This is a genomic window from Noviherbaspirillum sp. (assembly GCF_035254685.1).
GTDB lineage: Bacteria > Pseudomonadota > Gammaproteobacteria > Burkholderiales > Burkholderiaceae_D > Noviherbaspirillum.
The window spans coordinates 1-55878 of record NZ_DATFAI010000004.1 but is presented as its reverse complement, the minus strand read 5'-3'; the positions used below and the strand labels follow the sequence as shown (position 1 = coordinate 55878).

The following is a 55878-nucleotide window of genomic DNA, read 5'->3' as shown; positions in this document are numbered from 1 at the left end:
CCTCGGTGGCGGACGGATTTGCCCGAAAAATCAGCGCAGTAGCAGGTTCAGCGCGGGTTGTTCGCCATTCCCGGCGTAGCGTTCATTGACTTCGGCGACACACTCCTCGAGCGCCGCAAAGATGCTCGGGGCAGATTTGCGCAGGATGTCCGTGTGCAAGAGCTCGATTTCCAGCGTTTCCGCGGGCTTGAGCCTGAAACTTGACATGCCGTCATCATCACGCAGCCCGCTCAGGCAATCGATCCAGGCATCCATGTTGCGGCCATAGAAATCCGGAAAGCCGAAAGCGGCCTTGCATTGTTCATGAAAGGCCGCCCAGGAGGTGATTTTCCGGCTGTCGAGGCGAACGGAGGGCATTACTGCTTTGTTTCCTTTGATTCGGTCACAAAACCCATCTTGGTGATGCCGCTGGTCTGTGCAGCCGACATCACCTGCGCAATGATTTCGTAGCGTGTCGACTTGTCGGCACGCAGCTGCAGTTCGGGCTGCGGGCTCTTTTGTGCTGCCTGTGCCAGTTTTGCAGCGAGATCCTTCTGTTCGATCGGATCATTGTTCCAGAAGATTTTTCCCTCACCATTGATCGAGAGCGAAATCGTTTCCGGTTTCTCGGGTGCCGCACTCGACTGCGCAGTCGGCAGGTCGAGTTTGATCGCATGGGTGAACAGGGGCGCGGTGATGATGAAGATCACCAGCAGAACCAGCATCACGTCCACCATGGGCGTGACGTTGATGTCCGCGATCGGGGCCTGCTTGCCGTTCTCGTTGAATCCGCCAAATGCCATACCAGCCTCCGCTATTGCTTGCCGACGCGCGAACCGGTGGTCAGGTAGGCGTGCAGATCGTGCGCGAAGCCGTCCAGTTCTGCCAGCGTGACGCGGTTGACGCGGGTGAAGGCGTTGTAGGCGAGCACTGCGGGAATCGCCACGACGAGGCCGAGCGCCGTCATGATCAGCGCTTCGCCGACCGGGCCGGCGACTTTGTCGATCTGCACCGTGCCGGCTGTCGATACCGCCAGCAAAGCGTGGTAGATGCCCCAGACGGTGCCGAACAGACCGACGAAGGGGGCCGTTGAGCCCACCGAGGCGAGCAGCGTCAGGCCGCTTTCCAGGCGCGACGACACCCGGTTGATTTCCTGGCGCAAGGTGCGCGTGATCAACTCGCTCGGATCCACGTTGGCATTCAGGGAGCCGGCTTGCGAACTGACGTTGGCGGCCTGGGCGCTCTGCGCGGCCAGCGGCGTGTAGACGTTTTCGCTGTCGGCGTTCCGGACGATCGCAATGGCATCGTTGAGTGTCGGTGCTTTCCAGAATCCCTCCAGCGCGCCGGCGCTGCGGCGGATGCGCCACGAACTCCATGCCTTGGAAAAGATATAGTACCAGCTGACAACCGACATCAGCAGTAGCACATAGGCGACGGCGTGGGTGATGGCGTCGCCCTGTGCCCAGTAGTGCGCAAAACCGAGGGTTTGATTCATGGTGTGCGAAGGGAAATTAATTGTTCTGAAGTGTAAACGGAATGGCAAGCTGATACCACTCGGAGACTGGCTTGCCATCGACGGTTGCCGGCTTGAAGCGCCAGGTCTGCACCGTGCTTTTCGCCGATTCATCGAGCAGCGGATAGCCGCTGGACGTCTTGATTTCCACGGCGCCGGCCGTGCCATCCGCCTTGACCAGCACCCGCAGCACGACGGTACCCTGTTCTTCATTCATGCGCGACAAGCGGGGATAAGGCGGCTTGCGGTTGCTGGCGGCGTAAGCCGCATCGGATGCGGTTGTCTTGACCGGCGGACTGGCGGCCGCAGTGGATGCCGGTGCGGACGGTGTGGCCGGCGCGACTGTTGCCGGAGCCGCAGGCGGCGCATTCGTGCTGGTTGAAGGCGCTCTTGTTTCGGGTGCCGGTGCGGGCGCCTTGGCCACCGGCGCGGGAGTTTCGTGCGGACGGATCGTCTCCGGCTTTGGCCGCGGACGATGTTTCGGCTCCGGCTCCTTCTTCGCCTGCGGTACTGGCGCGGGTTGTGGCGTCGCCGGAAGGGGAGTGGGCGGAAGCGGTTTCGGAGGCTGCATCAGCTGGATTTCCACCGGCGCAGGCCGGGTTTGCTGCGGCTGTTCGGCGGGCAGGCCGATGACAACGACCGCAACCAGCGCTGCGTGCAGCAGCAACGTGGCCGCGACTGCGACGACGGGCGATGCTGATTTCATGCAGCCAGCCGATCCTGAGAGGTGGTGCTTCTTCTACGGATCAGCGCAGCCCCAGCACGTCCTGCATGTCGTACAGGCCGTTCGCCTTGCCGGCCAGGAAGCGCGCCGCACGCAGGCTGCCCAGCGCGTAGCTGACGCGGCTGGAAGACTTGTGCGAAATCTCGATGCGCTCGCCGATGCCGGCGAACAGCACGGTATGGTCGCCCACGATGTCGCCGCCGCGGATGGCCGCGAAGCCGATCGAGGAGGGATCGCGCTCGCCGGTGACGCCTTCGCGCGCGAACACCGCAACATCCTTCAGCTTGCGTCCCTGCGCCTCGGCAATGACTTCGCCCATCATCAAAGCCGTGCCCGACGGCGCATCAACCTTGTGGCGATGGTGCGCCTCGATGATCTCGATGTCGTAACCGTGCGAAAAACTCTTCGCCGCCATTTCCAGCAGTTTGAGCGTGACATTGACGCCGACGCTCATGTTGGGCGCAAACACGACGGACGTCTTCTTCGCGGCTTCGGCGATGGCTGCCTTGCCCGCTTCATCGAAACCGGTCGTGCCGATGATCATCTTTACGCCATGCGCAGCGCAGTACTCGAGGTGCTTCAGCGTGCCCTCGGGACGGGTGAAATCGATCAGGAATTCCGCATTGGCGAGACCCTTGGCCAGGTCGGATTCAATATTCACGCCCGACGCCTTGCCGAGGAAGGCGGCGGCATCGGTGCCGATGGAAGGCGAGCCGGCGACATCCAGCGCGCCGGTCAGGACGGCGTCGTCCGCACCCCGGACGGCTTCGATCAACATGTGGCCCATGCGGCCGGAGGCGCCTGCAATGGCGATTTTCATTGGATTCATGGCGATGCTCGAACTGTTATTTGTTGGGCGCCGAACCTGGTGCGGCGGCGGCGATGAAGGCAAGGTATTCCTGTTCGGTCGGCAGGACGCCGCTGTCGATGCTGGCCAGACGGTTATCCTTGAAGTAGACGGTGACGCGGCTGGAAATGATTTCGCCCGAGCCTTTCTTCAGGCGAAACACGTAATCCCAGCGATTCGCATGGAAAATGTCGGTCAGCAGCGGTGTGCCCAGGACGAAACGTACCTGCTCTGGCGTGATCGCTTCCTTGCGCTGCATGCCTTCCTTGAGCTGGTTGACCATTTCGCGTGAAATGAAATTCCCCTGCTGCACATCGATGCGATAGGGCGTGAGGATGCCGAGGAAGCGCTGGATGCGCGTCGGCTTGATGTCCGTGACACCGCTCGCGCCTGGCATTTGCGCCGCGACCGTTGTGCCTTCCGCGCTCTGTGTATTCTGAGCAGCCTGCTCCGCCGGTTTGGCGGTGCTGGCGGTCGTGGACGCCGGCTCATCGATCAAGGGGTTCCTGGAGGCGCATCCCGCCAGGGTGGCGGCGAGGGCCAGGATCAGGGAGCCGATCATGGCAGGTGTGCGATGAGTGCGGTAGGATGGCATGCGCGACATTCGAATAGTGGGTTTCAATTCATTGAGCAATTGGGCCAAAACGCTATATGATAAAGCAGATAACCGCAATCCGACGAATAACATGCCTACCAATCCTTCCGAGCTGAAAGCCAGCGGCCTGAAAGCCACTTTGCCGCGGCTGAAGATTCTCGACATATTCCAGAACAGCCAGGTCCGTCATCTGAGCGCCGAGGATGTCTACAAAATCCTTCTGACAGAGAACATGGATGTCGGTCTGGCAACTGTCTACCGCGTGCTCACCCAGTTCGAGCAGGCGGGGTTGTTGCACCGTAATCATTTCGAGACCGGCAAGGCGGTGTTCGAACTGAACGAAGGCTCGCACCATGACCACCTTGTCTGTCTCGATTGCGGGCGCGTGGAAGAATTCTTCGACGAAGAAATCGAGAAGCGCCAACAGAGCGTGGCCCGCGAACACGGGTTCGCCATTGCCGAGCATGCCTTGGCCCTGTACGGTCACTGCATCAAGAAAGATTGTCCGCACCGGCCGCGCTGAATCCCGGATTGCGCAAGCCGTGCACGCGACCTGCATCCATCCAGAATAGTCACTTCTCTTCCAAATCGACCCTGTACTGTGCGCATCCGCGGCGCGTATCGCGCGGCTGTGCCGTCAATGGCGAAAATCAACAAGACAATGAAGGTCGAAACACGAAATTTCACTCGCAAGGTGGTCTACGGCCATGCCGCGGTCCTCTTGTCGGGAGGCGCCGTGATACGCGGTCGCACCAAAGACCTGTCGCTGGGCGGTGTCGGACTGCAACTGGCCGACCAGATTGCTACAGGAACGAATTGTTCCGTCCTATTCGAAGCGCCGCTGAACGGCAACATGGTCAGGGTGAGTGCGACTGCAAAGGTGATTTACTGCATCCTGAGGGGACCGGATGACTTTCGGGTCGGCCTGCAGTTCGTCCAGCTTGATGCCGCGAACAACAAGACGCTGGCCGAACTGATGCTCTGACTCCTTGCCTGCCACGCAGGCTTCAGGAATGGCTCAGCGCGTTCGACAGCAGCTTCGCGGTGATGTCCACGATCGGGATCACCCGCTCATAGGCCATGCGCGTCGGACCAATGACACCCAGCGTGCCGACGATCTTGCCGTTGACCTCGTAGGGAGCGGTCACTACGCTCATTTCGTCTACCGGAATAAGCTGCGATTCGCCGCCGATGAAGATCTGCACGCCGGTCGCCTTGCTGGAGACGTCGAGCAGCTGCATCAGGCTGGTTTTTTGCTCGAACAGGTCGAACAGCTTGCGCAGCGATGTCATATTGGAAGCCAGGTCGCTCACGCTGAGCAGGTTGCGCTCGCCGGATATCACGACCTCATCCTCGTTTTCCGCCATCGCGTCGCTGCCGGCCTCGACCGCTGCCTGCATGAGTCTGGTCATGTCGTCGCGCAACTGGCGCAATTCACTTTGCAATCCCACGCGTACGTCGTCGAAGCTCTGGCCGGCAAAATGCTGGTTGATGTAGTTCGCGGCCTGTACCAGTTGCGCCGGCGTGTAGTCGACGTCGGTCAGCAGCAGGCGGTTCTGTACGTCGCCATTCGGCGCCACGATCACGAGCAGGATGCGCTTTTCCGACAGCCGCAGGAATTCGATCTGCTGGAACACGGATTCATGACGCGGCGTCAGTACCACGCCGGCGAATTGCGACAGCTGCGACAACACCTGCGCCGCATTGGTGATGATCTTTTGCGGCGAATTGGACTGGCGGCGCGGTTGCAGTCGGGACTCCACAGTGGTTTCATCGATGGCCTGGACCGTCAGCAGGGTATCGACAAACACCCGGTAGCCGCGAGGCGTCGGGATGCGTCCGGCTGAGGTGTGCGGGCTGGCGACAAAGCCCATTTCCTCCAGGTCCGCCATGATGTTGCGGATGGTCGCGGGCGACAATTCCAGTCCGGAGATTTTTGACAATGCGCGTGAACCGACCGGTTGTCCGTCAGCGATGTAACGTTCAACGAGTGCCTTGAGCAGCGTCTGTGCGCGAGAATCGAGTTGCATTCGAGTATTGTAACGAGCCGGTGTGGCAGGTGCCATAGTCTGTTGCGGTATGTGGCCGCGCCAGCGCTTGATTGTTATCAGAGTTTCACTGTCCGTTCCTTCAGCCATTGATCCAGCTCATACAGGCTGGTGCAGACGGCGTCCGGCCGCACATGCCCGGGCAGGTGCCGCGCCGGCTCCAGCCCCCGGTTCATCCAGATGCCTGACAGGCCCGCCTTCTGCGCGCCTTCCACATCGAGCACGGGGTCGTCACCGATGTAGACCGCTTCCTGCGGCAGCACGCCAATCGCGTCGCACGCGGCATGGAAAATGGTCGCGTCGGGCTTGGCGCAGCCGATATGATGCGCCGCCACCGATACCTGGAATAAATGCGCAAGGCCGATGGCCTGCAGATCCGCCACTCCGTTCGATATCGAGCCGACAGCCACGCGGCCTTGCAGGCTATCCAGCATCGGCAGTACATCGTCAAAGGGCGTCACTTCGTTGCGCGCCCGTGAAAATACATCCATCGCATGATCGACCAGCGCAGGATCCTGGCCGGCACGTTCGAACGCTTCCAGCAGCACTGCGCGCCGCAGGCGGCGCAGGTCGATCTGGTACACCGGATCGCTTGCCATCAAGGCCTGCCGGCGTTCGCGCATGCTGTCGATTGTGACACTCGCAGCCACGGCGGGCGCATGCGTTGCCAGCCAGTCATATAGCACGTTTTCGGCGCGCTTGATGACTGGAACAATCGGCCACAGGGTATCGTCCAGGTCGAACAGGACGGCTTTGATAATGGACATATGTGTTCCAAACGGTTTGTTTCAATGATGCGATCCTGTGAAGGATGCCTAAATTATGGTCTAATCTGCTGCATGTTGCCTTCCAAGCCAGTTCCCGATCCGATTTCCTTCAAGACCATTGCCGTCATCGGCAAATACATGGCCGCCGGTATCGAGCAGTCCTTGTCGGAAATTGCCGATTTCCTGACCAGGGCTGGACACACCGTCGTGTTCGAGGCCGAGACCGCGCAAAATGTTGCGCTCAATGGCGTTGCCACCATGACGCCGGCGGAAATCGGCGAGCATGCCGACGTGGCCATTGTCGTGGGCGGTGACGGCACCATGCTTGGCATCGCCCGTCAGCTCGCGCCTTACAACGTGCCGCTGATCGGCATCAATCAGGGGCGGCTGGGTTTCATGACCGACATTTCGCAGGAGGGCATGATCCCGGTACTGGCCGACATGCTCAGCGGGAAGCTCGGCTCGGAGCAACGCAGTCTGCTGGAAGGTTCCGTGATCCGCGGCGGCGAAACGATCTTCCACGCCCTGGCATTCAATGATGTGGTGGTGGCGCGCGGCGCCACGACAGGGATGGCGGAACTGAAAGTCGAGGTCGACGGGCACTTCATGTACAACCAGCGCTCGGATGGTCTGATTGTTTCCACGCCGACAGGTTCCACCGCGTATGCCCTGTCGGCCGGCGGCCCCTTGCTGCATCCGAGCCTGTCCGGTATCGTGCTGGTCCCGATCGCGCCGCATGCCTTGTCGAACCGTCCGATCGTCGTGTCCGATTCCTGCACGATCGACATCGAGATCATGGGTGGACGTGATATCAGCGTCAATTTCGACATGCAATCGCTCGCCAGCCTGCAGCACCATGACCGCATCATCATCAAGCGCTCCGCGCACACCATTACCTTCCTGCATCCGAAAGGCTGGAGCTATTACGACACATTGCGCGAAAAGCTGCACTGGCACGAATACCCTTCCGTGGCCGGGCAGTTAAAATAGCCGGCCTGCTACAAGAATTACCTATCCAACATGCTTCGCACACTTTCCATTCGCGATTTCGTGATCGTCGATGCGATCGAGCTTGAATTTGCGCCCGGCTTCACGGTGTTCACCGGCGAAACTGGCGCGGGCAAGTCGATCCTGATCGATGCGCTCGCGCTTGCCTTGGGCGGGCGCGGCGATGCCAGCGTGGTGCGCGAGGGTGCCGCAAAGACGGATATCACTGCGGAATTCAGCACCAACGAGGAAGTTGACGCCTGGCTCGCCGAGCACGAATTTGCCAACGACGACGGCGGCGCCTTGCTGCGCCGCGTGATCGATAACGCCGGCCGTTCGAAAGCTTTCATCAACGGCATTACCGCCACCGCCGCGCAACTGCGCGAACTGGGCGAAATGCTGGTTGACATCCACGGCCAGCATGCGCACCAGTCGCTGCTGAAGACCGACGCGCAACGTGTGCTGCTCGACAGTCAGGCCGGCCTGCTGGATGACGCGAGGGCGGTTGCCGCGGCCTACAAGGCATGGCGCGCCCTTGCGAAACAGCGCGAGGAGTTCGAGGCGAATGCCAAGAGCGTTCTGCTGGAGCGCGAACGCCTCGAATGGCAGGTTGGCGAACTGGAAAAGCTTGCCGTGAAACCGGGCGAATGGACCGACATCAGCAACGAGCACAGCCGCCTGTCGCATGCCGCCAGCCTCATGGAAGGCGCGCAGGAAGCATTGAACGCCATCTCGGAATCGGACAGCAATCCGATGCTGTCGCAGCTCTCGGCGCTCACCCTGAAACTCGGCAAGCTGGCCGACATCGACGCTGCGATGAAGCCGGTGGTCGAAGCGCTGGAACCGGCGCGCATCCAGTTGCAGGAAGCGGTCTACGCGCTCAACGATTATCTCGGCCGGGTCGAGCTTGACCCGGAGCGCCTGCATGAAGTCGAGGCGCGCCTCGATGCCATCCATTCCACTGCGCGCAAGTTCCGCATTGCGCCCGAAGACCTGCCGCAGGAGTACGACTCGCTCTCCGCGCAACTGCGGCAGCTGGCGGATGCCAGCGACATCGACGCCTTGCGCGCGCAGGAAGAAAAGCTGAAGGCGGCCTACATGAATGTCGCGCACGCGCTCTCCCGGTCGCGCACCAAAGCCGCCAAGGCGCTGAGCGAAGCCGTCACGGTGGCGATGCAGGATCTGAGCATGGCCGGCGGACGTTTCGAAGTGGCCTTGAATCCGGCCGAGCCCGCCAGCTATGGCCTGGAGCAGGTCGAATTCCTGGTGGCCGCGCATGCCGGCACTTCCGCACGGCCGCTGGCGAAAGTGGCCTCCGGCGGCGAACTGGCGCGCATCTCGCTTGCCATCTCGGTGATTACATCGAGCGCGACGGCGACACCGACGCTGATCTTCGATGAGGTGGACAGCGGCATCGGCGGCGGCGTCGCAGAAGTGGTCGGCCGCCTGCTCAAGCGCTTGGGCCAGGATCGGCAGGTGTTGTGCGTCACCCACCTGCCGCAAGTGGCGAGCCAGGCCAACCAGCATTTCCAGGTCAGCAAGCGCAGTGCGGAGGGGCGGACGATGTCGCGCATCGATGCGCTCGATTCCAAGGCGCGCATCGAGGAAATCGCGCGCATGCTGGGCGGTCTGGAGATCACGGCGACCACGCGCAAGCATGCGCGTGAGCTGCTGGCGTCTTGACAAGGACAATCAAATAACAATGACCTGGAACCAGGAACCTTCCTACACGCATGGCTCCATATCGAAAACCGCCGTGCTGCTGGTCAATCTCGGCACGCCGGATGCGCCTACTCCCTCGGCGCTGCGCCGCTACCTCCGGCAATTCCTGTCCGATCCGCGCGTGGTCGAAATTCCTCGCGCGGCATGGCTGCCGATCCTGTACGGCATCATCCTGCCTTTGCGCTCCAGCAAGTCGGCGGCGAAATACGCGTCGATCTGGACCAAAGAGGGGTCGCCGCTCAAGGTCTACACCGAGAGGCAGGCCAGCCTGCTGCGCGGCTATCTCGGCGAGCGCGGACATGACGTGCAGGTGGCCTATGCCATGCGCTACGGCAGCCCATCGATGTCGGAAGTGCTCGACCGGCTCAAGGCAGACGGCTGCGACCGCGTCCTGGTGCTACCGGCCTACCCGCAGTATTCAGGCACGACCACAGCATCGATCTTCGATGCGGTATTCAGCCACTACTCGCGTGTGCGCAACGTCCCTGAATTGCGTCTGATCAAGCATTACCACGATCACGACAGCTACATTCAGGCATTGAGCAAGTCCGTGTTCGCCCATTGGGACCTGAACGGGCGCCCCGACAGGCTGGTGATGAGCTTTCATGGCGTGCCAAAGCGGACCCTGCTGCTGGGCGATCCCTACCACTGTGAGTGCCACAAGACGGCGCGTTTGCTGGCGGCGCAATTGCAGCTGACGCCCGATCAGTACCTGGTGACGTTCCAGTCGCGCTTCGGCAAGGCGGAATGGCTGCAGCCGTACACCGCGCCCACGCTGGTGAAACTGGCGAAGGAAGGCGTGAAACGCGTCGATGTGATCTGCCCCGGCTTTACCAGCGATTGCCTGGAAACCCTGGAAGAGATCGGCATGGAAGTCCGTCGTGATTTCCTGACCGCCGGCGGGAAGGAATTCCACTACATTCCCTGCCTGAACGATGCTCCCACATGGATTTCCGCGCTGTCGGAAATCGTGGAGCAGCATCTGATCGGCTGGCCGACAATGCTTACTCCGCAGGCGCGCGAGGAACGCCAGCGTGATGCCGAGTCCTCGCGCCAGCAGGCAACGCGCATGGGGGCGGAAAAGTAAGAATCCCGCTGCCGAAGGCGCCGGGAACGGACGCTGGAAATGGACGCCGGCCGTTCAATGGAAGTAGGGCGGAACCAGGTTGGTCTGGCAGATCCACGCCACCGCCATCAGGGTATAGGCGACGATGGAAGCCGAAATCAAAGGCAATTTCATGGTGTTTCTCCTTGCAACCAGACGCAGCTTCGGTTGCAACGTCGATAACATCATCGTAGTACGCCAGCCGGCAATTTGAAGCCCGTGAAGCGGTAAAGTGTGTAACAACCGTTTACGTTTCCGGTCGGTTTGCATGAGGGGTAGACCAGGTGCAAGAAAATCAAGAGTTCCCCCTTGAAAACCTGCGGAGTACCCCTATTTACTATCGCAATTGATACTAAGCCATTGATTGTTGGAGATTTTTTGTGATGGAAAACCAGGAAAAGATGCAAGACCAGGCCGAACAGGCCACACAGTCGCAAGACAACGTGGTGATCGACAAGGCACCTGAAGGCCAATCATCCAGCGGTCTGGAAGAGAAGCTCGCTGCGGCAGAGGCGAAAATCAGTGAGATGCAGGATGCTTTCCTGCGCGCCAAGGCCGACGCGGAGAACATTCGGCGACGCGCCCAGGAAGACATTGCCAAAGCCCACAAATTCGCCATCGAGAACTTTGCCGAAGCCCTTGTTCCGGTGAAGGACAGTCTCGAAATGGCGCTCAAGCTCGATTCCCCCTCCGTGGAGTCGCTGAAAGAGGGCGTGGAAATGACCCTGAAGCAGTTGTCCACCGCATTCGAACGCAATCGCCTGCAGGAAATCAATCCGGTCCAGGGAGAAAAGCTTGATCCCATGAAGCACCAGGCGATTTCCATGGTTCCCGCGGAGCAGGATGCCAATACGATCGTTAGCGTGCTGCAGAAGGGTTACATGATCGCCGATCGCCTGTTGCGTCCGGCACTGGTCACGGTGGCTCAATAAAACATCACAAAGCGGTTTTGAAGTGCTTGAAACCGGCACTTTGTTCCACATATTCAACACATCAGAAAACAAACATCGTTTTTAAAGGAACATCATCATGGGCAAGATTATTGGCATCGACCTGGGTACCACCAATTCCTGCGTCGCCATCATGGAAGGCGGTCAGCCGAAAGTGATCGAGAATTCCGAAGGCTCCCGCACCACGCCTTCCGTGATTGCGTATCAGGAAGACGGCGAAATTCTGGTCGGCGCGCCGGCCAAGCGCCAGGCAGTGACCAATCCGAAAAATACCCTGTATGCCGCCAAGCGCCTGATCGGACGCAAGTTCGATGAAAAGGAAGTGCAGAAGGACATCAACCTGATGCCTTACCAGATCGTCAAGGCCGACAATGGCGACGCCTGGGTGCAAGTGCGCGACAAGAAACTCGCGCCGCCGCAGGTTTCCGCCGAAGTGCTGCGCAAGATGAAGAAGACCGCCGAAGACTATCTCGGCGAGGAAGTGACCGAAGCCGTGATCACGGTGCCGGCTTACTTCAACGACGCACAGCGCCAGGCGACCAAGGATGCCGGCCGCATTGCCGGTCTGGACGTGAAGCGCATCATCAATGAACCGACCGCGGCTGCGCTGGCCTTCGGCCTCGACAAGAGCGGCAAGGGCGACCGCAAGATTGCGGTGTATGACCTCGGCGGCGGCACTTTCGACATCTCGATCATCGAGATCGCCGACGTGGAAGGAGAGATGCAGTTCGAAGTGTTGTCGACCAACGGCGACACCTTCCTCGGCGGTGAAGACTTCGACCAGCGCGTGATCGACTACATCATCGACGAATTCAAGAAGATCAACGGCCTCGACCTGTCCAAGGACCCGATCGCCCTGCAGCGCATCAAGGCTTCGGCCGAGCGCGCGAAGATCGAACTGTCTTCCTCGCAGCAGACCGAGATCAACGAGCCGTATATCGCGATGGTCAACGGTGCGCCGGTGCACCTGAACATGAAAGTCACCCGCGCAAAACTGGAATCGCTGGTCGAGGAACTGATTCAGCGCACCATCGAGCCGTGCCGAATTGCGATCAAGGACGCAGGCGTCAAGGTTTCCGATATCCAGGACGTGATCCTGGTCGGCGGCATGACCCGCATGCCGAAGGTGCAGGAGAAGGTAAAGGAATTCTTCGGCAAGGAGCCGCGCAAGGACGTCAACCCGGACGAAGCCGTGGCCGTCGGTGCTGCGATCCAGGGTTCCGTGCTGTCGGGCGACCGCAAGGACCTGCTGCTGCTGGACGTGACCCCGCTGTCGCTGGGTATCGAAACGCTGGGCGGCGTCATGACCAAGATGATCCAGAAGAACACCACCATCCCGACCAAGTTCAGCCAGGTGTTCTCGACGGCGGATGACAACCAGCCGGCGGTGACCATCAAGGTCTACCAGGGCGAACGTGAGATGGCGACCGGCAACAAGCTGCTGGGCGAATTCAACCTGGAAGGCATTCCGCCGGCACCGCGTGGCATTCCGCAGATCGAGGTGACCTTCGACATCGACGCCAACGGCATCCTGCATGTCGGCGCGAAGGACAAGGCATCCGGCAAGGAAAACAAGATCACCATCAAGGCGAACTCCGGTTTGACCGAAGAGGAAATCCAGAAGATGGTGAAGGACGCCGAGCTGTACGCGGACGAGGACAAGAAGCTGAAGGAGCTGGCCGATACCCGCAACCAGGGCGACGCGCTGGTGCATTCGACGCGCAAGGCCTTGACCGAGTACGGCGACAAGCTGGACGGTGGCGAGAAGGAAAAGATCGAGGCAGCGATCAAGGAACTGGAAGAAGTCCTCAAGGGCAACGACAAGTCCGCCATCGATGCCAAGGTCGCCGCGCTGTCGACCGCTGCGCAGAAACTGGGCGAGAAGATGTATGCTGACGCTCAGGCGCAACAGGCCGGAGCTGCCGGTGCCGCAGGTGCGGCAGGTGCAGCAGGCGGTGCTGAAGCCAAACCGGCGGAGGAAGACGTCGTCGACGCGGACTTCAAGGAAGTCAAGGACAAGTAAGGAATGTCACGCGGCAGGATGCGTTTTTTTCTGCCGCGCTGACCCGCCGAGCCGTAGTGATCGCTGCGCGATCCTCGGCTCGGCGTTTTCGCTTAGATAACAGGACGCCGAGAAGATGGCAAAGCGTGATTTTTACGAAATACTGGGCGTAGCGAAAAATGCCTCCGAAGAAGAAATCAAGAAGGCCTATCGCAAGCTCGCCATGAAATACCATCCGGACCGCAATCCGGATAGCAAAGGCGCGGAAGAGAAATTCAAGGAGGCCAAGGAAGCCTACGAGATGCTCTCCGATCCCGCCAAGCGCGAGGCATATGACCGGTACGGCCATGCCGGCGTGGATCCCAACATGGGCGGCGGCGGTTTCGGCGCCGGTGCCGGATTTGGCGGATTTTCCGATGCCTTCGGCGATATCTTCGGCGATATCTTCGGACAGGGCGCGCGTGGCCGCAGCTCGGGTCCGCAGGTTTATCGCGGCGCAGACCTGCGTTACAACCTCGAAATTACCCTCGAACAGGCCGCGCACGGTTTCGACACCACGATCCGCGTGCCGTCCTGGGACGAATGTGACACCTGCCATGGCTCGGGCGCCAAGCCTGGCACCTCGCCGACCACCTGCTCGACCTGTGCAGGACAAGGCCAGGTCCGCATGCAGCAGGGTTTCTTCAGTATCCAGCAGACATGCCCGAAGTGCCACGGCACCGGCAAGATCATTCCCACTCCCTGTCCGACGTGTAGCGGGGCGGGGCGCATCAAGCGCAACAAGACGCTGGAAGTGAAGATCCCGGCCGGCATCGACGACGGCATGCGCATTCGCTCCTCCGGCAATGGCGAACCGGGCATGAATGGCGGGCCGCCGGGTGACTTGTATGTCGAGATCCGCATCAAGCAGCATCCGGTGTTCCAGCGCGACGGCGACGACCTGCATTGCGAGATCCCTGTGTCGTTTGCCAAGGCGGCGTTGGGCGGTGAAGTGGAAGTGCCGACCTTGAACGGCAAGGCTTCGTTCACGCTGCCGGAAGGCACGCAGTCGGGCAAGACTTTCCGCCTGCGGGGCAAGGGCATCAAGGGCGTGCGTTCCGGCTATGCGGGCGACCTGTTCTGCCACGTCGTGGTGGAAACGCCGGTCAAGCTCACCGAGCGCCAGAAGGAACTGCTGCAGGAGTTTGAACGGCTGACGACAGCCGGCGGATCCAAGCACAGCCCGCAGAGCAAGTCGTGGAAGGACAAGGTCAAGGAATTTTTCGAGTAATCTGAATTCCGCATGACTCCCGGCCGTGTTGCACCGACGTGGCATGGCCCGACAAACCGCTGACCCCGTCAGCGGTTTTTTTTCACCTGGATCAAGTCCCGAAAACAGAATTCAAAGATCATTGATCTGCCGCAACCTTTTTTCTGATCGGCAATTGGATCATTTCGTTTGTTTAACATCTGCCGGCGCTACAGTGGTTCATCACGCCTTGATGTGCGGTTTATGTCGGGGCAATCCGTGGCGAGTGCAAGGCGCCCACCGGAGCGATAGTGGTGCTATCGCGAGGACGGACAACGAAGCAATCACCGTCGAATCCCGGCAGAAGTCATCAATCGGGGGACGACGGACCACTAGCCGGTTGATGCCGTGTTTCACCCAGGCCGCGCAAGGCGGCAACCAAGCGCAGCACAACGCCAAGGACCGAAATAGGTGAAGAGCATATGGGGGCTGAGATTGCTGCGCGACGCATCCGGGGAAGCCTTCCACTCGTCTTTCTGATTCTCGGGCTGCTGGCGGTCGGCCTCGTGTATTGGCAGAGCAGACTTCTCGTCAACCGAGAGTTCGCCTCGGAACTCGACCTGCGCGCAAGGGAAGCCGAACACAGCATCAAGCAGGAAATCAACAGCTACGCCGAAGTCCTGCATGGCATGCAGGCGCAGTTCATCGCCAATCCCAGGCTCTCCCGGCGCGAGTTCAAGAAAATCTCGGACGCCCTGAATGTGCAGAGCCGGTTTCCCGGCATCCAGGCGCTGCTTTATACCGAGCGCGTCGCACCTGGAGACGGACCCGCCTTCCAGGAATTTGCCCGTGAGGAGCTGAAGAAAGACACGCTCGGCTATCCGCCGCCAAAGATCCACCCACGCATGCCGGTAGATGAAGCTTTTGTCGTGCGATACGTGGAGCCGATGACACAAAACCAGGCAGGCGCCTGGTTCGACCAGGGCAGCGAACTGAAGCGCCGCGCAGCCATCAGACGTGCACGGGATACCGGCGAATGGAGCGCTACCGGGCGGGTACGGCTTTCGGTGATACCGGGCGAGTTCGACGGTGTCATTTTCTTTCTTCCCGTCTATCGCAGCGGCACGACGCCCGCAAGCGTCGAGGAGCGGCGCACGGAATTCATCGGCACGGTATCCCTGGTCGTGCGGGTCGATGAAATGCTCGGCAAGGTATTCGGACAGTCGCTACTGAACGAACTGGATATCGAGATTTATGACATGCAGGGCGTGGATGGAGCGGACGGCGCGCATGACAGGCACAACCTCATTTTTTTCAGCGGCAGCGGCTATTACCATGACGGTACGCTGCATTCCGGCAACGCAGCATTCCCGCTCTTTCGCACCTACGAAATCAACATTGGCGGCGGCCTGTGGCATCTGCAGGTCACTGCACTGCCGAAATTCCTGAACCGCACACAGAGCTGGCTGCCGCCTGTCGCTGCGCTCGCCACGGCGTTGATGAGCCTGCTCACCTTCTTCTTCATCCGCCGCCTGGAGCAGTCGCGCCAGAACCTGGATGAACATGCGCGCACGGTCGAAACGGTGCTGCATACGACGGAGCAGCAACTTGAGAGCATTACCGCAGCGATCGATGCCGTGCTCTGGACCGTCGAAATGCCGACCGGCAGGCTCAAGTACATCAGTGTTGCGGTGGAACGCGTCAGCGGATATCCGGCCGATGCCTTTTATTCGCGCCCGCGCCTCTGGCTGAAGTGCCTCCATCCGGATGACCGGCGCAAGGTGATGGCAGTTTCTCCGGCCATCATCGGCAAGGGAAGCGAAACCTTCGAATACCGGATTGTCCGGCCCGACGGCGAGGTGCGCTGGATGCGTTGTGAAGCGCACTTCATGCCGGACGACATGGCTGGACGTGGATACATCAACGGCATCGACACGGACATCACGGAGCAACGCCGGCTGGAAGAATCGCTCACGCGCAGCAACCGCGCACTGCGGGCCTTCCACGCGTGTGAAGAAGTCATTGTCGCAAGCAGCGATGAAAACGTCCTGTTGCGTGCCATCTGTGAGCTCGCCGTGAAAGCGGGCTATCGCATGGCATGGGTCGGCGTGCTGCCGGACAGGACTGGAACACGGATAGTGCCGGTGGGTGTCGCGGGACAGCATGGGGGATATGTCGACGACATCGCCGGATTGCTCGAGACTGGCGATCTGGAGCAGTTCTCCACCATCGGCGCGGTGCTCCGGACAAGGCGCCCCTGTGTCGCGAACCGTTTCTATCAGGAGGCCGGGCAGCGTCCTTGGCGCGAAGTGGCGCTGCGGCGTGGCTTCAATTCCAAGATCGCACTGCCGCTATGCCATGAAGAAGAGATGATCGGCGTGCTGAGCGTGTATGCGGGAGAGCCGGATGCGTTCGACGATGAAGCAGTCGAGCTGCTGTCAGACCTTGCGCAGAGCGTGGCGGTCGCGATCCAGGCCCTGCGTCATCGCAGCGGCCGTCTTGCCGCGGAAGCCTCTTCGCACTTGCGCGAGCGGGCGATCGAAGCGAGTGCCAACGCCATCATCATCACCAGCGCGCGCGCGCCGGACTATCCGGTGGAGTATGTCAACTCCGCATTCGAACGCATTACCGGCTACAGCGCATCTGAAGTCATCGGACACAGCCTGCGTTTCCTCCACGCGCCCGAGCGGGAGCAGCCCGGCCTGGAAGCAATCCGTACCCTGGTCCAGGAACAGCGTGAAGGGCATGCCATCGTGCGCAATTACCGCAAGGACGGCACGCCATTCTGGAGCGACGTGCACATCGCTCCCGTGCGGAACGACGCCGGCGAGGTCAGTCATTTCGTCGCCGCCAAGTACGACATTACGGCGATGAAGAACTACGAGGAGGAACTCGAATTCCAGGCCAATCGCGATGCGCTGACGGGGCTGGCAAACCGCAACCTGCTGCGTGACCGCCTCGGCCAGGCCATCGCTTACGCTGCGCGTTACGACCATCTGGTATGGGTCGTGTTCATCAACCTGGACCGCTTCAAGCTGGTCAACGATACGCTGGGTTTCGAAGCTGGTGATGCGTTGCTGGTAAAGATTGCGGAGCGGCTGAAGGCGGCGGTGCGGGATACGGATACCGTTGGCAGGCTGAGCGGTGACGAATTCGTGCTGGTGCTTCCCGAACGCACCGGAGAAATTCTTGCGGCGACTGCCGTGCAGCGGATGATCGATGCGGTGACCGCGCCGCTCTCTATTGGCGGGCAGGAGATCTTCCCGTCGTGCAGTGTCGGCGTCGCTGCTTTCCCGGCCGATGGCGGAGATGCCGAAATTCTCGTCAAGCATGCCCATATCGCGATGTACCGCGCGAAGGAAAGCGGCAGCAACAACTTCCAGTTCTATGCGCCCGAGATGAACGAGCGCGCGGTCGAACGCCTGCGCATCGAAAGCGATTTGCGCAACGCGCTGGACCGCAACGAATTCCTGCTGCATTACCAGCCGCAGGTTGACCTGCGCAGCGGTCGCATCATCGCCGCGGAAGCTCTGATCCGCTGGCGACATCCGGAGCTGGGCATGGTTCCGCCCGCGCGTTTCATCGGCCTGGCGGAAGAAACAGGCCTGATCCAGCCGATCGGGGCATGGGTGCTGCGCACCGCGTGCAGGCAGAACAAGGCGTGGCATGATGCCGGACTTGGGCATCCACGCGTTGCGGTAAACCTGTCGGTGCGCCAGTTTGCGCAGGAGGACCTGGTGCAATCGATTGCCGCCACGCTTGAAGAAACAGGGCTCGAACCGCGCTATCTCGATATCGAAGTCACCGAGAGCCTGGTGATGGCGGATGTGGAGCGCGCCATCACGGTATTGCGCGAACTGAAAATGCTCGGGGTGCAACTGTCGATCGATGATTTCGGCACGGGCTATTCCAGCCTTGCCTACCTGAAGCGTTTTCCAGTCGATGTACTCAAGATCGACAAGTCATTCGTGCAGGACGTCACCAATGATCCTGATGATGCGGCGATCGTGCGTTCAATCATCTCCCTGGCCCACAGTCTGCGCATCCATGTGATTGCCGAAGGCGTGGAGACGGATACGCAACTGGCCTACCTGCGACGTCACGGCTGCGACCAGATGCAGGGTTACTACTTCAGCCGCCCGCTGCCGCCGGAGGAATTCGAGAGCACATTGCGAGAGGGACGGGCGCTGCTGCTCGAGCCGCGAGACGACATCGCACCGAGGCCGACCCTGCTGATCGTCGATGACGAAGAGCACTCTGTGCTGTCCTTGCAGCAGTTACTGCGCCACGAGGGTTATCGGATCCTGGTTGCGCAGACGACCGATGAAGGAATGGAGATACTGGCCCGGCATCCGGTGCACGTCATTGTCTGCAACCAAGGCACGTGCCAGTCCGACGGTATCGAATTCCTGAGCAAGGTGAAAGATCTTTATCCGGAATCCATTCGCATCGTTCTTTCAGATGCGGCGGAACTGCAGCCCATCATCGATGCGATCAACCGAGGTGTCATTTACCGCTTCTTTACGAGGCCATGGGACAAGGAAGTGTTGCGTCGGAATATCCGTGAAGCCTTCCGGCATTACGAATTTCTGCACGGGCCGACGACGGTCGAGCTGCCGGTATCCGATCCGGCCAGCCTGGCCGTTGGCGAACGCGAAGTCTGAGCGCGCCTTGCCGGCGGGGGCAAGACCTTGCATCGCAACTATTCCTCGCGCTTTCCCTTCATTTTTGCCGCGGACGTGAAAGGCGTTCGTGTTCGGTGTTCCTGTTATTTCGGTGTGCTGGCATCGCATTACTGGAGAGGATAGGACGCCTGGCTCTTGCATCTCTCGCCGGCTTGCATTCACCGGCCTGGCAGCGGCGCGGGCGCAAAACCGGATTCATGACATCTGTATAATGGGTGCCGCTTTCGGCAGGCCAACCCATCCGGCGTGCCGTGTCCCGCCGAGTTGAGCCCCTGCGGCAGCGCATCAATGCGCCATCATGCCCCGAGCCGGATTCCATTCCCAATGTGCACCAGAAAAAGATGACAGATCAAACCAAGGAAAACCTGAAGCTGGAACATCTGTTCCACAGCAATCGCGACTGGGCCGCATCGATGGTGGCCAGGAACGCCTCCTTTTTCGAGACACTCGCTGCCCAGCAGTCGCCCGAATATTTCTGGATCGGTTGCGCGGACAGCCGGGTTCCGGCCAACGAAATCGTCAACCTGCTGCCGGGCGAAATGTTCGTCCACCGCAACATCGCCAACGTCGTCGTGCACACCGACCTGAACTGCCTGTCGGTACTGCAATTTGCCATCGATGTCATCGGTGTGAAGCATGTGATCGTGTGCGGGCATTACGGCTGCTCCGGCGTGCACGCTGCGCTGACGCGCCGCCGAATTGGCCTGGCCGACAATTGGCTGCGCCACGTGCAGGACGTGCATGCGAAGCATGAACGCTATCTCGGCGAGGCGCTGCCGCCGAAGCTGAAGCAGGATCGGCTGTGCGAGTTGAATGTGCTGGAGCAGGTGGTCAATGTCTGCCAGACCACCATCGTGCAGGACGCCTGGGAGCGCGGCCAGAAACTGGCCGTGCACAGCTGGATCTACGCATTGCAGGACGGATTGCTGCGGGACCTCGGGCTGACCGTCAGCAGCCCGGAGGAACTGGCGGCGAAGCTCCCGGAGTGCTTCGCGCGCTACGAAGACAATCGTGACTAGAAGCAGTGCTCCGCGGCAGGGAAAGACTTGTCCTTGACCGCCGCAACGTAGGCGCGCACTGCTGCCTCGATGCTGGTCTGCCCTTCCATGAAGTTCTTGACGAAGCGTGCCTTGCGGCCGGGGAAGACGCCCAGCATGTCGTGCATCACCAGCACCTGTCCGGAGCATTCCGGGCCGGCGCCGATCCCGATGGTCGGGATCGCGAGCTGCTGCGTCACTTCATGACCGAGCGTCGCGGGAATCGCTTCCAGCACCAGGATCGACGCGCCTGCCTCCTGCAGCAACAGTGCATCGGCCTTCAGCCTTTCGGCACCTTCCGTGGTCTTTCCTTGCACCTTGAACCCGCCGAGCTGATGCACCGATTGCGGCGTCAATCCGAGGTGCGCACAGACCGGAACGGCGCGTTCGGTAAGGAAGCGCACGGTATCGGCCAGCCAGGCGCCGCCTTCGAGCTTTACCATCTGCGCTCCGGCCTGCATGAGCTTCACCGCGTTGTCGAATGCGGATTGCGGCGTGGCATATGTTCCGAAGGGCATGTCTGCCACCAGCAAGGCGGTCTGGTTACCGCGCGCCACGCAGGCGGTGTGATAGGCGATATCCGCCAGTGTCACAGGAAGGGTCGAGCTGTGTCCCTGGCATACATTGCCGAGCGAATCTCCGACCAGCAGTACATCCACGCTGCAGCGGTCCATCAAGGCTGCGAAACTGGAATCGTAGCAAGTCAGCACGGCGATTTTTTCACCGTTGTTGCGCATGGCCAGCAGCGCAGGCGCGGTAATCGCCTTGCTGCGCACAGTGCTTGTACCCTCTTGCAGGTATCCCGACATAATCATTCCCCAAGGTTGAAAAATTCCCGCTTGCCGCGCATGTTGGCGATGCGCTGGATCAGCAGCGCAAAATCCTCGTCGCGGTCCACCGGGTTCAGCCGCTCGGTATTGACGACCAGCAGCGGCGCGGCGTCGTAATGATAAAAGAAACGGCTGTAATTTTCACAAAGCCGGTACAGGTATTCCTCGGAAATACCGGCTTCCATCGCCACGCCGCGCTTCCTGACACGCTCGACCAGGGTCGCCGGCTGGGCCTGCAGGTAGATCACGAGGTCCGGTGCAGCGGCTTGCGGGTGCAGGTGGTCATACAGCTGCTGGTAAAGGCGGAGCTCATCATCGCCGAGCGTGAGCTGGGCGAAGAGCGGGTCCTTGTCGAGCAGGAAGTCGGATACGACGCGCGTATCGAACATGTCCGGCTGTGCCAAGTCGCGCAACTGGTTCATGCGCTGGAACAGGAAGAACATCTGCGCCGGCAGCGCATGGCGGGCCGGGTCGCGGTAGAACTTTTCGAGGAACGGATTTTCCTGCGGCTGTTCGAACAGCGTCTGCGCCTTCATGATGTCCGCAAGCTTGCGGGCGAAGGTCGTCTTGCCGACGCCGATTGGCCCTTCCACAACGAGATACTTGTATTTGTCGAGGCTCATGTGCGGAAGATGAAGTAGACCGCGCCCACCAGGCAAAGGCCGGCCCAGATGTAATCCATCTTGAAGGGCTGGTTCATGTAGATCATCGCGAAGGGCACGAACACCGTCAGCGTGATCGCTTCCTGCATGATCTTGAGCTGCGCCAGGCTGAGTTCCGTATAGCCGATGCGGTTGGCCGGCACCTGCAGCAGGTATTCGAAAAGGGCGATCGACCAGCTCACGATGGCAGCAACCCACCACGCCTTGTTTGCCAGGTTTTTCAGATGGCCGTACCAAGCCACCGTCATGAAGACGTTGGACAGCGTGAGCAGGCCGGCGGTTTGTGCAACGACAGGAATTTGCATGGTTCAGACTCGTTGAATCGCTTGTCCGGCCACGCGGGGAACAAACGTGTGCGCCGGGCCGAGGCCGGGTATCGTGACCAGCGGGTCGATCTGCAGCAAGGGGATCAGCACGAAGGCGCGCTGGGTCATGCGCGGATGCGGCACCGTCAGCGCCGGCGTCGAAATAATTTGCTGTCCGTAGAGTTCAATATCCAGGTCCAGGGTGCGCGGCGCGTTAGGGAATGGACGTTCGCGACCGAAATCCAGTTCGATGGCCTGCAGCGCCTGCAGCAGTTCCTGCGGCGGCAAGGCGGTATCGATGCGCACGACAGCGTTGATGTAATCGTCGCCGCCGGCATCGATCGGCGCAGTGCGGAACAGGCTGGACTGCGCGCCGAGGGTCGTGTCGGGCAACTGCTTCAAGCGCTCGATTGCGCGCTCTACATTGGCGCGCGCATCGCCGAGATTCGAACCGATACCGATATAGCAGGCGGTTCGCGCTGCACTCATGTGCTGCTGCCCTCGGCCGGTGCCGGCGCGCCTGCTGCTTTCTGCTTGTTGCGGCCGCCGCGGCGACGGCGCTTTTTCGGTGCCAGGCCTTCGCTCTCAACCTTTGGCTTGCGCGCAATCAGTTCTGCGCGGCCCTCGCCGTCGGCGGCCATGAATGCCGTCCACCATTCGCCGATCTCCGGATCGATCTCACCCGATTCGCAGCGCAGCAGCAGAAAGTCGTAGCCGGCACGCATGCGAGGATGCTCCAGCAGCTTGTAGGGCGACTTGCCGGTACGCCGATCGAAGCGCGGCTGCATGGCCCAGATGTCGCGCATGTCGGTGGCGATGCGGCGTTGCAGAGCGAGCTTTTCGGTCTGCGCCTCCAGCACGTCGTCAGCCGCCATGTGCAGCGCCGGAATCGGATATTCGCCGGCGGCCTGATAGGCATTCCACTTTTCCAGCACCTGGTGCCAGAGCAGGGCAGCGAACAGGAATCCGGGCGAGACGCCCTTGCCCTGCCGGACGCGCTCGTCGGTGCCGGCCAGCGCCAGGGTGACGAATTTTTCGCCGAGCGGCTGTTCCAGCACGACATCCAGCAGCGGCAGCAGCCCGTGGTGCAGGCCTTCCTTGCGCAACTGCTGCAGGCAGGCCAGTGCGTGTCCGCTCAACAGCAGCTTCAGCATCTCATCGAATACGCGCGCAGCCGGAACGTTGTTGATCAGCGGCGCCATCACCTGGATCGGTTCGCGCGTCGACGCATCGATCACGAAGCCCAGCTTGGCTGCAAAGCGCACCACGCGCAACAGGCGCACCGGGTCTTCGCGAAAGCGTGCTTCCGGCGCACCGATGATGCGTAGCGTCCGACTGCGGATGTCGGCGATGCCATTGTGGTAGTCGAGCACGCTGCGCGTGGCCGGGTCGTAGTACATCGCGTTGATGGTGAAGTCGCGCCGCGCTGCATCTTCATGCTGCTCGCCGAAGGTGTTGTCGCGCAGCACGCGGCCATGCTCGTCCTTGGGCGCGCCCTCGGAGGAGGCGCCGCGGAAGGTCGTCACTTCGATGAGATCCTGACCGAACATCACATGCACGATCTGGAAGCGTCTGCCGATGATGAAGGCGCGGCGGAACATCCGCTTGACCTGTTCCGGGGTGGCATTGGTGGCCACGTCGAAATCCTTCGGCTTCACCCCGAGCAGCAGGTCGCGCACCGCACCGCCGACAATGAATGCCTTGAAGCCAGCTTCCTGCAGCGTTTGTGTCACGCGCACTGCATTGTGTGACAGCAGTTGCGGATCAATGCCATGCTCATTCGGTCCGAGCACGACCGGCGCATGACTATTCGTTTTCTGTTTGACGCCAAGGATGCGCTTGATTAACTTTTTAATCATCGAATAAAGTCAGGATAGGCCAGCCTTTTGCCTGCGCATGGGCTTTCAGCAAGGCGTTGGGGTTGGTTGCGACCGGGTTGGTGACGGCCGAGAGCAGCGGAATGTCGTTTTGCGAATCGCTGTAGAAGTAACTGCGATCGAAGGTGTCGAGCGACTTCCCCTGTGCAGCCAGCCACTCGTTGGTATGGGCGACCTTGCCCGGTCCGGAGGTGGGAATGCCGCGCAGCCTGCCGGTGATCTCGCCTTTGTCCGTGACATCGGGTTCCGCCGCGATCAGGTTGCGTACGCCGAACGCGGCGGCGATCGGCTCGGTGACGAAACGATTGGTGGCGGTGATGATAGCGACCAGGTCGTCGGCGTCCTGGTGGCGTTTCACCAGGTCGAGCGCTGCGGGCAGGATCGCCGGCGCGATGACTTCTTCCATGAACTGCCTGTGCCATTCGTCCAGTTGTTTGCGCGTGAACTGCGCCAGCGTGCCGAGCGCGAATTCCAGGTATTCCACGGGATCGAGCGTGCCGGCTTCGTACTGCGCATAGAAATCGGCGTTGCGCCTGGCGAACGATTCCGCGTCCACCGCGCCGATGCGCGCCAGAAATTGTCCCCACTCGTAATCGGAGTCGAGCGGAATCAATGTATTGTCAAGATCGAATAAAGCGAGATTCATTATGCCTTGGGTTCACCTTCGAGTTGCAGCAGGCTTCGCAGGAGGGGCAGCGTGATCGGGCGTTGCGTCTCCAGAGAATACTGGTCCAGCGCATCCAGCATGGCCGACAGGGACCGCATGTCCCGCCGGAAATGCGTGATCAGATAGGGTAACACGCCGGGCGATAAAGTGATGCCGCGCAACTGCGCAGCCTGGGTCAGGGCCGCAATTTTTTCTTCATCGGTCAGGCCGTGCAGCTGGTAGATTAGGCCCCAGCCGAGACGCGTGCGCAAGTCCTCGCGCAGGGACAGCCCGGCAGGTGGCTTGTTGCCGGCGGTAACCAGCATGCCGCCGTTTTCCCGCACCTGGTTGAACAGCGCGAAGGCCGCGACTTGCGTGTCCGACGGCAGCTGGTCGCAATCGTCGACAACGTACAAGGCGATCGCCGGGTCGAACAGATAGGCCTCTTCGGGCGCATCGGCCGGAATATATCGGGTGCCGAGGGCGCTTGCCAAGGCGTGCAGCAGATGTGTCTTGCCTGCGCCGGCCTCACCCCACACGTAGACGAAACGTTCGGAAGGCGCCGCGCCGGCCGGTGCGGTGAATCGGCGCAGCAACTGGAGCAGCTCTGCATTTTGTCCAACGACGAAGGTATCCAGGGTCTGCGGCTTTTCCGCGCCCAGGTCGAGCGTTAATTGCCTCATGTCTGACGATAAAAGCTGCTATTGATGTAATGGGTCCGCAAGTGCCTGAAGGCGACTGCGACGATGGCCGATGCCGGCAGGGCGAGCAGCACGCCGACGAAACCGAACAAATGGCCAAATGCGAGCAGGGCGAAGATCACCGCCAGTGGCGGCAGGCCGATGCGTTCGCCGACCAGGCGCGGCGTCAGGAAAAAGCCTTCGATGACCTGCCCCGTGCCGTAAATGCCTGCGACCAGCAGCAGGCCGTGCAGGCCTTCGAACTGCAGGATGGCGGCGATCAGCGCCAGCACCAGGCCGAGACCAAAGCCGAGATAGGGAATGAAAATCAGTATCCCGGTGAGAATGCCGACCGGCACCGCCACGTCGAAGCCGGCAATGGCCAGCGCAGCGGAGTAATAAACGGCCAGTATCAGCATCACCGCAAGTTGTCCTCGCAGGTACTGCGCCAGCAGCCCGTCGACGTCCTTGCCGAAACCGGTTGCCCTGCCCACCCAGCGGCGCGGAATGAGGTTATGCATGCGAGCGACCACTGCATGCCAGTCGAGCAGCAGGTAGAACAGCGCGACGGGGATCAGGGACAGGGTGGCGAGCCAGCCGAGCATGGCGATGCCGCCGACCTTGGCCGAGGCAAGCAGCGTGCTCCAGATCTCGTCGCCGCTCGTGGCGAAATACTGCGAAACGATGCGCTTGATGCCGATACCGTCGAGGCGCACTCTGATCCCGAGCTCCTGCAGTTTCGGCGCGAGCGCGGCATTCAGGCGGCTGAGAGCGTACGGAAGCTGTTCCTGCAGCAGCGGGATCTGCTTTTGCATGACCGGCAACACGACCAGGACCAGCGCGAGGATCGCTGCCAGGAGCAGCAGCATCACGATGACGACCGCCAGCACGCGCGGCATGCGGACCTTGCCGACTTGCCGGGATGACAACCAGTCCGTCGTCGGATTGAGCGCGTACGCGAGGACACCGGCGGCGATGAACGGCGCCAGCACCGGTCCCAGCTTCACCAGCAATGCCGCCAGCACGAGCCCGACCGCCAGCCACAAAACGGTCTGCTTCTGTTCGGAGTTCAATGAAAACGGCATCTATCGTGGTTTGGACGAACGGTTTGTTAAAATAGCGGTTTGGTCCGGCATTTTTGCCTTAACCGTCTATTTTACCGCCTCTGCATCTATTCACATCATGAGTTCCACATCCAACGTCTCCCTTTCCTACCGCGACGCCGGTGTTGATATCGACGCAGGCGACGCCCTGGTCGAAGCGATCAAGCCGTTTGCCAAACGTACCATGCGCGAGGGGGTGCTCGGCGGCATCGGCGGCTTCGGCGCCTTGTTCGAGATCAGCAAGAAGTACAAGGAGCCGGTACTGGTATCGGGAACCGACGGCGTCGGCACCAAGCTGAAGCTGGCGTTCCACCTTGACAAGCATGACACGGTGGGCATCGACCTCGTGGCGATGAGCGTGAACGACATCCTGGTGCAGGGCGCCGAACCGCTGTTCTTCCTGGATTATTTTGCCTGCGGCAAGCTGAATGTGGGGGCCGCCACCGACGTTATCAAGGGTATTGCCCAAGGGTGCGAGCAGGCCGGCTGCGCGCTGATCGGTGGCGAAACCGCCGAGATGCCAAGCATGTATCCGGACGGCGAATACGACCTGGCGGGCTTCGCAGTCGGCGCGGTCGAAAAATCGAAAATCATCGATGGCAGCAAGATTGTGCCGGGCGACGTGGTTCTCGGCCTGGCGTCCTCTGGCGCGCATTCCAACGGTTATTCGCTGGTGCGCAAGATCATTTCGGTGGCACAGCCCGATTTGAATGCGGACTTCCACGGCCGCCGCCTGGCCGACGTGCTGATGGCGCCGACGCGCATCTACGTCAAGCCTTTGCTGGCGCTGATGGAGAAGCTCGAGGTCAAGGGCATGGCGCACATCACCGGCGGTGGCCTGGTGGAAAACGTGCCGCGCGTGCTGGGCGACAAGCTGACTGCAGTGCTGCATCGCGATGCCTGGACCATGCCGCCGCTGTTCACCTGGTTGCAGCAGCATGGCGGCGTGGCGGATGCGGAAATGCATCGTGTCTTCAACTGCGGCATCGGCATGGCGGTCATCGTCAGCAAGGAAAACGCGGACGCGGCAATTGCCCAATTGCAAGCTGCCGGCGAGACCGTCACGCGCATCGGTGAAATCCGCGAACGCCAGGGCAGCGAGGCGCAGACGATCGTTGTCTGATCGCTGTTGGTGAAGTCTCAAGAAACGGCCGCTGGAAATTCCAGCGGCTTTTTTTATCGAATGCTCAGGGAGTACGAATGTGATCGACCAGTGCATTGACGCGCTGGTCGGGCGGCGGTGTCAGCAGGCTCACCACGGCGAGCGTCAGGAAGCCGATCGGCACGCCGAAGACGCCTGCCGAAATGGGCGCAATGCCGAACCATGCATTGTCCGCCGAGCCGCCGAGCGCGGGGTAGGTGCGGAGCATGTAGTACACCGCTACCGAAAAACCGACGACCATCGCAGTGATTGCGCCCTGCTGGTTGGCGCGCTTCCAGAAAACGCCTAGCACCAGCGAAGGGAACAGCGTCGAGGCTGCAAGGGAGAAGGCGGCGCCGACCATGGAAAGGATGTCCCCGGGCTTGAGTGAGGCGGCATAGGCTGCGATCAGCGCGACGACGAGCAGCAGGAGCTTGGAAATCGTCACCCGTTTCTGCGTGGATGCTGTCGGGTCGACCGTCTTGTAATAAATATCGTGCGACAGCGCGTTCGAAATCGTCAGCAGCAGGCCGTCGGCGGTCGACAACGCTGCTGCCAGCCCGCCGGCAGCGACCAGCCCCGATATCACATAGGGAAGCCCGGCGATTTCCGGCGTCGCGAGCACGACGATGTCGCCGTCCATCATGATCTCGGCGAGCTGCACGATTCCGTCCTTGTTCAAGTCGGTGATTGATACCAGCGGATTGACCTTGTCAATGTTCGCCCAGTACGACACCCAGGCCGGCATGTGGGAGAACTCCGTGCCGACCAGCGAGGTATAGATGTCGTATTTGACCAGGACCGCCAGCGCCGGCACGGTCACGTACAACAGCATGACGAAGAACAGCGTCCAGAACACCGAGCGGCGCGCTTCGCGTACCGAGGGCGTGGTGTAGAAGCGTACCAGGATGTGGGGCAGCGCCGCCGTTCCCATCATCAGGCACAGGACGAGTGCGAGGAAATTGTTGCGCTTGCCATCCGAGATCGCTTTTGTCGCGCCAGGGAAGGGCTTCGTGTGCTCAACGACCGGCTCGGCCCGCGCAAGGTTGAACGCCTTCGCTTCCGTCCACTTGTGCCGCGCCTCGTCCACGTCTTTGGGGTACTCGGCGAGCGCGCGTACGCCCGCTTTGATTTCGATCAGCGAAGCATTGCTCCTCTTCAGGTCATCGACCTGGCGCTGCAGCTCCACCATGCCTTCTTCCCATGACTTCGGCAGCGTGCGCAGCTTCGTTTCATACTCTTCCGCCCGCTTCTGGAAAATGGCCCGGACCTCCTGCTCCTTCGGATCGTCATTGAGCTGCTTTTCGCGCGCGCTCAGCTTGGCGAGCGCGCTGCCATAGGCGATTTGCGGAATCGGCACGTTGGTGTGCTTCACCGAGAGCCATGCCACCGGGATCATGTACGCGATGATGATGATGATGTACTGCGCCACCTGGGTCCAGGTGATGGCACGCATGCCGCCCAGGAAGGAGCAGACGAGGATGCTGGCCAGTCCAAGGAAGATCCCGACCGAAAAATCCACGCCGGTGAAGCGCGAGGTGATCAGGCCGACACCGTAAATCTGCGCCACCACATAGGTGAACGACACCAGGATGGTCGCCGTGACCGCCACGATCCGGATCAGGTTGCCACCACTGCGGCTGGCATAGCGCGCCGCAAGGAAATCAGGAATCGTGTACTGGCTGAACTTGTTGATGAAGGGAGCGATCAGGAACGCGACCAGACAATATCCGCCCGTCCATCCAAGAATGTAAGCCAGGCCATCGAAGCCCATGACATACAGGCCGCCGGCCAGGCTGATGAAGCTCGCTGCCGACATCCAGTCGGCGGCTGTCGCGATTCCGTTGAAGAGCGCAGGAACGCGCCGGCCGGCCACATAGTATTCGGACACATCGGAGGTGCGGCTGATAACGCCGATGCCGGCATACAGCACGATGGTCGAAAACATGAACATGTATCCGATCCAGGCGCGAGGAAATCCTTCCTTTTCGAGGACAGCCAGGGCGAGCAGGAAAACGATGAAGCAGACGGTATACCAGCTGTAATAGCTGACCAGGCGCCGGAAAAAGGATTTGCTGTTACTGGCCATCGTGGCTGTCACCCTTCAGGATCTGGTCCAGGCGCCGCATGCGCTTCACATACAGCGCCAGGATGAGCAGGTAGAAAAAGGTCAAGCCTTGCGCGGCCATGTAAAACGAGAGCGGCCAGCCGAACACGGTGATCTTGGAGAGTTCGCGGGCGTAGAAAATGACGCCAAAGGTGGAAGCAAACCAGACGATGATCAGCGCCGCCGTGAACCGTTGCACCTTCCTCCAGTACAGCGCGCGGAGCTGCGCCATCTTTTCGGTATTCTGCGGCATCATCCGATGTCCTCGATGAATTCGGGCCGCTGCTCCATCCGCAGGCTCACGCGCACCAGGCAGCCAGGGTATTTCGGGTCATGGCTGTTTGGATTGTTGTGGATCTCGACAGTCGCCCCATGCTGCTGTGCGATTTCCCGCACGATGGCCAGCCCGAGGCCGCTTCCTTCGACGCTGCTGCCGAGGATACGGTAAAAGCGCTCGAATACATGCGCACGTTCCGCTGGCGGAATGCCCGGGCCGGTGTCTTCCACTTCGAGGATTGCCTGGCCCTCGACGGCGTCCGTGTGCACGCGCACGGTGACGCTGCCGCCCTCAGGCGTGTAATGCAGCGCGTTGTCGATCAGGTTGCTCAGCAATTCACGCAACATGACCGGATTGCCGCGCACCATGACGGGATGCCCGGGTTGCTCGAAACCGAGATCGATGCGGCGCGTGAACGAGGGTTGCACCCAGTCCTGCACGACCTTGCGCGCCAGTTCGGACAATTCCAGCGGAACGAAGGGCTTGCTTTCCGGCGTTTGGTTTTCTGCGCGCGCGAGCGCCAGCAACTGATTGACCAGGCGCGTCGCGCTTTCGGAACTCTTCGATAGCTGCTCCAGCGAACGCCGGATTTCAGCCTGGCTGGTTTCACGCATCGCCAGCTCCGATTGCATGCGCATGCCGGCGAGCGGCGTCTTCATCTGGTGCGCCGCGTCGGCAATGAAGCGTTTCTGCATCTCGATGCTCTGGGACAGACGCTCGAGCATGTCGTTGAGCGAGCGCACCAGCGGCGAGATCTCTTCCGGCACCTGGCCCGATTCGATTGGGCTCAGGTCGTCGGGACGGCGCGCCCGGATGCGTTGCTGCAATTCGGCCAGCGGCGACAGGCCGCGCGAGAGCGCGAACCAGACCAGTGCCAGGGCGATCGGCAGGATGATGAACTGCGGCAGGATCACGCCCTTGATGATTTCATTGGCGAGATGGGCGCGCTTGTCCAGCGTTTCCCCCACCTGCACCAGCGCAAGGTAGGGTTCTTTCAAGGCGGCGCGGCCGTTCCGGTTGCGGCGCAAGTCGACATACACGTACGCCACGCGGACTTCTGCACCGTGCATCGAACTGTTGCGAAACTGTACCGAACCGGTGAGTACCTTGTCTTCCTCCGGAGGCGGGGGCGGCAGGTCGCGGTCACCGTCAACGAATTCGCCGTGCGGCCCGATGACCTGGAAATAGACATTGTCGACATCATCTGCACGCAGGATGTCGCGTCCTGAGCTGGACAAGGGTGCGACAAGCTTGCCGTTGACTTCCTTGACCTGCTGCGCGAGCACCGTCACGCGATCGTCAAGCATGCGGTCAAACGGGTGGTTGGCAATCGATTTCGCAACCAGATAGGTGATGGCGATGCTCATCGGCCACAGCAGTAGCAGGGGAACCAGCATCCAGTCCAGGATCTCCCCGAACAGGGAGCGCTGTATGCGTTCTTCCGGCTGCGTGGCGACCGATTCGGCGCCGTTTGGATGGGAAGACGAGTCGGACGCGGCGGGAGCGTTCGCATCCAGACGTTGTGCGTCACTCATGGAAAATGTCAGGTTGAGGGGGCCGTGCCTTGGTCTTTGGCCGCGGCGGGCGCATTGGGATCCGTGTACTTTTCCAGGCAGTAACCCAGGCCGCGCACGGTGGCGATGCGCACGCCGCCGACTTCGATCTTCTTGCGCAGGCGGTGCACATACACTTCAATGGCGTTGTTGCTGACCTCTTCGCCCCATTCGCACAGATGATCGACCAATTGTTCCTTTGATACCAGGCGGCCCGTACGCTGCAGCAGCACCTCCAGCAGGCCGAGTTCGCGCGCTGACAGGTCCAGCATCTGGTCATTTATGTAGGCGATCCGCCCCACCTGGTCGTAAGACAGCGGCCCATGCTTGATCACGGTCGGGCCGCCACCGGCGCCGCGCCGCGTCAGCGCGCGCACGCGTGCCTCCAGTTCCGACAGGGCAAAGGGCTTGGCCATGAAATCATCCGCGCCGAGATCCAGGCCCTTGACGCGCTGCTCAATGGAGTCGCCGGCCGTAAGGATCAGCACCGGCAGGCGGGAGTTGCGCGCGCGCAGGCGTCGCAGCACTTCCAGGCCGGACATTTTCGGCAGGCCAAGGTCGAGGATGAGAAGATCGAAATCCTGGGTTGACAGGGCAGAGTCGGCTTCCAGCCCGTTTTTGACGCAGTCGGTGGCATAGCCGGATTGACGCAGGGACCGTGTCAGTCCGTCGGCTAGTACACTATCGTCTTCGGCAAGCAAGATACGCATGGTTGGCACTCTGCAATCAATTCAATGTAGTCTATTGCTTTTCCCAAATGGCAGCAAGGCAGAGTGGAACTGGGCATCCCTAGCGATCGCAATAAACTTTTCCCGGGAATGAAAATTTGCGCTTGCATAAAGCACTGGTTTTTTATACAGTATGGCCTGTGACGTCGAAAAGCAGGCTCCAAAAAACTGATTTGGACTCTACTCATCTCTAACCGTCGAAAGAATACACATGGACGAAAAGAAATCCGTGCAGAACCCGGAAAAGGCAAAAGCGCTTGCCGCCGCGTTGGCACAAATCGAAAAGCAGTTTGGCAAGGGTTCCGTGATGCGCATGGCGGACGGCGCCGTGGCGGAAGAAGTGCAGGTGGTATCGACGGGTTCGCTCGGACTGGATATCGCGCTGGGCGTCGGCGGTCTGCCGCGCGGCCGCGTGGTGGAAATCTATGGTCCGGAGTCCTCCGGTAAAACCACGCTGACCCTGCAGGCCATCGCTGAAATGCAGAAACTCGGTGGTACCTGTGCATTCATCGACGCCGAGCACGCGCTTGATGTGATCTATGCGCAAAAGCTGGGCGTTAATCTGTCCGACCTGCTGATCTCTCAGCCGGATACTGGTGAGCAGGCGCTGGAAATCTGCGACGCGCTCGTGCGCTCCGGCAGCGTCGATCTGGTCGTGGTCGACTCGGTGGCTGCGCTGACGCCGCGTGCTGAAATTGAAGGCGACATGGGTGATTCCCTGCCTGGTTTGCAGGCCCGCCTGATGTCCCAAGCGCTGCGTAAATTAACCGGCAGCATCAACCGCACCAACACGCTGGTCATCTTCATCAACCAGATCCGCATGAAGATCGGCGTAATGTTCGGTAACCCGGAGACAACAACGGGTGGTAACGCGCTGAAGTTCTATGCGTCGGTTCGTCTCGACATCCGCCGCACCGGCTCGATCAAGTCCGGCGATGAGGTGATCGGCAACGAAACCAAGGTCAAGGTCGTCAAGAACAAGGTTGCTCCGCCCTTCAAGGAAGCGCATTTCGACATCCTCTATGGCGAAGGCACCTCGCGTGAAGGCGAAATCCTCGATCTCGGCTCCGAGGCGAAGATCGTGGAAAAATCCGGCGCATGGTACAGCTACAACGGAGAGCGCGTGGGTCAAGGCAAAGACAATGCGCGCAACTACCTGAAGGAGCATCCTGAACTTGCGCGCGAGATCGAAAACAAGGTGCGCGCGGCGCTCGGCGTACCTGAACTTCCGCCTGCTGTCGCCGAAGCAGAGTAAAAGTCAATCAGGCGGGCATTTTGCCCGCCATCCCGAATACTTCACGTGAGGGAGCCCGCGCTGCTGGATCACCATGGCAAAGTTGCAAATGAGTCTAAAGGCGCGGGCTCTGAAGTATTTGTCCGCTCGCGAGCACAGCCGGCTTGAACTTTCCCGCAAACTTTCCCGCTATACTCAGGAAGGTGACGACATCGAGGCCTTGCTCGATACCCTGGAAGCCGCCAAGCTGCTGTCTCAATCCCGTTTTTCTGAATCCCTCGTGCACCGCCGCGCTTCGCGTTTCGGTAACAGCCGGATCCTGTCCGAGTTGCAGACTCACGGCATCGACGGTGAGGCACTCAATGAAATCAAGGCCAACCTGTCCCAAGATGAAGCGGTGCGGGCATGCGAGGTGTGGCGAAAGCGGTTTGACCATCCTCCAACCGACGCAGTGGAGCGCGCAAAACAGATGCGTTTTCTTCAGCAGCGCGGCTTCTCCCGCATTGCCATCCAGGCCGCCATGCGTGCGGCTGGGACTTCCGACGACTGAGAATTCCGGACGATTTTTGGGGCGTCATTGCCACTTTTCCGAATCCCGGAACAGTTTGACCTTGTTGATCTTTCACCATTGCGACCATTCGTGCCGATGACACCTTGAATCGCGCGCCATGCCGCTGCTCCAGCCAGCGCTCCAGTCACGGAAATGTCGCGATGGTTAAAGGCTGACGACCTGTGCTACACTCTCCAGAATTTTGCAGCGCCGCAGGAGCGGCTGTTGTCGTAGAAGCTGCGGCAACGACGCGCAATTGCGGCTTTTTTATTGCCGCTCCTCCGGCATTGGTTCTTCATATGCCCTTATCTCCGCCGACATCTCGCCGTGCCTTGAAGCACACGCGCACAATCCAGGTCGAAGCATTCGCTCGCGACGATGGCTTGTGGGATATCGACGCGCATATCACTGACGTCAAGACTCGCCCCATCAATCTGGCATCCGGCTCAAGGTCTGCGGGCCAACCGATTCATGATCTCTGGGTGCGTCTGACCGTCGATACGCAATTCAATATCATCGCCGCCGAAGCGGTTTCCGACTCTGTTCCTTATCCCGGTCATTGCGACACGATCGGCCCCGCTTACAAAAAGCTGGTTGGGCTCAATCTTCTCAAGGGCTTCCGCGAAGGTGTCAAGCAGCGTCTGGCAGGCATTCAAGGATGTACCCATCTGACCGAACTCGCGCTCGTCTTGCCGACTGCCGTTGTTCAGGCATACGCCGGTGACGTGCTCGACACGCGCGATGGCGCGAGCGCCGATGGGCAGAGCCACAAACCGTTTCAACTCGACCGCTGCCATGCCCTGCGCACCGACGGCGAAGCGGTCGCCAAATACTATCCGCGCTGGGCGGTAAGGTCGCTGGCAGAATCCGAATCCAGCTAGTTTCAACAAGCCATTTTTTTCAATAAGCGTCTGAAGGGAAGCTCGCATGAAAATCCATGAGTATCAGGGCAAAGAAATCCTCCGTAAGTATGGAGTGACGGTTCCGCGCGGTATCCCGTGCTTTTCCGTTGAAGAGGCAGTTAAGGCTGCCGAAACTCTGGGAGGTCCGGTCTGGGTCGTCAAGGCACAGATCCATGCCGGCGGCCGCGGCAAGGGCGGTGGCGTGAAAGTCGCCAAGTCGCTCGACCAGGTCAAGGAATACGCAACCACGATCATGGGCATGCAGCTCGTCACGCACCAGACCGGCCCGGAAGGCCAGAAGGTACGCCGCCTGCTGATCGAAGACGGCGCCGATATCAAGAAGGAACTGTACGTCTCCATGGTGACCGACCGCGTTACCCAGCGCGTGGTGATGATGGCTTCCAGCGAAGGCGGCATGGACATCGAAGAAGTGGCGGAGAAGCATCCTGATCTGATCCACAAGGTCGTGATCGACCCGGCAACCGGCCTGACCGACGCTGATGCAGACGACATCGCCGCCAAGATCGGCGTTCCCGCTGCTTCCGTTCCCGACGCGCGCAAGCAGTTCCAGGGCTTGTACAAGGCTTACTGGGAAACCGACGCTTCCCTGGCTGAAATCAATCCGCTGATCCTGACCGGCGACGGCAAGGTCATCGCCCTCGACGCCAAGTTCAACTTCGACGCGAACGCCCTGTTCCGCCATCCGGAAATCGTCGCCATGCGCGACCTGGATGAAGAAGATCCGGCGGAAATCGAAGCATCCAAGTTCGACCTCGCCTACATTTCCCTCGACGGCAACATCGGCTGCCTGGTGAACGGCGCCGGCCTGGCCATGGCGACCATGGACACCATCAAGCTGTTCGGCGGCGAGCCGGCCAACTTCCTCGACGTCGGCGGCGGCGCCACGACCGAGAAAGTGACCGAAGCCTTCAAGCTGATGCTGAAGAACCCGAACCTGAAAGCGATCCTGGTCAACATCTTCGGCGGCATCATGCGCTGCGACGTGATCGCCGAAGGCGTGATCGCTGCCTCCAAGGCAGTTTCGCTCGGCGTGCCACTGGTGGTGCGCATGAAGGGCACCAACGAAGACCTCGGCAAGAAGCTGCTGGCTGAGTCCGGCCTGCCGATCATCTCCGCCGACACGATGGAAGAAGCAGCCCAGAAGGTCGTCGCTGCAGCCAACGGTAAATAATCGCTAAGGGAATACACATGTCGATTCTGATCAACAAAGACACCAAAGTCATCACGCAAGGCATCACCGGCAAGACCGGCCAGTTCCACACCCGCATGTGCCGCGACTACGCCAACGGCAAGAACTGCTTCGTCGCCGGCGTGAACCCGAAAAAGGCCGGCGAGGATTTCGAAGGCATTCCGATTTTCGCCAACGTCAAGGAAGCCAAGGAAAAGACCGGCGCCACCGTGTCCGTCATCTACGTGCCGCCGGCAGGCGCCGCTGCTGCGATCTGGGAAGCCGTCGAAGCCGAACTCGACCTGGCGATCTGCATTACCGAAGGTATCCCGGTACGCGACATGCTGGAAGTCAAAGACCGCATGAAGAAATCCGGCAGCAAGACCCTGCTGCTCGGCCCGAACTGCCCTGGACTGATCACGCCGGACGAAATCAAGATCGGCATCATGCCGGGCCACATCCACAGGAAGGGCCGCATCGGTGTTGTCTCGCGTTCCGGCACGCTGACCTATGAAGCTGTCGCGCAGTTGACCGCGCTCGGCCTCGGCCAGTCGTCCGCTGTTGGTATCGGTGGCGACCCGATCAACGGCCTGAAGCACATCGACGTCATGAAGATGTTCAACGATGATCCCGACACCGACGCCGTCATCATGATCGGCGAGATCGGCGGCCCGGACGAAGCGAATGCGTCCTACTGGATCAAGGACAACATGAAGAAACCGGTGATCGGCTTCATCGCCGGCGTCACCGCGCCCCCGGGCAAGCGCATGGGCCATGCCGGCGCGCTGATTTCCGGCGGCGCCGATACCGCGCAAGCCAAGCTGGAAATCATGGAAGCCTGCGGCATCAAGGTCACGCGCAACCCATCCGAGATGGGACGCCTGCTGAAGGCAGCGCTGTAATCGATCGATTGCTGGCAAGCGACAATAAGCGGGGAGCTTCGGCTCCCCGCTTTTTTTGCCCGCTGCAAAGTATCACGCCCTCTACCGATACCACGATATTCCCGTTCGCCGCGCCGTCATGCTCCGAGTTGATGCACAACGTATAATCTTCGAATGGCAAATAACGTCGGGCTGGAATTCGCTGCAAAAACAGATACCGGACTGGTGCGGGCGCAGAATGAAGATGCGATTGCACTCAGTCCGGATTATGGCTTTGCCGTGCTTGCGGATGGCATGGGGGGGTACAACGCCGGCGAGGTTGCGAGCGGAATCGCGATTGCGACGGTTCGGCAGTCGATGGAAGAAGGTCTCGATGAATTGCAGGGCCATCAAGGAGGACTGCTGACGAACCGCCCGAAGCAGATCCAGCAGTTGATGATCGATTCCATTCGGCGTGCCAATGCCGCCATCTTTGATGCGGCGAAGGCTGAACCCGCTTGCCAGGGAATGGGCACAACGGTAGTGGCGGCCTTATTTCATCATGACAGGCTTATGCTGGCACACGTTGGTGATTCGCGTGCCTATCGATTTCGACCGGGCGAACTCCTTCAGCTGACCAGGGATCATTCCCTGCTGCAGGAGCAGATCGACGCCGGCCTGATCAGCCCGGAATGGGCACGGTTTTCCCAGAACAAGAACCTGGTGACGAGGGCCGTGGGTGTCGGCCCCGAGGTGGAAGTGGAAATCCACGAACATTTGGTCGAGGCGGGGGACGTGTATCTCCTTTGTTCGGATGGACTGTCCGACATGCTGTTGCCCGAGGAAATTGAGGACCTGCTGGCGAATCAGCAGACATCGCTGGAGCAGGTATGCGATGCGCTTGTGCAGCGGGCAAACGCAAACGGCGGACATGACAACATCTCGGCCATTCTGATCCGGGTTCGCTCAACCGTTGCCGAACCGGACAGCCTGCTGGGAAGAATCCTTGGATGGATCAAATAGTAGAAGGGCTGTCGAAGAAGTCGTAATCGGGGGAGAGCATGGCAAAAATCATCCTGTCAAAGGGAGGCAAAGTGCTTCTGGAGACGGAACTGCGCAAGGGACGGACCACCATCGGTCGCAGGCCGCACAATGACATCGTCATCGACGATCTCGCCATCAGCGCCGAACATGCGATGATCGTCTTGCTGGATCGCGATTCCTTCCTGGAAGACCTGAACAGCACCAACGGTACGCAGGTGAACGGCCAGCCCGTGAGAAAGCATTTCCTGCAGAATGATGATGTGATCGAGCTGGCGCAGTTCCGAATTACCTATCTTGAGACCCAAGTTTCACGCGCTGGTCACTTCCCGGACAGCGCGACGAAACCAGGCGTCGCTTCCGGCGATGCAGGAAAATTGGCAAGAATCAAAGTGTTGAGCGGCGCCGGTGCGGGGCGGGAAACCATAATCAACAAGCCAATTACGACCATCGGCAAGCCAAACGTGCAGATTGCTGTGATCATTTTGCAGCCACAAGGTTATTCCATTGCGCATGTTGAAGGAGAAGGTTGCCTTCTGATTAACGATGCGCCGATCCGGACAGAGCCTCACCAGCTAGTGCACGGGGATGTGATCGATCTATCCGGCACACGGATGCAATTTTTGTACAACTGACATCGGTGGTATTGCTGAGCCTGCTGCCGCAAGCTGACAATTTTTGTCTTAATTGTCTTCTTGCAACCGTATCAGGAATTAAGTGACAAATATCGTCAGTAACGGACAAAAAATTAGCACATTTCCCCCGGAAAACCTAGTCGAGGCTAGAAATATCGCGCTGGCATGCTCGTTGCAATATGGAAATCGAGGCGAACGTCCCGCCTACTTTCCAAATGGGAGAAACGAAATGAAATCAATGAAAATGATTCAACGCGCGCAACGCGGCTTTACGCTGATTGAATTGATGATCGTGGTGGCGATCATCGGTATTCTGGCTGCTGTGGCAATTCCTCAATATCAGGACTACGTGCTCAAATCGAAGTGGGCTGCTGCTGTAACCGGAATTGATGGTGTGAAACAATCCATCTTCCAATGTCTGCAAAACAATGAGAACGATGGAACCAAATGTGCGGCTGTGGCCGACCTCAATTCGTACGGTTTCGCCGGTAGTGCATTGCCGACTCCTCAGAATGCTGCAGCAGCTGTCACATTGGCAGGAACCGCTACTTCTGGCAATACTCCGGGCAAGGTTACAGTCACCTTTACAGGTAACGCATCTATCGGCGCCTATAAATATGAGGCCGATTGCGGCCCGGGAACGGATGGCAACGTTGCTTGCTTGTCTACCGGCTCTGATACGCTTCCGGCAAAATCAGGCTTTGAGGCCGGCTCAGGCAAGAAGCGCTAATACGGTCGCAAGAAGGTATCCTCAAGAGGATTTCGCTTGATTAAGAAAACACCCCAGACTTGGAAACAGGCTGGGGTGTTTTTCAATTTCATCGCATCTTTTTAAATGCCACCAAGCTAACAATTTCATGCTTGATACGTCGGTCAGGACGTCGACGTTACCCAATCACCGGATTTTCCACCGTGCTTCTCGAGTAACCTAATGCCGGCAATGACCATTCCGCGATCCACGGCCTTGCACATATCGTAAATCGTCAGCAGACCGATTTGCACAGCGGTGAGTGCTTCCATCTCCACACCGGTTTTGCCAAACGTTTCCACCTGCGCAGTACAGGTAATTTCAGAAGAAGCAGCATGAATTTCAAAATCCACGGCGACGCGCGTCAACGCCAGCGGATGACAAAGCGGTATCAAGTCGCTCGTTCGCTTCGCCCCCATGATCGCCGCAATCCTGGCAATTCCCAGCACATCGCCCTTCTTCGCCGTCCCTGACTGAATGATCGCCAGCGTCTCCGGCTTCATGCGTATGGTGCCGGTAGCCACTGCGACCCGGTGTGTCTCATTCTTGGCGCCGACATCGACCATATGCGCCTTGCCGGCTTCGTCGAAATGGGTCAGGCCGCCGTTGTCGTTCGTGGCGTCTTTATCAACTTTACTGGTGCTCATGAGTAATGGCTTCTGGTGATTCTTGAACGAACTACGAGTGCGGGTATCATAGCATCGTAGAACTGACCTATTCCTTCTTCTTTTTTTGATAACAATGCGTCTGAAGAGTGTCATCGGCATCGCCATCCTCAGCCTGCTGCCCATCGTCGCCGCACCGTCGCTGGCAACCGAACAAAGCCTGCCCAGCCTCGGTGACACCGAGCGCGGAGAGCTGTCTCCACTCATGGAGCGCAAGCTCGGCGAGCAGATCATGCGCGACATCCGCCGCGATCGCGATTACCTCGACGATGCGCCCGTGCTGGAATACCTCAACAATTTCGGATCATCGCTGGTGGCTGCCCGTCCGGAAGCGCGCGGTGAGGCCGGCTACGATTTTTTCTTCTTCGCGGTGCGCGACCCGATGCTGAACGCCTTCGCGCTGCCCGGCGGTTTCATCGGCGTGCATTCTGGGCTGATCCTCGCCGCGCAGAACGAGTCCGAGCTGGCGTCGGTGCTGGCGCATGAAATCGGCCACGTCGCGCAGCGTCACATCGCGCGTATGCTCGGCAAGCAGAAGCAGGATTCGCTGATCCCGCTCGCCTCGGCAGTGCTGGCCGCGCTGGCCGCACGTTCCAATCCGGATGCCTCCGCCGCGTTGCTGATGGGCGGGCAGGGCATGGCCTTGCAGCGCCAGCTGAACTTCAGTCGTGATGCCGAGCGCGAGGCGGACCGGATCGGCTTGGGAATCCTGCGCGATGCGCATTTCGACACCTCAGGCATGATTGCCTTCTTTGGACGCTTGCAGAACGCGACCCGCTCCTACACCGACGCCGCGCCGGCCTATCTGCGCTCGCATCCGCTTACCACGGAGCGCATTGCTGACATCCAGGCCCGCATACGCGAACAGCCGTATCGCCAGCACGCCGACAATCTCGATTTCTACCTCGTCCGCTCCCGTGTCCGCGTGTTGCAGGACCCGTCACCGCAGGGACTGCTGGATGCTGAGGTGGCGTTTGAATCGCAAGCGGAGCAAAAGTCGCGCATGCAGATCGTTGCGGCGAAATACGGCCAGGCGCTGGTCGCGCTGAGGCAGGGCGCGCCGGACAAGGCACAGGATCTGCTCAAGCAGGCCTATGCAGCCACCTCACCGAGTGGCGCGCAAAGCGCGATACTCAGCGGACTGGGCATCGAGATCAAGCTCGCCGCAAACAAGCCTGAAGAGGCGCTCAAGCAGGCCGACGCAGCGCGCGCCAAATTTCCGCTGTCGCGCGTGATCGCACAGCAATATGCAGACGCGCTGATTGCTGCCGGCCGTCTCGACGCTGCGGTCAGTTTCCTGCGTGACCAGGCTCAGCTATACCGACAGGAGCCGAAAGTGCAGGATCAGCTGGCCAGGGCCTATGCGGCGCAGGGCAAGCAGGCCTTGCAGCATCTGGCGCTGGCTGAGTCGTACGCGCTTTCGGGGAGCATGCCGGCGGCCATCGACCAGCTTGGCATCGCGCGGCGCTCGCCGGATGCATCGTTCTATGACCAGGCTGTCATCGACGCGCGCGAACGCGAGTTCAAGGCGCGCTGGATGGAGGAAATGAAAGAGGCGAAGCAGGACCGCTGAGATGTTCCGGGTTCTGCGGATATAGCCCGGTCAGGCGGATCCGGGCTGTGGCTCCAGCACGAATCCAAAACGGCTGGCGACGGCGTCGCTGGCGACATGGTTGACCGGAATGCACGTGCCCTGGAAATCCAGCGCCAGGTCCGTGCCCTCCTGCGGCTTGTCGAGCCATGCCAGAATCTGTTCGTCGCTTGCTATCGCGCCGCCAAGGTGCAGGCGCTGCAGGCATTGCGCCATGTCGCGATCATCCACGACGGCGATTTTCTCCCCGCCCTGCAGGAGCAGGTGTCCAGCCTCGGTCATCCATGCGGCCTCGATCTGCCGCAGCGGCTCGCGCGTGTGAAGGACGAAACCTTCCGCCGGGTCGGTATGCGCGATGTACGGCGCGACTTCCAGTGTGACATAGACGCGTTGCGGTCCGTTCTGAAAGTACCAGCGGCCTTGCTCGTCGTGCGTGTAATTGCGGTTGATGAATCCAAGCAGGGCCGCGTTGGTGATCCGGTCACCCGGTAGCCGGAGCGCTTGTGCACGCTCGTCGCGCATGCGCCAGTTGCCCCGCCGGTCAAGCGCCAGCCAGCCATAACAATGCGGTACGTTGGGCCACTTGGCCATTGCCTGCTTGACGATGTCATCTAGCATCCTTCACCTTCCAGAAAATGCAGCATGCGTTGCGGCAGCCAGTCGATGCGGCCCGGCGGCCCGCCTACTGCGAACCCGACGTGCCCGCCGTGTTCCGGATATTCCAGCTTCACACAGGATGACGCAGTGCGTGGCAAGTGACGCGCGGGCAGGAACGGGTCGTTCCGCGCGTTCAGCACCAGCGTCGGTACGGTAATGTCCGGCAAGACATGCTTGGCGCTTGCGCGGTCCCAATAATCGTCGACGTCCCGATAGCCATGCAGCGGGGCGGTGACGATATTGTCGAATTCGTACAGGTTCCGCGCGCGAAGCATGGTGTCGCGGTCGAACAATGATGGGAACTGCTTGAGTTTCTGCAGGCATTTCGGCTTCAGTGTCTGCAGAAACGCGCGGGTATAGAGCATGTTCAGTCCGCTTGACAGCGCCTCACCGCCGCCGGCCAGATCCAGCGGCGCGGAGACGGCGCAGGCAGCGTCGACGAACTCCGCTCGGTGCTGCGACTCACCCAGCCAGCGCAACAGGACGTTGCCTCCGAGGGAAACGCCGGTGACATAAAACTTCGCGCTGCTCGCCTTGTACCTGTCTGCAAGCCGGCGAATGATCCAGTCCACCTCTTGCGCGTCGCCCGAATGATAGAAGCGTGGCGCATGGTTCATCTCACCCGAGCAGCCCCGGAAATGCGGCACCGCGCCGGACCAGCCGAGCGAAAGGATCCGCGCCATCAATGCCCGTGCGTAATGGCTGTCGGAGGAACCTTCAAGTCCGTGGAACAGCACGATGAATGGGCGCCCCGTCTGACCGTCGGCAAAATCGATGTCGATGAAATCGCCATCCGGCGTCTCCCAGCGTTCGCGCCGGTATGCCACCTTCGGCTTTGCAATGCACGTCGCCGGATAAATGGTCTGCAAATGTCCGCCGGGGAGCCAGGATGGAGCGGGGTAGTTCATTCGGCCTTCCTCATGGAGTGCGCCCCCTCAATGCAGCAGTGCCGTTATCCTTGCATCCGCCGGCGCTTCGCCCGGTACTACGGAGGCGTGATGCGATACGAGGCGCCAGCCGACAGGCGTCTTCATGTAGACGTTGGTCGCGAGTATGTGGATGTCCTGCTGGCGTGTCGTGGTGCGATGCACTTCCTCGATGATGTTGTGTACGGAGGTCATTACATTCTGCGTCACATGCAGCTGCACAGGCTGGATCTGCACGCCGCCCTGCTCAAAGATCGATTCCCAGGATGAGCGGATTGCAGCATGTCCGATCAGGCGTGGCGAGCCGGGGTGGATGCAGACGACTTCTTCATCATCGGCCCACAAGGACATGACAGCCTCGATGTCGGCGCGGCTGATGGCGTCATAGAAGGCTGCTTCAGTCTCTTCGGCGCTTTCGAGCAACTTGTTAATTTTTGGCATGATCAGTAGTGGGAAACGCGCGAAGTTAATGCGCCAACAAGGCTATTCTAACGCCTGTTCGAACGCGGGCCGGGAAGGACGATCTGAGCAAAGGATGTGCGAAATCATTCGCCATTCGACTTTATGCGATCCAACCATGCAGGGAGGCTGGAGGGTGGGCAGGAAAAGCTTGTTAGGGGAACGAGAGGCCTGTTGCGGGAAATGCATGCGGCCGGGGGAAAGCCCGCGGCAAGCGTTGCTGCCGCGGGAGAAGGTGGTCTGTCAGTGTCCCTTGACAACCGCGCCGGGTTTCAACCGGTACAAGGTGCCGCAGTAGGGGCACTTCGATTCGTGGTGCTCATTGAGCGCCAGGAACACGCGCGGATGCGACGACCAGATCGGCATTGCCGGGTTGGGGCAATAGGCGGGCAGGTCGTCACCGCTCAGTTCGACATAGCTCGCGTTCGTGTTTGCTTGGTTCATGGCATTTTCCTGAAGGGGTTAAACCAGTGTGAGCCAGTGTTCGTATTGCGGCGCCTTGCCGGCGACCACGTCGAAGAACAGCGTCTGCAGTTTTTCGGTGATCGGTCCGCGCTTGCCTGCGCCGATCTGGCGGTTATCGAGTTCGCGGATTGGCGTGATCTCCGCGGCGGTGCCGGTGAAGAAGGCTTCGTCGCAGCAGTACACTTCGTCGCGCGTGATGCGCTTTTCGATCACTTCGATGCCGAGGTCGCGCGCCATGGTCAGCACGGAATCGCGCGTGATGCCGTCCAGGCAGGAGGCCAGGTCGGGCGTGTAGATCTTGCCGTTCTTGACGATGAAGACGTTTTCGCCGGAGCCTTCCGACACGTAGCCTTCCGTGTCGAGCAGCAGTGCTTCGTCATAGCCGTCGGCGAGTGCTTCCTGATTGGCGAGGATTGAATTGATGTAGTAGCCGCAGGCCTTCGCGCGCACCAGCGACACGTTGACGTGATGGCGCGAGAACGACGATGTCTTCACGCGAATACCTTTGGTCATGCCGTCTTCGCCGAGATAGGCGCCCCACGGCCAGGCAGCGACGGCAACATGGATCGTGTTGCCCTTGGCGGAGATGCCGAGCTTTTCGGAACCGATCCAGACCAGCGGACGCAGGTAGCAGGACTCCAGCTTGTTTTCGCGCACCACCTGGCGCTGCGCCTCGACAATGGTCTCCATGTCGTAAGGCATCGGAAGCTGGAAGATCTTGGCGGAATTGAACAGGCGCTGAGTATGTTCCTTGAGGCGGAAAATCGCGGTGCCCTTCGTGGTCTTGTAGGCGCGCACGCCCTCGAACACACCCATTCCGTAATGCAGCGTGTGCGTCAGCACGTGCACCTTGGCGTCGCGCCATTCGATCAGTTCACCGTCTTTCCAGATTTTTCCGTCGCGGTCGGCCATGGACATGTCGTATTCTCCAAAAATTGTCGCAAAGCCTCGATTTTACTCCGGATAGTTCCATGTGAGACAGAGGGCGGATCAAGCGAATTCGACCCGGCCGCGTCGCAACGGCGAGACGTGAATTGTGATGCCACATTGCCTATGCCAGCAACTTGGGGTGCGTCCGGCGGGCTCGAAAATTCATGGGTAGAATGTCGGGTTCGTGCCGCTGACGGGCCGCTTTTTTTGAAAGCTCGGCTGTTCGCTTTGCCTCATCGCGGCCCGTACATTCTTCCATTGTCAAATCTTCAAGCAGGGGCGTTCGGCTGGTCTGGCCGATTGCCCTCGGGCGAGGTGTTGTCCCACAAGCCATGAGCAATTCAGACGCAGTAATGACACAGCAGACGCCCATCGATCTGGAAAAGCGCGCGTTCCGCGAGGGCGTCAAGGCATGTGCGCCGACCATGGCGGGCATCTTTGCCTGGGGCATGGTGACCGGCATGGCCATGGTGAAATCCGGCCTGACGCTTTGGCAGGCGCTCGGCATGACCTTCATCGTCTTCGCTGGTTCAGCGCAACTGGCGGCCCTGCCGGTGATGGCAGCCGGCGCGCCGGTCTGGGTGGTGTTTCTGACGGCGCTGGTCGTCAATCTGCGATTCGTGATCTTCGCCGCGGCCATCGCGCCGCATTTCGCGCATCTGCCTTGGTACAGGCGTGTCTGGCATGGCTATTTCAATGCTGACATTACCGTTGCCCTGTTCCCGCGCCGATTTTCACCGGAAACGGCTCACCGGACGGTGGGGAAGGTCGGTTATTACAACGGTATCTGCTATCCGAACTGGTGGGCATGGCAGAGCGGTTCGGTGATCGGCATCCTGATGGCGAGCCAGATTCCGCAAGGCTGGGGCATCGGGTTTGCCGGCACGCTGGCCTTGCTGGCCATCACCATTCCCCTGATCATCAACTCCGCGGCGCTGGTCGGCGTTGCCGTTTCTGGCATGACCGCGGTCGTCGCCGCATCCCTGCCGTACCGGCTTGGGTTGCTGGTCGCAGTGATCGTCGGCATGGCCGCCGCCATGCTTGTCGATTCAATTCTCGAGAAGAAAAAGGAGCATGCATGAGCGATGGTTACGTGTGGGTGACGATCGGTTTCCTGACCATCGCCACCATCCTGACGAGAAGTTCCTTCTTCTTTCTCGGGCATGCCGTGAAGCTGCCGCCGAAGGTGCAGCATGCGTTGCGTTATGCGCCGGCAGCGGCGCTGGCGGCGATCGTCGCACCCGACCTCGTGTTCGTCAATGACAGTCTGCAACTCGCCTGGACCAATCCGAAACTGATGGCCGGCGTAGGCGCGACGCTGTTTTTCCTGGCGACCCGACACTTGCTGGGAACCATCGTCGCCGGGATGGCTCTGTACACCTTGCTGCGTATCACCTTGTGAGCTGAAAATCGTTTTTTGCGACTAGGCGCTGCGGTAAAATAGCGCTTTTTCCATTCTTTCAATACTTGTCTGGCAGCCATGCAATTCAATCGATTGAGCGACCTCATCGCACGCAACCAACTCCAGGGCAAACGCGTATTCATTCGCGCCGATCTCAACGTTCCGCAGGATGATGCCGGCAACATCACCGAAGACACGCGCATCCGTGCTTCGGTGCCGGCCATCCAGCAGGCTGCGCAGGCCGGCGCCGCTGTCATGGTCACGTCGCACCTCGGACGTCCAACCGAAGGCGAGCTCAAGCCGGAAGACTCGCTGGCGCCAATTGCCAAGCGTCTGTCCGAACTGCTCGGCATGCCGGTCGAACTGAAGCAGAACTGGGTTGACGGTGTGGACGTGAAGCCGGGCCAGGTGGTCCTGCTGGAGAACTGTCGCGTCAACAAAGGCGAGAAAAAGAACAGCGACGAGCTTGCGAAGAAGATGTCAAAGCTGTGCGACATCTACGTCAACGATGCCTTCGGCACCGCACATCGCGCCGAAGCGACCACGCATGGCATTGCCAAATATGCCCCGGTCGCCTGCGCTGGTCCGTTGCTGGCGGCCGAGCTGGATGCGCTCGGCCAGGCGCTCGGCCAGCCGCGCCGCCCGCTGGTCGCCATCGTCGCCGGCTCCAAGGTGTCGACCAAGCTCACCATCCTAAAATCGCTGGCCGAGAAGGTCGATAATCTGATCGTCGGCGGCGGCATCGCCAATACCTTCATGCTGGCAGCCGGCCTGAAGATCGGCAAGTCGCTGGCCGAGGCCGATCTTGTCAGCGACGCGAAAGCGATCATCGATATGATGGCGAAGCGTGGCGCCTCCGTGCCGATCCCGGTCGATGTCGTCTGCGCCAAGGAGTTTTCGGCGACGGCAACGGCCACCGTCAAGGATGTGAAGGACGTGGCCGATGACGACATGATCCTCGACATCGGACCCAAGACCGCAGACCAGTTGGCGCAGCAGATTGCGCAGGCGGGCACCATCGTATGGAACGGCCCGGTCGGCGTGTTCGAATTCGATCAGTTCGGCGAGGGCACGAAGAAGCTGGCGCTGGCGATTGCCGGCTCAAAGGCGTTTTCAATCGCAGGTGGCGGCGATACGCTGGCGGCGATTGCCAAGTACAACATCGCCGATAAGGTCGGGTATATCTCGACTGGCGGCGGCGCCTTCCTCGAATTCCTGGAAGGCAAGACGCTGCCTGCTGTCGACATTTTGCAGCAGCGCGCGCAGCAATAACCATCGCGAGCGGCAAGCCGCCGCTCGACAAGGCTTGTGAAATGATCAGAGCTACGAAAATTGTTGCCACCATCGGCCCCGCATCAAGCGATCCCGACACCCTCGTAAAGATGATCAATGCCGGCGTCAATGTGGTGCGCCTGAACTTTTCTCATGGAAAAGCGCAGGATCATATCGAACGCGCGAGCATGGTGCGCCAGGCTGCGACTGCCTGCGGGCGCGAAGTGGCGATCATGGCCGACCTGCAGGGGCCGAAGATCCGCATCGGCAAGTTCGAGCACGGCAAGATCTTCCTTGAGAGCGGCAGCAAGTTCGTGCTCGATGCCGATTGCGAACTTGGCAACCAGGCGACAGTCGGCCTCGATTACAAGGAGTTGCCGCGCGACCTGAAACCGGCCGATGTGTTGCTGCTCAATGATGGTCTCATCGTGCTGGTCGTCGACAAGATTGTCGGCAGCGCGATCCACACCACGGTGCGAATCGGCGGTGAACTGTCGAACAACAAGGGTATCAACCGCCTCGGTGGCGGCCTGTCGGCGCCGGCCCTGACCGCGAAAGACATGGAAGACATCAAGACGGCGATGAGCTTGCAGGCCGATTACATCGCCGTGTCCTTTCCAAAGAACGCGACCGACATGATCATGGCGCGACAACTGGCAAATATCGCCGGCGAGCCCACCAGGCACAAGCCGCAGATGATCGCCAAGATCGAGCGCGCCGAAGCGATTCCGCTGCTGCAGGAAATCCTCGACGCCTCGGACGGCATCATGGTGGCGCGCGGCGATCTCGCCGTGGAGGTCGGCAATGCAGCGGTGCCCGCGCTGCAGAAGCGCATGATCCGCATGGCCCGCGCATCGAACAAGCTGGCCATCACCGCGACGCAGATGATGGAATCCATGATCGTCAACGCGGTGCCGACCCGGGCGGAAGTGTCGGATGTTGCCAATGCGGTACTGGATGGCACCGACGCCGTCATGACCTCGGCCGAAACCGCCTCCGGCAAGTATCCGGTCGAAACCGTGGAGGCGATGGCCGCGATTTGCCTCGAAGCGGAAAAGTCCGACGTGGTGAAGCTCGATGCCGACTTCCTGAACGTGACATTCACCCGCATTGACCAGTCGATCGCTTATGGCGCACTGTTCACGGCCTATCATTTGCGGGTCAGGGCAATCGTCGCACTGACCGAATCCGGTTCAACTGCCTTGTGGATGAGCCGGCACAATATCGACATCCCGATTTTCGCGCTCACGCCCATTCTCGCCACGCAGCGCAAGGCAACGCTGTATCGGAACGTCACGCCGCTGGAGCTGGAGCATTCGAGCGACCGCGACGCCGTGCTGAAAACCGCGCAGGATTTGCTCCTCGCCAAAGGTGTCGTCCAGAATGGTGACATGATTGTCGTCACCTGGGGCGAACCCATGGGCCAGGTCGGCGGAACGAATGCCCTGAAGATCATGAAGGTCGGAGAACACTAAATTTTATTGTCTGGAGAACCACTATGCCTCTCGTATCCATGCGTCAACTGCTCGACCACGCTGCCGAAAACGGCTATGGTCTGCCCGCATTCAACGTCAATAACCTGGAGCAGGTCACAGCCATCATGCAGGCAGCCGATGAAGTTGGCGCGCCGGTGATCATGCAGGCTTCCGCAGGCGCCCGCAAGTATGCCGGCGAAGCCTTCCTGCGCCACCTGATCGAGGCAGCGGTCGAAGCCTATCCGCACATTCCTGTCGTCATGCACCAGGACCACGGCCAGTCGCCGGCGGTGTGCATGGCTGCGATCAAGTCCGGCTTCACCTCGGTGATGATGGACGGTTCGCTGATGGAAGACGGCAAGTCGGTCGCCAGCTACGAATACAACGTCGACGTCTCGCGCGAAGTGGTAAAGTTTTCTCACGCGATCGGTGTGACGGTTGAAGCGGAACTGGGCGTGCTCGGTTCGCTGGAAACCATGAAGGGCGACAAGGAAGACGGTCACGGCGCGGAAGGTACGATGACGCGCGACCAGCTGTTGACCGACGTGAACCAGGCGGCCGATTTCGTCAAGCTGACGCAATGCGACGCGCTCGCCATCGCGATCGGCACGTCGCACGGCGCCTACAAGTTCTCGCGCAAGCCGACCGGTGACATCCTCGCCATCCAGCGCATCAAGGAAATCCACGCCCGCATTCCGAACACCCATCTCGTGATGCACGGCTCCTCCTCGGTGCCGCAAGAACTGCTGGCCGAGATACGCCAGTTCGGCGGCGACATGAAGGAAACCTATGGCGTGCCGGTCGAGGAAATCCAGGAAGGCATCAAGCACGGCGTGCGCAAGATCAATATCGACACCGACATCCGTCTTGCCATGACCGGCGCGATCCGTCGCTTCTTCATGGAGAACCCGTCCAAGTTCGATCCACGCGAATACCTGAAGCCGGCCCGTGAAGCCGCCAAGGCCATCTGCAAGTCGCGTTTCATCGCTTTCGGCTGCGAAGGTCAGGCTGGCAAAATCAGGCCGGTTTCGCTCGAAAAAATGGCCGAAAAGTACAAAAAAGGTGAGTTAGCACAGATCGTGCAGTAAAATTGGAACCCGCTCAATATCCTGCTGCGCAGTCCAAACCCGGACCTGCGATGCTCGCCGTACTATCTGTACGGCTGCGCTTCTCGATCCGACCCTGGACCGCTCGCGACGAATCTTGAACGGATTCCCAGCCTTGGAAAGGAACAACCGGCGGCGTGTCAGGCACCCGCCGGTTTAGCTTTTTTGGAAAGCCTTTATGAACAGCCTCTACCAGTCCACCATCCAGTCTCTTCCGCTGCTCGGCCGCGGCAAGGTGCGCGACAACTACGCCGTCGGCGATGACAAGTTACTGATCGTGACCACCGATCGCCTGTCTGCTTTCGACGTCGTCATGAACGAACCGATCCCCGGCAAGGGCAAGGTGTTGAACCAGATGTCCAATTTCTGGTTCAGCAAGCTGGCCGACATCGTTCCCAACCATTTGACCGGCATCGACCCGGAATCCGTGGTGCGTCCGGACGAAGTGGAGCAGGTGCGCGGTCGCGCAGTGGTCGCGAAGCGCCTGAAGCCGATCCTGGTGGAAGCGGTGGTGCGCGGCTACATCATCGGCTCGGGCTGGAAGGATTACCAGGCAACCGGCACGATCTGCGGCATTGCATTGCCGAAGGGTTTGCGCCAGGCTGACAAGCTGACGACACCGATTTTCACGCCGGCCGCCAAGGCGGAAATGGGCGAGCATGACGAAAACATCAGCTTCGCCGACATGGAAAAACGCATCGGCAAGGAACTGGCCGCGAAGATCCGTGAAGTCAGCATCAAGCTGTACCAGACTGCGGCCGACTATGCCGCGACGCGCGGCATCATCATTGCCGACACCAAGTTCGAATTTGGCCTCGACGAGAATGGCACGCTGCACCTGATGGACGAAGTGCTGACCGCTGATTCCTCGCGCTTCTGGCCGGCGGATTCCTACGCACCGGGCATGTCGCCGCCGTCCTTCGACAAACAGTTCGTACGGGACTACCTGGAAACGCTGAAGGACTGGAACAAGACTGCGCCGGCGCCCGCATTGCCGCCGGATGTGATCGACAAGACCGGTGCGAAGTACCGCGAGGCGCTGCAGCGCCTGACCGGCGAGACCCTGAAGGACTGACATGACGCACCAGGCCAATCAAGCCGCTGCGCCGCTGGTCGGCGTGGTCATGGGTTCTTCCTCCGACTGGGAAGTGATGCAGCATGCCGTCGCGATGCTGAAGGATTTCGGTGTGCCGCACGAAGCACAGGTGATCTCTGCGCACCGCATGCCGGACCAGATGTTCGCGTATGCAGAGACGGCGCGCCAGCGCGGCCTGCGTGCGATCATCGCCGGTGCAGGCGGCGCGGCACACCTGCCGGGCATGATTGCGGCGAAGACGATCGTCCCCGTGCTCGGCGTTCCCGTGCCTTCGAAATACTTGCGCGGTGAGGATTCGCTGCTGTCGATCGTGCAGATGCCCAAGGGCATCCCGGTATCCACCTTTGCCATCGGTGAAGCCGGCGCAGCCAACGCGGCACTGACGGCGATCGCCATCCTGGCGACGACAGACGAACAACTGGCGGCGCGTCTGCAGGAATTCCGTGCACGACAAACTCAGGCCGCACTCGCAATGACACTGCCCGCATGAGCAGCAAGTTTACCCCCTTCGTTCCTTCTGCAACGCTGCCGGCTTGGCTCGGCGTGATGGGTGGCGGTCAGCTGGGCCGCATGTTCGCGCATGCCGCGCAGATGATGGGCTACAAGGTCGCGGTGCTGGAACCGGCGACCGATTGCCCGGCCGGCCACGCGGCTGATCATTTGCTGTGCGCGGATTACACCGACGAAGCGGCGCTCAAGGAACTGGCCGAACAATGCCTCGCAGTGACGACCGAATTCGAAAACGTGCCGGCGCAGAGCCTCGCCTTCCTGGCCGAGCGAACCTTCGTCGCACCGTCGGCGGCATGCGTGTCGATCGCCCAGGACCGCATTGAGGAAAAACGCTTCTTCACCGGATGCGCAGCGAGCTCGGGCGTGCTGCCCGCACCTTACATGGCGGTGACGAGTGCTGCCGATGTTGATGCGATCCCCGACGACCTTTTCCCCGGCATCCTGAAAACCGCGCGCATGGGCTATGACGCCAAGGGCCAGGTTCGCGTCAGGACGCGCGACGAGGCGCGGACAGCGTTCGCTGCATTGGATGGCGTGCCCTGCGTGCTGGAAAAGATGCTTCCGCTTGCCTATGAGGTCTCGGTATTGACAGCGCGCGGTGCGGACGGACAGTCGGTTGTCTATCCGATCGCTGAGAACGTGCATCGCGGTGGCATTCTTTTCACTACCACCGTGCCGGGACCGAACGTGTGCCCGGAAATCGCAGGCAAGGCGCAGTCGGCAGCACTGGCGATCATCGCGCAGCTCGGCTATGTCGGGGTGCTGTGCATTGAATTCTTCGTCCTGCAGGACGGCACGCTGGTGGTCAATGAAATGGCGCCGCGCCCGCATAACAGCGGCCACTACACGATTGATGCCTGCATCACTAGCCAGTTCGCGCAGCAGGTACGGACGATGGCGCACCTGCCGCTGGGCGATGTGCGCCAGCATTCGCCGGCGGTCATGCTTAACATTCTCGGCGACATCTGGTTTGAAGGCGACAGCGACGAGGTCCGCGAACCGGCATGGGACAAGGTGCTGGCGCTACCTGGTGCCAATCTGCACCTCTACGGCAAGGACGACCCGCGTCGCGGGCGCAAGATGGGACATGTGACGTTTGTCGCGCCGACACTTGCGCAGGCGCAAGAAAGCCTGCGTGCCTCCTGCGTTATCCTTGGAATCCAAGCCTGATTGAAAGGGAGCGCACGCGCCATGCCTGGAACGAGCCCCGAACGGGAAGCCATTCAATCCGCCGCTCGCATGCTCGAAGAGGGCAAGCTGGTCGCTTTCCCCACGGAGACGGTATACGGGCTAGGCGCGGATGCGGAAAACCCTGCCGCGGTCGCCAGGATCTATGCCGCAAAAGGCCGCCCGGCGAATCATCCGGTGATCGTGCATGTCGCACCGGGCGCCGATATCGGTTACTGGGCTGACACCATGCCGGTTGAAGCGGGCAAGCTCATCGATGTCTTCTGGCCGGGCCCGCTGACGCTGATCCTCAAGCGTGCGATGCATATTCCCGATGCGGTCTCGGGTGGGCAGGATTCCATCGGCCTGCGTTGCCCTTCACATCCGGTAGCAATGGCGCTCCTGAAGACATTCAAGGGCGGGAAGGGCGGCGTTGCCGCTCCGTCAGCCAACAGGTTCGGCCACGTCAGCCCGACGACCGCACAGCATGTGCGGGACGAATTCGGCACCGGCCCCGAAAGCCCTGTCGCCTGCATCCTCGACGGCGGGCAGAGCGAGGTCGGGATCGAATCGACCATCCTCGACCTGTCGCGCATGGAAAGCCATGGACCTGTGCTGCTGCGCCCAGGACATGTCAGTGCTGCCGAGATCGCCCGTGTCATTGGTGTACATCCGCGCCTGCCGGACGCGACAGCACCGCGGGCATCCGGCACACTCGAAGCCCACTACGCACCAAACACCCCCGTGGCACTGGTCGATCCGGAACAGTTGAACCACGTTCATGAACGGCTCGTCTTCAACGACCGGCGCGTTGCTTTGTTATATCGGACGATCGGCCCGATTCCTCTCGCCAAGGCCCAGGTCGGCATGCCTGCCACGTCGGACGGGTATGCCCATGACCTCTATGCCGCCTTGCGGTCGATGGACGAGGCAAGGGCTGACATCATCCTGGTGGAAGCACCACCGACAGGTCCGGAATGGCAAGGGGTCAACGATCGCCTGCGTCGCGCCGCGCACGACTCGGCGGGGGCATTGGGCCGATTGCTGGACGAAGCGCGATAGCGAATACCTGTTCGGTGCCTTCGTGCGCCCACGTCATCTTTCCCCTGGAAATGTTTAGAGCTTTGCTTTATCTCTAAATTTCCGCTGATGTTATCTAGTCAAGCTGTCGTTGTCGCTGCCATAATATTAACTTTCGGTGCGGAATTGCAATTTACTTTCCGTTTCGAAAGATAAAAAATCCAATTTCGGCAGAGGAGATTTCATGCGTCAATTCAAACTCGCAGCGGCCTTGCTGGCTACTGCGTTCCTGGCATCCTGCGGCGGCAACAGCAAGCCGCATTTCACTTCCCTGGTTTCTTTCGGCGACAGCTTGAGCGATGTCGGCACCTATGCCGTCGGCACGGTGGCGCAGCTCGGTGGCGGCAAGTACACGATCAACGGTCCGGACGGCAAGAACTGGATCGAGCTGATGGCGCCGAAATTCGGATTGAGCGCACCCTGCGCGGCGGAAACCGGCCTCGACGGCGACCCGGCGCAAGGTTTCTCCGTTCCTGTCACCAACTTCCCCAACTGCACGGCTTACGCACAGGGCGGCGCCCGCGTCACGGATCCTGTCGGTCCTGGCAACAAGTTGCTGGGCGGTGCAAATGCCGTCCTCGGCCAGCTCACCGTACCCGTTGTTACGCAGATCCAGACGCACCTCGCGCGCAAGGGCGGCAGCTTCGGCGGTTCGGAAATCGTGTTTGTGTTTGCGGGCGGTAACGATGTGTTCATGCAGCTCGCCACCCTGAATGCAACCATTGCCGCAGGCGGCGATCCCAACGCTGCCTCGACGGCTGCCGTGACGGCGATGGGCACTGCCGGTGCCGAACTGGCCGGTTACATCAAGACCCAGATCATCGGCAAAGGCGCGAAATATGTCACCGTGATCAACCTACCTGACGTGAGCAAGACACCGTTCGCCCTTGCGGAGAGCGCGCAGACCCAGGGGCTGATCAATACCATGGTTACGACCTTCAACACGCAGTTGTCGCAAGGCTTGTCCGGTCTCGATGTGCTGTATGTCGATGCCTACACTTCCAGCCGTGACGAGAACGCCAACCCGACGAAATACGGCTTCACGAATGTGATCTCGCCAGCCTGCGACCTGTCCCCGCAAAAGAATCCGCTCGGTTCGTCGCTGGTCTGCACACGCAATAACCTGATTGCCGGCGCAGTTGACAACTACGAGTTCGCCGACAGCGTGCATCCGACCCCGTTTGGCTACCGCGTGCTTGCCGACCTTGTTACCTCGGAGCTGGTGAAGAAAGGCTGGTTGTAAGCGGCGATACGGAAGATTTTGGCGGCAGGTGAGTAGTATCGAGCTTTAACCGCATCCGGGATCGGATGCGGTTTTTTTTCGCGAAGATAATTACTGGAATGCCTGGATGCCGGTCTGCGCCCGCCCCAGGATCAGCGCATGGATGTCGTGCGTCCCCTCATAGGTGTTGACCACTTCCAGGTTCACCAAATGACGCGCCACACCGAACCCATCGGAAATGCCATTTCCGCCCAGCATGTCGCGCGCCAGCCGTGCAATGTCCAGCGACTTGCCGCAGGAGTTGCGCTTCATGATCGAGGTGATCTCCGGCGCGGCCGTCCCTTCATCCTTCATGCGCCCCAGACGCAAACAGCCCTGCAGGCCTAGCGTGATCTCGGTCTGCATGTCGGCCAGCTTCTTCTGGATCAGCTGGTTCGCCGCCAGCGGCCTGCCGAACTGCTTGCGATCGAGCACATACTGGCGCGCGATGTGCCAGCACGACTCCGCCGCTCCCAGCGCACCCCAGGCAATGCCGTAACGCGCGGAGTTCAGGCAGGTGAACGGGCCCTTCAGGCCGCGCACCTCCGGGAAGGCATTT

General features: G+C 60.4%; 57 protein-coding genes. 30 read left to right on the top strand and 27 right to left on the bottom strand.

Going from position 1 to position 55878, the window contains the following annotated elements; translation table 11 throughout:
- Positions 1–30 precede the first annotated feature (30 nt).
- From VJ698_RS00930 to VJ698_RS00905, 6 genes are read right to left on the bottom strand one after another with little or no spacing between them, the layout of a single operon-like run.
- Entirely contained in the window at positions 31–357 is a 327-nt protein-coding gene (locus VJ698_RS00930; protein ID WP_324100762.1) for a barstar family protein, read from the bottom strand.
- A complete protein-coding gene (locus VJ698_RS00925; protein WP_324100761.1) occupies positions 357–782 on the bottom strand; it encodes a biopolymer transporter ExbD in 426 nt (141 codons plus the stop codon). The genes VJ698_RS00930 and VJ698_RS00925 overlap by 1 nt, the downstream gene beginning before the upstream one ends.
- Positions 783–793: 11 nt before the next feature.
- The gene (locus tag VJ698_RS00920) at positions 794–1474 is read right to left on the bottom strand and encodes a MotA/TolQ/ExbB proton channel family protein (RefSeq protein ID WP_324100760.1); all 681 of its coding nucleotides are present in this window, start codon (positions 1472–1474) and stop codon (positions 794–796) included.
- 16 nt (positions 1475–1490) lie between these two features.
- Positions 1491–2198: a TonB family protein gene (locus VJ698_RS00915; RefSeq protein WP_324100759.1), complete on the bottom strand. Its 708-nt coding sequence runs from the start codon at positions 2196–2198 to the stop codon at positions 1491–1493.
- A 40-nt stretch (positions 2199–2238) separates the two neighbouring features.
- Positions 2239–3045: a 4-hydroxy-tetrahydrodipicolinate reductase gene (dapB, locus tag VJ698_RS00910; RefSeq protein ID WP_324100758.1), complete on the bottom strand. Its 807-nt coding sequence runs from the start codon at positions 3043–3045 to the stop codon at positions 2239–2241.
- Between the two features lie 16 nt (positions 3046–3061).
- A complete protein-coding gene (locus tag VJ698_RS00905) occupies positions 3062–3625 on the bottom strand; it encodes an outer membrane protein assembly factor BamE (RefSeq protein ID WP_324100757.1) in 564 nt (187 codons plus the stop codon).
- Positions 3626–3749: 124 nt separating this feature from the next.
- Between VJ698_RS00905 and fur the strand changes: the two genes are divergently transcribed.
- Entirely contained in the window at positions 3750–4181 is a 432-nt protein-coding gene (gene fur / locus VJ698_RS00900) for a ferric iron uptake transcriptional regulator (protein WP_324100806.1), read from the top strand.
- Positions 4182–4298: 117 nt separating this feature from the next.
- Positions 4299–4643, top strand: a complete 345-nt coding sequence (locus tag VJ698_RS00895; RefSeq protein WP_324100756.1) for a PilZ domain-containing protein — start codon at positions 4299–4301, stop codon at positions 4641–4643.
- A gap of 22 nt (positions 4644–4665) precedes the next feature.
- On the opposite strand, the gene hrcA is transcribed toward VJ698_RS00895, so the two are convergent.
- Both hrcA and VJ698_RS00885 read right to left on the bottom strand, forming a co-directional pair.
- Positions 4666–5688 carry a heat-inducible transcriptional repressor HrcA gene (hrcA, locus tag VJ698_RS00890; protein WP_324100755.1) on the bottom strand — a complete coding sequence of 341 codons (1023 nt, stop codon included), beginning with the start codon at positions 5686–5688 and terminating at the stop codon, positions 4666–4668.
- A gap of 77 nt (positions 5689–5765) precedes the next feature.
- Positions 5766–6473: an HAD family hydrolase gene (locus tag VJ698_RS00885; RefSeq protein ID WP_324100754.1), complete on the bottom strand. Its 708-nt coding sequence runs from the start codon at positions 6471–6473 to the stop codon at positions 5766–5768.
- A gap of 72 nt (positions 6474–6545) precedes the next feature.
- Between VJ698_RS00885 and VJ698_RS00880 the strand changes: the two genes are divergently transcribed.
- The 8 genes from VJ698_RS00880 to can all read left to right on the top strand — a co-directional run bounded on the left by VJ698_RS00880 (position 6546) and on the right by can (position 20171).
- Entirely contained in the window at positions 6546–7463 is a 918-nt protein-coding gene (locus VJ698_RS00880) for an NAD kinase (protein WP_324100753.1), read from the top strand.
- Between the two features lie 30 nt (positions 7464–7493).
- Positions 7494–9143, top strand: coding sequence for a DNA repair protein RecN (gene recN, locus VJ698_RS00875; protein WP_324100752.1), 1650 nt, complete (start codon positions 7494–7496; stop codon positions 9141–9143).
- Between the two features lie 19 nt (positions 9144–9162).
- Positions 9163–10269 carry a ferrochelatase gene (gene hemH / locus VJ698_RS00870; RefSeq protein ID WP_324100751.1) on the top strand — a complete coding sequence of 369 codons (1107 nt, stop codon included), beginning with the start codon at positions 9163–9165 and terminating at the stop codon, positions 10267–10269.
- 419 nt (positions 10270–10688) lie between these two features.
- The gene (gene grpE / locus VJ698_RS00865; RefSeq protein ID WP_414691073.1) at positions 10689–11219 is read left to right on the top strand and encodes a nucleotide exchange factor GrpE; all 531 of its coding nucleotides are present in this window, start codon (positions 10689–10691) and stop codon (positions 11217–11219) included.
- A 97-nt stretch (positions 11220–11316) separates the two neighbouring features.
- Complete coding sequence (dnaK, locus tag VJ698_RS00860; protein WP_324100749.1) at positions 11317–13260, top strand: molecular chaperone DnaK; 1944 nt, start codon at positions 11317–11319, stop codon at positions 13258–13260.
- A 115-nt stretch (positions 13261–13375) separates the two neighbouring features.
- Positions 13376–14509 (top strand): molecular chaperone DnaJ, encoded by a 1134-nt coding sequence (dnaJ, locus tag VJ698_RS00855; RefSeq protein WP_324100748.1) that lies wholly within the window; start codon positions 13376–13378, stop codon positions 14507–14509.
- Between the two features lie 440 nt (positions 14510–14949).
- Complete coding sequence (locus tag VJ698_RS00850) at positions 14950–19131, top strand: EAL domain-containing protein (protein ID WP_324100747.1); 4182 nt, start codon at positions 14950–14952, stop codon at positions 19129–19131.
- A gap of 362 nt (positions 19132–19493) precedes the next feature.
- Positions 19494–20171 (top strand): carbonate dehydratase, encoded by a 678-nt coding sequence (can, locus tag VJ698_RS00845; RefSeq protein ID WP_324100746.1) that lies wholly within the window; start codon positions 19494–19496, stop codon positions 20169–20171.
- Here can and panB read toward each other — a convergent pair.
- From panB to VJ698_RS00805, 8 genes are read right to left on the bottom strand one after another with little or no spacing between them, the layout of a single operon-like run.
- Positions 20168–20998 (bottom strand): 3-methyl-2-oxobutanoate hydroxymethyltransferase, encoded by an 831-nt coding sequence (gene panB / locus VJ698_RS00840; RefSeq protein WP_324100745.1) that lies wholly within the window; start codon positions 20996–20998, stop codon positions 20168–20170. The two genes, can and panB, sit on opposite strands and share 4 nt — an antisense overlap.
- 2 nt (positions 20999–21000) lie before the next feature.
- On the bottom strand, positions 21001–21642 hold the full coding sequence (locus VJ698_RS00835) for a deoxynucleoside kinase (protein WP_324100744.1): 642 nt from the start codon (positions 21640–21642) through the stop codon (positions 21001–21003).
- A complete protein-coding gene (locus VJ698_RS00830) occupies positions 21639–21986 on the bottom strand; it encodes a DMT family protein (protein ID WP_324100743.1) in 348 nt (115 codons plus the stop codon). Before VJ698_RS00830 ends, VJ698_RS00835 begins: the two co-directional genes overlap by 4 nt.
- Before the next feature lie 3 nt (positions 21987–21989).
- Positions 21990–22475, bottom strand: coding sequence for a 2-amino-4-hydroxy-6-hydroxymethyldihydropteridine diphosphokinase (folK, locus tag VJ698_RS00825; protein WP_324100742.1), 486 nt, complete (start codon positions 22473–22475; stop codon positions 21990–21992).
- Positions 22472–23845 carry a polynucleotide adenylyltransferase PcnB gene (pcnB, locus tag VJ698_RS00820; protein WP_324100741.1) on the bottom strand — a complete coding sequence of 458 codons (1374 nt, stop codon included), beginning with the start codon at positions 23843–23845 and terminating at the stop codon, positions 22472–22474. The genes folK and pcnB overlap by 4 nt, the downstream gene beginning before the upstream one ends.
- On the bottom strand, positions 23838–24509 hold the full coding sequence (locus VJ698_RS00815; protein ID WP_324100740.1) for an HAD family hydrolase: 672 nt from the start codon (positions 24507–24509) through the stop codon (positions 23838–23840). The genes pcnB and VJ698_RS00815 overlap by 8 nt, the downstream gene beginning before the upstream one ends.
- Positions 24509–25192, bottom strand: a complete 684-nt coding sequence (gene hda, locus VJ698_RS00810) for a DnaA regulatory inactivator Hda (RefSeq protein ID WP_324100739.1) — start codon at positions 25190–25192, stop codon at positions 24509–24511. Before hda ends, VJ698_RS00815 begins: the two co-directional genes overlap by 1 nt.
- Positions 25189–26274 carry an AI-2E family transporter gene (locus tag VJ698_RS00805; RefSeq protein ID WP_324100738.1) on the bottom strand — a complete coding sequence of 362 codons (1086 nt, stop codon included), beginning with the start codon at positions 26272–26274 and terminating at the stop codon, positions 25189–25191. Before VJ698_RS00805 ends, hda begins: the two co-directional genes overlap by 4 nt.
- Positions 26275–26371: 97 nt before the next feature.
- On the opposite strand from VJ698_RS00805, the gene purM reads away from it, so the two are divergent.
- Positions 26372–27415: a phosphoribosylformylglycinamidine cyclo-ligase gene (gene purM / locus VJ698_RS00800; RefSeq protein ID WP_324100737.1), complete on the top strand. Its 1044-nt coding sequence runs from the start codon at positions 26372–26374 to the stop codon at positions 27413–27415.
- Positions 27416–27479: 64 nt separating this feature from the next.
- Here purM and VJ698_RS00795 read toward each other — a convergent pair whose 3' ends face one another.
- From VJ698_RS00795 to VJ698_RS00780, 4 genes are read right to left on the bottom strand one after another with little or no spacing between them, the layout of a single operon-like run.
- On the bottom strand, positions 27480–29522 hold the full coding sequence (locus VJ698_RS00795) for a sodium:solute symporter family protein (protein WP_324100736.1): 2043 nt from the start codon (positions 29520–29522) through the stop codon (positions 27480–27482).
- Positions 29512–29796, bottom strand: a complete 285-nt coding sequence (locus VJ698_RS00790) for a DUF4212 domain-containing protein (RefSeq protein ID WP_324100735.1) — start codon at positions 29794–29796, stop codon at positions 29512–29514. Before VJ698_RS00790 ends, VJ698_RS00795 begins: the two co-directional genes overlap by 11 nt.
- The gene (locus VJ698_RS00785) at positions 29793–31352 is read right to left on the bottom strand and encodes a sensor histidine kinase (RefSeq protein WP_324100734.1); all 1560 of its coding nucleotides are present in this window, start codon (positions 31350–31352) and stop codon (positions 29793–29795) included. Before VJ698_RS00785 ends, VJ698_RS00790 begins: the two co-directional genes overlap by 4 nt.
- A gap of 8 nt (positions 31353–31360) precedes the next feature.
- Positions 31361–32080, bottom strand: a complete 720-nt coding sequence (locus tag VJ698_RS00780) for a response regulator transcription factor (protein WP_324100733.1) — start codon at positions 32078–32080, stop codon at positions 31361–31363.
- Positions 32081–32309: 229 nt separating this feature from the next.
- Between VJ698_RS00780 and recA the strand changes: the two genes are divergently transcribed.
- The 8 genes from recA (at position 32310) to VJ698_RS00740 (ending at position 39239) form a co-directional block, all read left to right on the top strand.
- Positions 32310–33353 carry a recombinase RecA gene (gene recA / locus VJ698_RS00775; RefSeq protein ID WP_324100732.1) on the top strand — a complete coding sequence of 348 codons (1044 nt, stop codon included), beginning with the start codon at positions 32310–32312 and terminating at the stop codon, positions 33351–33353.
- A gap of 73 nt (positions 33354–33426) precedes the next feature.
- Complete coding sequence (gene recX / locus VJ698_RS00770; RefSeq protein ID WP_324100731.1) at positions 33427–33882, top strand: recombination regulator RecX; 456 nt, start codon at positions 33427–33429, stop codon at positions 33880–33882.
- A 299-nt stretch (positions 33883–34181) separates the two neighbouring features.
- Positions 34182–34763 (top strand): DUF2889 domain-containing protein, encoded by a 582-nt coding sequence (locus VJ698_RS00765; RefSeq protein ID WP_324100805.1) that lies wholly within the window; start codon positions 34182–34184, stop codon positions 34761–34763.
- A 46-nt stretch (positions 34764–34809) separates the two neighbouring features.
- Complete coding sequence (gene sucC, locus VJ698_RS00760; RefSeq protein WP_324100730.1) at positions 34810–35976, top strand: ADP-forming succinate--CoA ligase subunit beta; 1167 nt, start codon at positions 34810–34812, stop codon at positions 35974–35976.
- Between the two features lie 17 nt (positions 35977–35993).
- Positions 35994–36875: a succinate--CoA ligase subunit alpha gene (gene sucD, locus VJ698_RS00755; protein WP_324100729.1), complete on the top strand. Its 882-nt coding sequence runs from the start codon at positions 35994–35996 to the stop codon at positions 36873–36875.
- A gap of 153 nt (positions 36876–37028) precedes the next feature.
- On the top strand, positions 37029–37856 hold the full coding sequence (locus VJ698_RS00750; RefSeq protein WP_324100728.1) for a Stp1/IreP family PP2C-type Ser/Thr phosphatase: 828 nt from the start codon (positions 37029–37031) through the stop codon (positions 37854–37856).
- A 38-nt stretch (positions 37857–37894) separates the two neighbouring features.
- Complete coding sequence (locus VJ698_RS00745; protein ID WP_324100727.1) at positions 37895–38509, top strand: FHA domain-containing protein; 615 nt, start codon at positions 37895–37897, stop codon at positions 38507–38509.
- Between the two features lie 238 nt (positions 38510–38747).
- Positions 38748–39239 (top strand): pilin, encoded by a 492-nt coding sequence (locus VJ698_RS00740; RefSeq protein WP_414691072.1) that lies wholly within the window; start codon positions 38748–38750, stop codon positions 39237–39239.
- 143 nt (positions 39240–39382) lie between these two features.
- Here the strand turns inward: VJ698_RS00740 and moaC are convergent, their stop codons facing one another.
- Positions 39383–39904, bottom strand: coding sequence for a cyclic pyranopterin monophosphate synthase MoaC (moaC, locus tag VJ698_RS00735; RefSeq protein ID WP_324100726.1), 522 nt, complete (start codon positions 39902–39904; stop codon positions 39383–39385).
- Positions 39905–39998: 94 nt separating this feature from the next.
- Here moaC and VJ698_RS00730 point away from each other — a divergent pair, with 94 nt between their 5' ends.
- Positions 39999–41495, top strand: coding sequence for a M48 family metalloprotease (locus VJ698_RS00730; RefSeq protein WP_324100725.1), 1497 nt, complete (start codon positions 39999–40001; stop codon positions 41493–41495).
- A 30-nt stretch (positions 41496–41525) separates the two neighbouring features.
- On the opposite strand, the gene VJ698_RS00725 is transcribed toward VJ698_RS00730, so the two are convergent.
- The 5 genes from VJ698_RS00725 to VJ698_RS00705 all read right to left on the bottom strand — a co-directional run bounded on the left by VJ698_RS00725 (position 41526) and on the right by VJ698_RS00705 (position 44938).
- On the bottom strand, positions 41526–42131 hold the full coding sequence (locus VJ698_RS00725) for a DUF2946 family protein (protein ID WP_324100724.1): 606 nt from the start codon (positions 42129–42131) through the stop codon (positions 41526–41528).
- On the bottom strand, positions 42125–43078 hold the full coding sequence (locus tag VJ698_RS00720; protein ID WP_324100723.1) for a YheT family hydrolase: 954 nt from the start codon (positions 43076–43078) through the stop codon (positions 42125–42127). The genes VJ698_RS00725 and VJ698_RS00720 overlap by 7 nt, the downstream gene beginning before the upstream one ends.
- A 27-nt stretch (positions 43079–43105) precedes the next feature.
- Complete coding sequence (locus tag VJ698_RS00715) at positions 43106–43537, bottom strand: nuclear transport factor 2 family protein (RefSeq protein WP_324100722.1); 432 nt, start codon at positions 43535–43537, stop codon at positions 43106–43108.
- A gap of 261 nt (positions 43538–43798) precedes the next feature.
- Positions 43799–43999 carry a zinc-finger domain-containing protein gene (locus VJ698_RS00710; protein WP_324100721.1) on the bottom strand — a complete coding sequence of 67 codons (201 nt, stop codon included), beginning with the start codon at positions 43997–43999 and terminating at the stop codon, positions 43799–43801.
- Between the two features lie 18 nt (positions 44000–44017).
- Entirely contained in the window at positions 44018–44938 is a 921-nt protein-coding gene (locus VJ698_RS00705; RefSeq protein ID WP_324100720.1) for a branched-chain amino acid transaminase, read from the bottom strand.
- Positions 44939–45303: 365 nt separating this feature from the next.
- On the opposite strand from VJ698_RS00705, the gene VJ698_RS00700 reads away from it, so the two are divergent.
- The 10 genes from VJ698_RS00700 (at position 45304) to VJ698_RS00655 (ending at position 55301) form a co-directional block, all read left to right on the top strand.
- Entirely contained in the window at positions 45304–46032 is a 729-nt protein-coding gene (locus tag VJ698_RS00700) for an AzlC family ABC transporter permease (RefSeq protein ID WP_324100719.1), read from the top strand.
- The gene (locus tag VJ698_RS00695; protein ID WP_324100718.1) at positions 46029–46352 is read left to right on the top strand and encodes an AzlD domain-containing protein; all 324 of its coding nucleotides are present in this window, start codon (positions 46029–46031) and stop codon (positions 46350–46352) included. Before VJ698_RS00700 ends, VJ698_RS00695 begins: the two co-directional genes overlap by 4 nt.
- 78 nt (positions 46353–46430) lie before the next feature.
- Complete coding sequence (locus VJ698_RS00690) at positions 46431–47624, top strand: phosphoglycerate kinase (RefSeq protein WP_324100717.1); 1194 nt, start codon at positions 46431–46433, stop codon at positions 47622–47624.
- 41 nt (positions 47625–47665) lie between these two features.
- Positions 47666–49099 (top strand): pyruvate kinase, encoded by a 1434-nt coding sequence (gene pyk, locus VJ698_RS00685; RefSeq protein ID WP_324100716.1) that lies wholly within the window; start codon positions 47666–47668, stop codon positions 49097–49099.
- A gap of 23 nt (positions 49100–49122) precedes the next feature.
- Complete coding sequence (gene fba / locus VJ698_RS00680) at positions 49123–50187, top strand: class II fructose-bisphosphate aldolase (protein WP_324100715.1); 1065 nt, start codon at positions 49123–49125, stop codon at positions 50185–50187.
- A gap of 196 nt (positions 50188–50383) precedes the next feature.
- Positions 50384–51280: a phosphoribosylaminoimidazolesuccinocarboxamide synthase gene (locus VJ698_RS00675; protein ID WP_324100714.1), complete on the top strand. Its 897-nt coding sequence runs from the start codon at positions 50384–50386 to the stop codon at positions 51278–51280.
- A gap of 1 nt (position 51281) precedes the next feature.
- A complete protein-coding gene (purE, locus tag VJ698_RS00670) occupies positions 51282–51791 on the top strand; it encodes a 5-(carboxyamino)imidazole ribonucleotide mutase (RefSeq protein WP_324100713.1) in 510 nt (169 codons plus the stop codon).
- The gene (locus VJ698_RS00665) at positions 51788–52981 is read left to right on the top strand and encodes a 5-(carboxyamino)imidazole ribonucleotide synthase (RefSeq protein ID WP_324100712.1); all 1194 of its coding nucleotides are present in this window, start codon (positions 51788–51790) and stop codon (positions 52979–52981) included. The genes purE and VJ698_RS00665 overlap by 4 nt, the downstream gene beginning before the upstream one ends.
- 21 nt (positions 52982–53002) lie before the next feature.
- Entirely contained in the window at positions 53003–54040 is a 1038-nt protein-coding gene (locus VJ698_RS00660) for an L-threonylcarbamoyladenylate synthase (RefSeq protein WP_324100711.1), read from the top strand.
- A gap of 202 nt (positions 54041–54242) precedes the next feature.
- Entirely contained in the window at positions 54243–55301 is a 1059-nt protein-coding gene (locus VJ698_RS00655) for an SGNH/GDSL hydrolase family protein (protein WP_324100710.1), read from the top strand.
- A gap of 90 nt (positions 55302–55391) precedes the next feature.
- On the opposite strand, the gene VJ698_RS00650 is transcribed toward VJ698_RS00655, so the two are convergent.
- Positions 55392–55878 (bottom strand): acyl-CoA dehydrogenase family protein (locus VJ698_RS00650; RefSeq protein WP_324100709.1); only part of this gene is annotated, 487 nt, incomplete at its 5' end.

Bases quoted from the DNA above. Each gene is read 5' to 3' on its own strand.
- VJ698_RS00930 (WP_324100762.1), bottom strand. From the start codon at position 357: ATGCCCTCCGTTCGCCTCGACAGCCGGAAAATCACCTCCTGGGCGGCC.
- VJ698_RS00925 (WP_324100761.1), bottom strand. From the start codon at position 782: ATGGCATTTGGCGGATTCAACGAGAACGGCAAGCAGGCCCCGATCGCG.
- VJ698_RS00920 (WP_324100760.1), bottom strand. From the start codon at position 1,474: ATGAATCAAACCCTCGGTTTTGCGCACTACTGGGCACAGGGCGACGCC.
- VJ698_RS00915 (WP_324100759.1), bottom strand. From the start codon at position 2,198: ATGAAATCAGCATCGCCCGTCGTCGCAGTCGCGGCCACGTTGCTGCTG.
- dapB (WP_324100758.1), bottom strand. From the start codon at position 3,045: ATGAATCCAATGAAAATCGCCATTGCAGGCGCCTCCGGCCGCATGGGC.
- VJ698_RS00905 (WP_324100757.1), bottom strand. From the start codon at position 3,625: ATGATCGGCTCCCTGATCCTGGCCCTCGCCGCCACCCTGGCGGGATGC.
- fur (WP_324100806.1), top strand. From the start codon at position 3,750: ATGCCTACCAATCCTTCCGAGCTGAAAGCCAGCGGCCTGAAAGCCACT.
- VJ698_RS00895 (WP_324100756.1), top strand. From the start codon at position 4,299: ATGGCGAAAATCAACAAGACAATGAAGGTCGAAACACGAAATTTCACT.
- hrcA (WP_324100755.1), bottom strand. From the start codon at position 5,688: ATGCAACTCGATTCTCGCGCACAGACGCTGCTCAAGGCACTCGTTGAA.
- VJ698_RS00885 (WP_324100754.1), bottom strand. From the start codon at position 6,473: ATGTCCATTATCAAAGCCGTCCTGTTCGACCTGGACGATACCCTGTGG.
- VJ698_RS00880 (WP_324100753.1), top strand. From the start codon at position 6,546: ATGTTGCCTTCCAAGCCAGTTCCCGATCCGATTTCCTTCAAGACCATT.
- recN (WP_324100752.1), top strand. From the start codon at position 7,494: ATGCTTCGCACACTTTCCATTCGCGATTTCGTGATCGTCGATGCGATC.
- hemH (WP_324100751.1), top strand. From the start codon at position 9,163: ATGACCTGGAACCAGGAACCTTCCTACACGCATGGCTCCATATCGAAA.
- grpE (WP_414691073.1), top strand. From the start codon at position 10,689: ATGCAAGACCAGGCCGAACAGGCCACACAGTCGCAAGACAACGTGGTG.
- dnaK (WP_324100749.1), top strand. From the start codon at position 11,317: ATGGGCAAGATTATTGGCATCGACCTGGGTACCACCAATTCCTGCGTC.
- dnaJ (WP_324100748.1), top strand. From the start codon at position 13,376: ATGGCAAAGCGTGATTTTTACGAAATACTGGGCGTAGCGAAAAATGCC.
- VJ698_RS00850 (WP_324100747.1), top strand. From the start codon at position 14,950: ATGGGGGCTGAGATTGCTGCGCGACGCATCCGGGGAAGCCTTCCACTC.
- can (WP_324100746.1), top strand. From the start codon at position 19,494: ATGACAGATCAAACCAAGGAAAACCTGAAGCTGGAACATCTGTTCCAC.
- panB (WP_324100745.1), bottom strand. From the start codon at position 20,998: ATGTCGGGATACCTGCAAGAGGGTACAAGCACTGTGCGCAGCAAGGCG.
- VJ698_RS00835 (WP_324100744.1), bottom strand. From the start codon at position 21,642: ATGAGCCTCGACAAATACAAGTATCTCGTTGTGGAAGGGCCAATCGGC.
- VJ698_RS00830 (WP_324100743.1), bottom strand. From the start codon at position 21,986: ATGCAAATTCCTGTCGTTGCACAAACCGCCGGCCTGCTCACGCTGTCC.
- folK (WP_324100742.1), bottom strand. From the start codon at position 22,475: ATGAGTGCAGCGCGAACCGCCTGCTATATCGGTATCGGTTCGAATCTC.
- pcnB (WP_324100741.1), bottom strand. From the start codon at position 23,845: ATGATTAAAAAGTTAATCAAGCGCATCCTTGGCGTCAAACAGAAAACG.
- VJ698_RS00815 (WP_324100740.1), bottom strand. From the start codon at position 24,509: ATGAATCTCGCTTTATTCGATCTTGACAATACATTGATTCCGCTCGAC.
- hda (WP_324100739.1), bottom strand. From the start codon at position 25,192: ATGAGGCAATTAACGCTCGACCTGGGCGCGGAAAAGCCGCAGACCCTG.
- VJ698_RS00805 (WP_324100738.1), bottom strand. From the start codon at position 26,274: ATGCCGTTTTCATTGAACTCCGAACAGAAGCAGACCGTTTTGTGGCTG.
- purM (WP_324100737.1), top strand. From the start codon at position 26,372: ATGAGTTCCACATCCAACGTCTCCCTTTCCTACCGCGACGCCGGTGTT.
- VJ698_RS00795 (WP_324100736.1), bottom strand. From the start codon at position 29,522: ATGGCCAGTAACAGCAAATCCTTTTTCCGGCGCCTGGTCAGCTATTAC.
- VJ698_RS00790 (WP_324100735.1), bottom strand. From the start codon at position 29,796: ATGATGCCGCAGAATACCGAAAAGATGGCGCAGCTCCGCGCGCTGTAC.
- VJ698_RS00785 (WP_324100734.1), bottom strand. From the start codon at position 31,352: ATGAGTGACGCACAACGTCTGGATGCGAACGCTCCCGCCGCGTCCGAC.
- VJ698_RS00780 (WP_324100733.1), bottom strand. From the start codon at position 32,080: ATGCGTATCTTGCTTGCCGAAGACGATAGTGTACTAGCCGACGGACTG.
- recA (WP_324100732.1), top strand. From the start codon at position 32,310: ATGGACGAAAAGAAATCCGTGCAGAACCCGGAAAAGGCAAAAGCGCTT.
- recX (WP_324100731.1), top strand. From the start codon at position 33,427: ATGGCAAAGTTGCAAATGAGTCTAAAGGCGCGGGCTCTGAAGTATTTG.
- VJ698_RS00765 (WP_324100805.1), top strand. From the start codon at position 34,182: ATGCCCTTATCTCCGCCGACATCTCGCCGTGCCTTGAAGCACACGCGC.
- sucC (WP_324100730.1), top strand. From the start codon at position 34,810: ATGAAAATCCATGAGTATCAGGGCAAAGAAATCCTCCGTAAGTATGGA.
- sucD (WP_324100729.1), top strand. From the start codon at position 35,994: ATGTCGATTCTGATCAACAAAGACACCAAAGTCATCACGCAAGGCATC.
- VJ698_RS00750 (WP_324100728.1), top strand. From the start codon at position 37,029: ATGGCAAATAACGTCGGGCTGGAATTCGCTGCAAAAACAGATACCGGA.
- VJ698_RS00745 (WP_324100727.1), top strand. From the start codon at position 37,895: ATGGCAAAAATCATCCTGTCAAAGGGAGGCAAAGTGCTTCTGGAGACG.
- VJ698_RS00740 (WP_414691072.1), top strand. From the start codon at position 38,748: ATGAAAATGATTCAACGCGCGCAACGCGGCTTTACGCTGATTGAATTG.
- moaC (WP_324100726.1), bottom strand. From the start codon at position 39,904: ATGAGCACCAGTAAAGTTGATAAAGACGCCACGAACGACAACGGCGGC.
- VJ698_RS00730 (WP_324100725.1), top strand. From the start codon at position 39,999: ATGCGTCTGAAGAGTGTCATCGGCATCGCCATCCTCAGCCTGCTGCCC.
- VJ698_RS00725 (WP_324100724.1), bottom strand. From the start codon at position 42,131: ATGCTAGATGACATCGTCAAGCAGGCAATGGCCAAGTGGCCCAACGTA.
- VJ698_RS00720 (WP_324100723.1), bottom strand. From the start codon at position 43,078: ATGAACTACCCCGCTCCATCCTGGCTCCCCGGCGGACATTTGCAGACC.
- VJ698_RS00715 (WP_324100722.1), bottom strand. From the start codon at position 43,537: ATGCCAAAAATTAACAAGTTGCTCGAAAGCGCCGAAGAGACTGAAGCA.
- VJ698_RS00710 (WP_324100721.1), bottom strand. From the start codon at position 43,999: ATGAACCAAGCAAACACGAACGCGAGCTATGTCGAACTGAGCGGTGAC.
- VJ698_RS00705 (WP_324100720.1), bottom strand. From the start codon at position 44,938: ATGTCCATGGCCGACCGCGACGGAAAAATCTGGAAAGACGGTGAACTG.
- VJ698_RS00700 (WP_324100719.1), top strand. From the start codon at position 45,304: ATGACACAGCAGACGCCCATCGATCTGGAAAAGCGCGCGTTCCGCGAG.
- VJ698_RS00695 (WP_324100718.1), top strand. From the start codon at position 46,029: ATGAGCGATGGTTACGTGTGGGTGACGATCGGTTTCCTGACCATCGCC.
- VJ698_RS00690 (WP_324100717.1), top strand. From the start codon at position 46,431: ATGCAATTCAATCGATTGAGCGACCTCATCGCACGCAACCAACTCCAG.
- pyk (WP_324100716.1), top strand. From the start codon at position 47,666: ATGATCAGAGCTACGAAAATTGTTGCCACCATCGGCCCCGCATCAAGC.
- fba (WP_324100715.1), top strand. From the start codon at position 49,123: ATGCCTCTCGTATCCATGCGTCAACTGCTCGACCACGCTGCCGAAAAC.
- VJ698_RS00675 (WP_324100714.1), top strand. From the start codon at position 50,384: ATGAACAGCCTCTACCAGTCCACCATCCAGTCTCTTCCGCTGCTCGGC.
- purE (WP_324100713.1), top strand. From the start codon at position 51,282: ATGACGCACCAGGCCAATCAAGCCGCTGCGCCGCTGGTCGGCGTGGTC.
- VJ698_RS00665 (WP_324100712.1), top strand. From the start codon at position 51,788: ATGAGCAGCAAGTTTACCCCCTTCGTTCCTTCTGCAACGCTGCCGGCT.
- VJ698_RS00660 (WP_324100711.1), top strand. From the start codon at position 53,003: ATGCCTGGAACGAGCCCCGAACGGGAAGCCATTCAATCCGCCGCTCGC.
- VJ698_RS00655 (WP_324100710.1), top strand. From the start codon at position 54,243: ATGCGTCAATTCAAACTCGCAGCGGCCTTGCTGGCTACTGCGTTCCTG.